The 54,936-nt window shown below is 73.0% G+C and carries 57 protein-coding genes and 3 pseudogenes (1 of these 60 only partly in view); 36 read left to right on the top strand and 24 right to left on the bottom strand.

The window, feature by feature from the left end:
* Positions 1 to 713, top strand: the 3' portion of a protein-coding gene (locus ACGF8A_RS32015) for a LysR family transcriptional regulator (protein ID WP_393113816.1). It extends 190 nt beyond the left edge of the window; 713 of the gene's 903 nt are visible here — the last part of the coding sequence; the start codon falls outside the window, past its left edge; its stop codon occupies positions 711 to 713.
* A 6-nt stretch (positions 714 to 719) separates the two neighbouring features.
* Here ACGF8A_RS32015 and ACGF8A_RS32010 read toward each other — a convergent pair whose 3' ends face one another.
* Positions 720 to 1,187 carry a pyridoxamine 5'-phosphate oxidase family protein gene (locus ACGF8A_RS32010; protein ID WP_393113814.1) on the bottom strand — a complete coding sequence of 156 codons (468 nt, stop codon included), beginning with the start codon at positions 1,185 to 1,187 and terminating at the stop codon, positions 720 to 722.
* A 133-nt stretch (positions 1,188 to 1,320) separates the two neighbouring features.
* Between ACGF8A_RS32010 and ACGF8A_RS32005 the strand changes: the two genes are divergently transcribed.
* Complete coding sequence (locus ACGF8A_RS32005; protein ID WP_393113812.1) at positions 1,321 to 1,962, top strand: cysteine hydrolase; 642 nt, start codon at positions 1,321 to 1,323, stop codon at positions 1,960 to 1,962.
* Positions 1,963 to 1,964: 2 nt separating this feature from the next.
* Here ACGF8A_RS32005 and ACGF8A_RS32000 read toward each other — a convergent pair whose 3' ends face one another.
* Positions 1,965 to 2,423, bottom strand: a complete 459-nt coding sequence (locus ACGF8A_RS32000; protein WP_393113810.1) for a Rieske (2Fe-2S) protein — start codon at positions 2,421 to 2,423, stop codon at positions 1,965 to 1,967.
* A gap of 181 nt (positions 2,424 to 2,604) precedes the next feature.
* On the opposite strand from ACGF8A_RS32000, the gene ACGF8A_RS31995 reads away from it, so the two are divergent.
* The 7 genes from ACGF8A_RS31995 to ACGF8A_RS31965 all read left to right on the top strand — a co-directional run bounded on the left by ACGF8A_RS31995 (position 2,605) and on the right by ACGF8A_RS31965 (position 8,662).
* The gene (locus tag ACGF8A_RS31995; RefSeq protein ID WP_393113808.1) at positions 2,605 to 3,360 is read left to right on the top strand and encodes a HipA family kinase; all 756 of its coding nucleotides are present in this window, start codon (positions 2,605 to 2,607) and stop codon (positions 3,358 to 3,360) included.
* Positions 3,357 to 3,773, top strand: a complete 417-nt coding sequence (locus ACGF8A_RS31990; RefSeq protein WP_393113806.1) for a DUF3037 domain-containing protein — start codon at positions 3,357 to 3,359, stop codon at positions 3,771 to 3,773. Before ACGF8A_RS31995 ends, ACGF8A_RS31990 begins: the two co-directional genes overlap by 4 nt.
* Before the next feature lie 135 nt (positions 3,774 to 3,908).
* Positions 3,909 to 4,670 carry a 3-oxoacyl-ACP reductase FabG gene (gene fabG / locus ACGF8A_RS31985; protein ID WP_393113804.1) on the top strand — a complete coding sequence of 254 codons (762 nt, stop codon included), beginning with the start codon at positions 3,909 to 3,911 and terminating at the stop codon, positions 4,668 to 4,670.
* 11 nt (positions 4,671 to 4,681) lie between these two features.
* The gene (locus ACGF8A_RS31980) at positions 4,682 to 5,443 is read left to right on the top strand and encodes an SDR family oxidoreductase (protein WP_393113802.1); all 762 of its coding nucleotides are present in this window, start codon (positions 4,682 to 4,684) and stop codon (positions 5,441 to 5,443) included.
* A gap of 173 nt (positions 5,444 to 5,616) precedes the next feature.
* A complete protein-coding gene (locus ACGF8A_RS31975) occupies positions 5,617 to 7,251 on the top strand; it encodes an ABC transporter substrate-binding protein (protein ID WP_393113800.1) in 1,635 nt (544 codons plus the stop codon).
* An 81-nt stretch (positions 7,252 to 7,332) separates the two neighbouring features.
* Positions 7,333 to 8,025 (top strand): uracil-DNA glycosylase, encoded by a 693-nt coding sequence (ung, locus tag ACGF8A_RS31970; protein ID WP_393113798.1) that lies wholly within the window; start codon positions 7,333 to 7,335, stop codon positions 8,023 to 8,025.
* Positions 8,026 to 8,140: 115 nt separating this feature from the next.
* The gene (locus ACGF8A_RS31965) at positions 8,141 to 8,662 is read left to right on the top strand and encodes a hypothetical protein (protein ID WP_393113796.1); all 522 of its coding nucleotides are present in this window, start codon (positions 8,141 to 8,143) and stop codon (positions 8,660 to 8,662) included.
* Between the two features lie 19 nt (positions 8,663 to 8,681).
* On the opposite strand, the gene ACGF8A_RS31960 is transcribed toward ACGF8A_RS31965, so the two are convergent.
* A complete protein-coding gene (locus ACGF8A_RS31960) occupies positions 8,682 to 9,161 on the bottom strand; it encodes a hypothetical protein (RefSeq protein ID WP_393113794.1) in 480 nt (159 codons plus the stop codon).
* 329 nt (positions 9,162 to 9,490) lie between these two features.
* Positions 9,491 to 10,003 (bottom strand): DinB family protein, encoded by a 513-nt coding sequence (locus ACGF8A_RS31955; RefSeq protein ID WP_393113792.1) that lies wholly within the window; start codon positions 10,001 to 10,003, stop codon positions 9,491 to 9,493.
* Between the two features lie 242 nt (positions 10,004 to 10,245).
* Between ACGF8A_RS31955 and ACGF8A_RS31950 the strand changes: the two genes are divergently transcribed.
* Positions 10,246 to 11,160, top strand: a complete 915-nt coding sequence (locus ACGF8A_RS31950; RefSeq protein ID WP_393113789.1) for a Gfo/Idh/MocA family protein — start codon at positions 10,246 to 10,248, stop codon at positions 11,158 to 11,160.
* Here the strand turns inward: ACGF8A_RS31950 and lnt are convergent.
* Together lnt and ACGF8A_RS31940 are read right to left on the bottom strand one after the other, a co-directional pair.
* On the bottom strand, positions 11,075 to 12,643 hold the full coding sequence (gene lnt / locus ACGF8A_RS31945) for an apolipoprotein N-acyltransferase (RefSeq protein ID WP_393113786.1): 1,569 nt from the start codon (positions 12,641 to 12,643) through the stop codon (positions 11,075 to 11,077). The two genes, ACGF8A_RS31950 and lnt, sit on opposite strands and share 86 nt — an antisense overlap.
* Before the next feature lie 69 nt (positions 12,644 to 12,712).
* Positions 12,713 to 13,192 (bottom strand): nuclear transport factor 2 family protein, encoded by a 480-nt coding sequence (locus tag ACGF8A_RS31940; RefSeq protein WP_393113784.1) that lies wholly within the window; start codon positions 13,190 to 13,192, stop codon positions 12,713 to 12,715.
* A gap of 93 nt (positions 13,193 to 13,285) precedes the next feature.
* Here ACGF8A_RS31940 and ACGF8A_RS31935 point away from each other — a divergent pair, with 93 nt between their 5' ends.
* Positions 13,286 to 13,924, top strand: coding sequence for a DUF4291 domain-containing protein (locus tag ACGF8A_RS31935; RefSeq protein WP_393113782.1), 639 nt, complete (start codon positions 13,286 to 13,288; stop codon positions 13,922 to 13,924).
* A gap of 48 nt (positions 13,925 to 13,972) precedes the next feature.
* Here the strand turns inward: ACGF8A_RS31935 and ACGF8A_RS31930 are convergent, their stop codons facing one another.
* Together ACGF8A_RS31930 and ACGF8A_RS31925 are read right to left on the bottom strand one after the other, a co-directional pair.
* Complete coding sequence (locus ACGF8A_RS31930) at positions 13,973 to 14,152, bottom strand: hypothetical protein (RefSeq protein WP_393113780.1); 180 nt, start codon at positions 14,150 to 14,152, stop codon at positions 13,973 to 13,975.
* Positions 14,153 to 14,366: 214 nt separating this feature from the next.
* Entirely contained in the window at positions 14,367 to 15,242 is an 876-nt protein-coding gene (locus ACGF8A_RS31925) for an undecaprenyl-diphosphate phosphatase (RefSeq protein WP_393113778.1), read from the bottom strand.
* A 256-nt stretch (positions 15,243 to 15,498) separates the two neighbouring features.
* On the opposite strand from ACGF8A_RS31925, the gene ACGF8A_RS31920 reads away from it, so the two are divergent.
* Genes ACGF8A_RS31920 through ACGF8A_RS31910 form a run of 3 tightly spaced genes read left to right on the top strand, consistent with a single transcriptional unit; the run spans position 15,499 to position 17,569 of the window.
* On the top strand, positions 15,499 to 16,530 hold the full coding sequence (locus ACGF8A_RS31920; RefSeq protein WP_393113776.1) for a Gfo/Idh/MocA family protein: 1,032 nt from the start codon (positions 15,499 to 15,501) through the stop codon (positions 16,528 to 16,530).
* Complete coding sequence (locus ACGF8A_RS31915; protein WP_393113773.1) at positions 16,434 to 16,829, top strand: DUF6807 family protein; 396 nt, start codon at positions 16,434 to 16,436, stop codon at positions 16,827 to 16,829. Before ACGF8A_RS31920 ends, ACGF8A_RS31915 begins: the two co-directional genes overlap by 97 nt.
* Positions 16,823 to 17,569: a cupin domain-containing protein gene (locus ACGF8A_RS31910; RefSeq protein ID WP_393113770.1), complete on the top strand. Its 747-nt coding sequence runs from the start codon at positions 16,823 to 16,825 to the stop codon at positions 17,567 to 17,569. Before ACGF8A_RS31915 ends, ACGF8A_RS31910 begins: the two co-directional genes overlap by 7 nt.
* A gap of 63 nt (positions 17,570 to 17,632) precedes the next feature.
* On the opposite strand, the gene ACGF8A_RS31905 is transcribed toward ACGF8A_RS31910, so the two are convergent.
* Positions 17,633 to 18,439: a TVP38/TMEM64 family protein gene (locus ACGF8A_RS31905; protein ID WP_393113768.1), complete on the bottom strand. Its 807-nt coding sequence runs from the start codon at positions 18,437 to 18,439 to the stop codon at positions 17,633 to 17,635.
* 49 nt (positions 18,440 to 18,488) lie between these two features.
* Here ACGF8A_RS31905 and ACGF8A_RS31900 point away from each other — a divergent pair, with 49 nt between their 5' ends.
* From ACGF8A_RS31900 to ACGF8A_RS31885, 4 genes are all read left to right on the top strand, one after another.
* On the top strand, positions 18,489 to 18,740 hold the full coding sequence (locus ACGF8A_RS31900) for a hypothetical protein (protein WP_393113766.1): 252 nt from the start codon (positions 18,489 to 18,491) through the stop codon (positions 18,738 to 18,740).
* A 279-nt stretch (positions 18,741 to 19,019) separates the two neighbouring features.
* The gene (gene tuf / locus ACGF8A_RS31895; protein WP_393113763.1) at positions 19,020 to 20,189 is read left to right on the top strand and encodes an elongation factor Tu; all 1,170 of its coding nucleotides are present in this window, start codon (positions 19,020 to 19,022) and stop codon (positions 20,187 to 20,189) included.
* Between the two features lie 211 nt (positions 20,190 to 20,400).
* Complete coding sequence (locus ACGF8A_RS31890; protein WP_393113760.1) at positions 20,401 to 20,568, top strand: hypothetical protein; 168 nt, start codon at positions 20,401 to 20,403, stop codon at positions 20,566 to 20,568.
* Positions 20,569 to 20,602: 34 nt separating this feature from the next.
* A complete protein-coding gene (locus tag ACGF8A_RS31885; RefSeq protein ID WP_393113758.1) occupies positions 20,603 to 21,448 on the top strand; it encodes a spermidine synthase in 846 nt (281 codons plus the stop codon).
* Here the strand turns inward: ACGF8A_RS31885 and ACGF8A_RS31880 are convergent.
* From ACGF8A_RS31880 to ACGF8A_RS31870, 3 genes are all read right to left on the bottom strand, one after another.
* Positions 21,410 to 22,711: an MFS transporter gene (locus tag ACGF8A_RS31880; protein WP_393113756.1), complete on the bottom strand. Its 1,302-nt coding sequence runs from the start codon at positions 22,709 to 22,711 to the stop codon at positions 21,410 to 21,412. The two genes, ACGF8A_RS31885 and ACGF8A_RS31880, sit on opposite strands and share 39 nt — an antisense overlap.
* A gap of 48 nt (positions 22,712 to 22,759) precedes the next feature.
* Positions 22,760 to 23,776 (bottom strand): hypothetical protein, encoded by a 1,017-nt coding sequence (locus ACGF8A_RS31875; protein WP_393113754.1) that lies wholly within the window; start codon positions 23,774 to 23,776, stop codon positions 22,760 to 22,762.
* Between the two features lie 146 nt (positions 23,777 to 23,922).
* Positions 23,923 to 24,090 carry a hypothetical protein gene (locus ACGF8A_RS31870; RefSeq protein WP_393113752.1) on the bottom strand — a complete coding sequence of 56 codons (168 nt, stop codon included), beginning with the start codon at positions 24,088 to 24,090 and terminating at the stop codon, positions 23,923 to 23,925.
* Between the two features lie 111 nt (positions 24,091 to 24,201).
* Between ACGF8A_RS31870 and ACGF8A_RS31865 the strand changes: the two genes are divergently transcribed.
* From ACGF8A_RS31865 to ACGF8A_RS31850, 4 genes are all read left to right on the top strand, one after another.
* On the top strand, positions 24,202 to 24,639 hold the full coding sequence (locus ACGF8A_RS31865; protein WP_393113847.1) for a DUF4442 domain-containing protein: 438 nt from the start codon (positions 24,202 to 24,204) through the stop codon (positions 24,637 to 24,639).
* Between the two features lie 313 nt (positions 24,640 to 24,952).
* Positions 24,953 to 25,237: a putative quinol monooxygenase gene (locus ACGF8A_RS31860; RefSeq protein ID WP_393113749.1), complete on the top strand. Its 285-nt coding sequence runs from the start codon at positions 24,953 to 24,955 to the stop codon at positions 25,235 to 25,237.
* Positions 25,238 to 25,621: 384 nt separating this feature from the next.
* Positions 25,622 to 27,703: a ricin-type beta-trefoil lectin domain protein gene (locus tag ACGF8A_RS31855; RefSeq protein WP_393113747.1), complete on the top strand. Its 2,082-nt coding sequence runs from the start codon at positions 25,622 to 25,624 to the stop codon at positions 27,701 to 27,703.
* Between the two features lie 73 nt (positions 27,704 to 27,776).
* Positions 27,777 to 28,427, top strand: a complete 651-nt coding sequence (locus ACGF8A_RS31850) for a DedA family protein (RefSeq protein ID WP_393113745.1) — start codon at positions 27,777 to 27,779, stop codon at positions 28,425 to 28,427.
* Between the two features lie 114 nt (positions 28,428 to 28,541).
* On the opposite strand, the gene ACGF8A_RS31845 is transcribed toward ACGF8A_RS31850, so the two are convergent.
* Positions 28,542 to 29,072 (bottom strand): gamma carbonic anhydrase family protein, encoded by a 531-nt coding sequence (locus tag ACGF8A_RS31845; RefSeq protein ID WP_393113742.1) that lies wholly within the window; start codon positions 29,070 to 29,072, stop codon positions 28,542 to 28,544.
* A 77-nt stretch (positions 29,073 to 29,149) separates the two neighbouring features.
* On the opposite strand from ACGF8A_RS31845, the gene ACGF8A_RS31840 reads away from it, so the two are divergent.
* Positions 29,150 to 29,947, top strand: a complete 798-nt coding sequence (locus tag ACGF8A_RS31840; RefSeq protein ID WP_393113740.1) for an acyltransferase — start codon at positions 29,150 to 29,152, stop codon at positions 29,945 to 29,947.
* Between the two features lies 1 nt (position 29,948).
* On the opposite strand, the gene ACGF8A_RS31835 is transcribed toward ACGF8A_RS31840, so the two are convergent.
* The gene (locus ACGF8A_RS31835) at positions 29,949 to 30,806 is read right to left on the bottom strand and encodes an EamA family transporter (RefSeq protein ID WP_393113738.1); all 858 of its coding nucleotides are present in this window, start codon (positions 30,804 to 30,806) and stop codon (positions 29,949 to 29,951) included.
* Between the two features lie 111 nt (positions 30,807 to 30,917).
* On the opposite strand from ACGF8A_RS31835, the gene ACGF8A_RS31830 reads away from it, so the two are divergent.
* Positions 30,918 to 31,490, top strand: a complete 573-nt coding sequence (locus ACGF8A_RS31830) for a helix-turn-helix domain-containing protein (RefSeq protein WP_393113737.1) — start codon at positions 30,918 to 30,920, stop codon at positions 31,488 to 31,490.
* 43 nt (positions 31,491 to 31,533) lie between these two features.
* Complete coding sequence (locus tag ACGF8A_RS31825) at positions 31,534 to 32,091, top strand: YbaK/EbsC family protein (protein ID WP_393113736.1); 558 nt, start codon at positions 31,534 to 31,536, stop codon at positions 32,089 to 32,091.
* Positions 32,092 to 32,101: 10 nt separating this feature from the next.
* On the opposite strand, the gene ACGF8A_RS31820 is transcribed toward ACGF8A_RS31825, so the two are convergent.
* Entirely contained in the window at positions 32,102 to 33,151 is a 1,050-nt protein-coding gene (locus ACGF8A_RS31820) for a cation diffusion facilitator family transporter (RefSeq protein WP_393113845.1), read from the bottom strand.
* A gap of 63 nt (positions 33,152 to 33,214) precedes the next feature.
* Here ACGF8A_RS31820 and ACGF8A_RS31815 point away from each other — a divergent pair, with 63 nt between their 5' ends.
* The gene (locus ACGF8A_RS31815) at positions 33,215 to 33,574 is read left to right on the top strand and encodes an ArsR/SmtB family transcription factor (protein ID WP_393113735.1); all 360 of its coding nucleotides are present in this window, start codon (positions 33,215 to 33,217) and stop codon (positions 33,572 to 33,574) included.
* Positions 33,575 to 33,599: 25 nt separating this feature from the next.
* Here the strand turns inward: ACGF8A_RS31815 and ACGF8A_RS31810 are convergent, their stop codons facing one another.
* Positions 33,600 to 34,832: a 4-hydroxybenzoate 3-monooxygenase gene (locus tag ACGF8A_RS31810; protein ID WP_393113734.1), complete on the bottom strand. Its 1,233-nt coding sequence runs from the start codon at positions 34,830 to 34,832 to the stop codon at positions 33,600 to 33,602.
* Positions 34,833 to 34,959: 127 nt separating this feature from the next.
* Entirely contained in the window at positions 34,960 to 35,367 is a 408-nt protein-coding gene (locus ACGF8A_RS31805; protein WP_393113732.1) for a CoA-binding protein, read from the bottom strand.
* Between the two features lie 178 nt (positions 35,368 to 35,545).
* On the opposite strand from ACGF8A_RS31805, the gene ACGF8A_RS31800 reads away from it, so the two are divergent.
* The 5 genes from ACGF8A_RS31800 to ACGF8A_RS31780 all read left to right on the top strand — a co-directional run bounded on the left by ACGF8A_RS31800 (position 35,546) and on the right by ACGF8A_RS31780 (position 41,804).
* Positions 35,546 to 36,268: a hypothetical protein gene (locus tag ACGF8A_RS31800; protein ID WP_393113731.1), complete on the top strand. Its 723-nt coding sequence runs from the start codon at positions 35,546 to 35,548 to the stop codon at positions 36,266 to 36,268.
* The gene (locus tag ACGF8A_RS31795) at positions 36,265 to 36,807 is read left to right on the top strand and encodes a SixA phosphatase family protein (protein ID WP_393113730.1); all 543 of its coding nucleotides are present in this window, start codon (positions 36,265 to 36,267) and stop codon (positions 36,805 to 36,807) included. The genes ACGF8A_RS31800 and ACGF8A_RS31795 overlap by 4 nt, the downstream gene beginning before the upstream one ends.
* Positions 36,808 to 36,903: 96 nt before the next feature.
* Entirely contained in the window at positions 36,904 to 37,530 is a 627-nt protein-coding gene (locus ACGF8A_RS31790; protein ID WP_393113728.1) for a YigZ family protein, read from the top strand.
* 126 nt (positions 37,531 to 37,656) lie between these two features.
* Positions 37,657 to 38,820 (top strand): exonuclease SbcCD subunit D, encoded by a 1,164-nt coding sequence (locus ACGF8A_RS31785; RefSeq protein ID WP_393113727.1) that lies wholly within the window; start codon positions 37,657 to 37,659, stop codon positions 38,818 to 38,820.
* The gene (locus ACGF8A_RS31780; RefSeq protein ID WP_393113726.1) at positions 38,817 to 41,804 is read left to right on the top strand and encodes an AAA family ATPase; all 2,988 of its coding nucleotides are present in this window, start codon (positions 38,817 to 38,819) and stop codon (positions 41,802 to 41,804) included. Before ACGF8A_RS31785 ends, ACGF8A_RS31780 begins: the two co-directional genes overlap by 4 nt.
* A gap of 7 nt (positions 41,805 to 41,811) precedes the next feature.
* On the opposite strand, the gene ACGF8A_RS31775 is transcribed toward ACGF8A_RS31780, so the two are convergent.
* Positions 41,812 to 42,258 (bottom strand): Lrp/AsnC family transcriptional regulator, encoded by a 447-nt coding sequence (locus tag ACGF8A_RS31775; protein ID WP_393113724.1) that lies wholly within the window; start codon positions 42,256 to 42,258, stop codon positions 41,812 to 41,814.
* A gap of 131 nt (positions 42,259 to 42,389) precedes the next feature.
* On the opposite strand from ACGF8A_RS31775, the gene ACGF8A_RS31770 reads away from it, so the two are divergent.
* Both ACGF8A_RS31770 and ACGF8A_RS31765 read left to right on the top strand, forming a co-directional pair.
* Positions 42,390 to 42,866, top strand: a complete 477-nt coding sequence (locus ACGF8A_RS31770) for a rhodanese-like domain-containing protein (RefSeq protein ID WP_393113723.1) — start codon at positions 42,390 to 42,392, stop codon at positions 42,864 to 42,866.
* 77 nt (positions 42,867 to 42,943) lie between these two features.
* Positions 42,944 to 43,252 (top strand): annotated as a pseudogene (locus tag ACGF8A_RS31765) (SDR family oxidoreductase); the annotation flags it as partial.
* A 20-nt stretch (positions 43,253 to 43,272) separates the two neighbouring features.
* Here ACGF8A_RS31765 and ACGF8A_RS31760 read toward each other — a convergent pair.
* Together ACGF8A_RS31760 and ACGF8A_RS31755 are read right to left on the bottom strand one after the other, a co-directional pair.
* Entirely contained in the window at positions 43,273 to 44,964 is a 1,692-nt protein-coding gene (locus ACGF8A_RS31760; RefSeq protein ID WP_393113722.1) for a DUF885 domain-containing protein, read from the bottom strand.
* A gap of 33 nt (positions 44,965 to 44,997) precedes the next feature.
* Positions 44,998 to 45,489, bottom strand: coding sequence for an Lrp/AsnC family transcriptional regulator (locus tag ACGF8A_RS31755; RefSeq protein ID WP_393113721.1), 492 nt, complete (start codon positions 45,487 to 45,489; stop codon positions 44,998 to 45,000).
* A 60-nt stretch (positions 45,490 to 45,549) separates the two neighbouring features.
* Here ACGF8A_RS31755 and ACGF8A_RS31750 point away from each other — a divergent pair, with 60 nt between their 5' ends.
* Positions 45,550 to 46,782, top strand: coding sequence for a trans-sulfuration enzyme family protein (locus tag ACGF8A_RS31750; protein ID WP_393113719.1), 1,233 nt, complete (start codon positions 45,550 to 45,552; stop codon positions 46,780 to 46,782).
* Positions 46,783 to 47,176: 394 nt separating this feature from the next.
* Here ACGF8A_RS31750 and ACGF8A_RS31745 read toward each other — a convergent pair whose 3' ends face one another.
* From ACGF8A_RS31745 to ACGF8A_RS31730, 4 genes and pseudogenes are all read right to left on the bottom strand, one after another.
* Positions 47,177 to 48,598, bottom strand: a complete 1,422-nt coding sequence (locus ACGF8A_RS31745) for a GNAT family N-acetyltransferase (protein WP_393113717.1) — start codon at positions 48,596 to 48,598, stop codon at positions 47,177 to 47,179.
* Between the two features lie 542 nt (positions 48,599 to 49,140).
* Positions 49,141 to 50,063: pseudogene (locus ACGF8A_RS31740) on the bottom strand (alkaline phosphatase D family protein); the annotation flags it as partial.
* Between the two features lie 174 nt (positions 50,064 to 50,237).
* Positions 50,238 to 51,695, bottom strand: a pseudogene (locus ACGF8A_RS31735) (PLP-dependent aminotransferase family protein).
* A 142-nt stretch (positions 51,696 to 51,837) separates the two neighbouring features.
* Positions 51,838 to 52,689: an alpha/beta fold hydrolase gene (locus ACGF8A_RS31730; protein WP_393113843.1), complete on the bottom strand. Its 852-nt coding sequence runs from the start codon at positions 52,687 to 52,689 to the stop codon at positions 51,838 to 51,840.
* Positions 52,690 to 52,900: 211 nt separating this feature from the next.
* Between ACGF8A_RS31730 and sigJ the strand changes: the two genes are divergently transcribed.
* Together sigJ and ACGF8A_RS31720 are read left to right on the top strand one after the other, a co-directional pair.
* Positions 52,901 to 53,785 carry an RNA polymerase sigma factor SigJ gene (sigJ, locus tag ACGF8A_RS31725; RefSeq protein WP_393113716.1) on the top strand — a complete coding sequence of 295 codons (885 nt, stop codon included), beginning with the start codon at positions 52,901 to 52,903 and terminating at the stop codon, positions 53,783 to 53,785.
* 199 nt (positions 53,786 to 53,984) lie between these two features.
* Complete coding sequence (locus tag ACGF8A_RS31720; RefSeq protein ID WP_393113714.1) at positions 53,985 to 54,746, top strand: GntR family transcriptional regulator; 762 nt, start codon at positions 53,985 to 53,987, stop codon at positions 54,744 to 54,746.
* Positions 54,747 to 54,936 lie beyond the last annotated feature (190 nt).

The following is a 54,936-nucleotide window of genomic DNA, read 5'->3' as shown; positions in this document are numbered from 1 at the left end:
TGCTCGCCCAGCACGCGTCACGCATCCTGTCGCAGGTCGCCCTCGCCCAGTCCGACCTGGAGGCGCAGCGCGGCCAGGTCGCGGGCGAGCTGCGCCTGTCGGCGTTCCCGACCGCCGCCCGCGGACTGTTCCCCACCGCTCTCGCCGCGCTGCGCACGGCCCACCCCGCGCTGCGGCTGCGCACCTGCGAGCTGGAGCCGGAGCGCGGCATCCACGGCGTGGTGCGCGGCGACCTCGACCTCGCGGTGGTCCTTGACTGGTACAACAAGCCGATGGCACTGCCCGACGGCCTGGTCAAGGCGTCGATCCTCGACGACCCCGCCGATGTGGCCATGCCCGAGGGGCATCCCCTCGCCGGCCGGGACGAGGTGGACCTGGGGGAGTTCGCCGAGGACGAGTGGATCACCTGGGGACAGGGCGAGTTCTGCCACGAGTGGCTGATGTTCACCCTGCGCTCGCGTGGTGTCGAGCCGATCCTCGGTCACCGGGCCGCCGAGACGCACACCCAGCTGGCGCTGGTGGCTGCCGGGCTCGGCGTCTGCATCTGTCCGCTGCTCGGCCGTCACCCGATGCCCGCCGGAGTCGTCACCGTGCCGCTGAAGCAGCGCGTGCGGCGGCATGTGTACGTCGTCTGGCGGGCGGACGCCGACCGCCGTCCGTCGATCCGGGCGGCGGTGGCCGCGCTGCGGGCGGCGGGGGAGTGCGTCGGCTGAGCCGCGCTACAGGGAACCGAGCTTGCGGAAGTCCCAGGACACCGTCTTCGACGGCGTGAGCCGCATCCACGCGTGCCGTCCGTCGTGCGGCATCTCCTCGAGGCCGAAGTTCTTGCGGGCGAACAAGGTCTCCGGCAGGTCGAGTTCGGCGCACAGCTCCCCGGTGCGCGGGGCCTCGCCCACGAAGTCGACGGTCCCCGACAACTCGACGCCGCGCAGCTCGTCGTACTCCTCACCGGTGTCGACCACGATCGCCACCCGCGGATCGCGCCGCAGATCGGCCCACCGCTTGCTGCGCACCACGGAGTACAGCCACATCGACGTACCGTCCCAGGCGAACCACAGCGTGCTCACGTGCGGCGCCCCGTCGGCCGAGACCGTGGCGACCCGGCAGGTGCGCTGGCCGGTCAGGAACTCGTCGAGCTCGCCGGCCGTCATCATGATCTTGCGGCCCCGGCGCTGAGTGGCTGTCATGTCTTTCCCCTCGACTTCCCCTCGGACGAACGACAACTGACGGCATGTCAGAAAAGGATGGCCCGTCGTCCGTCCCTGTGCAATGGTGGTTCATCTCACCGGCTTCCCACACCGCCGGCCACGAGGGGGCGCCGTGCCGTCGTTCGAACAGCTCAGCGAACTGCTCGACCCCGCGACCACGGTGCTCCTCACCGTCGAGTGCCAGCAGGGCGTCGTCGGACCGGACAGCGCCCTGCCGGAGCTGGCGAAGGAGTTCCGCTCCTCGGGCGCACTCGGCAATGTGGCCCGGCTGGTGGCCGCGGCTCACCGAAGCGGCGTCCAGGTGATCCACGCCGTCGCCGAACGCCGCCCCGACGGCCGCGGCGCGAACCGCAACGCCCGCCTCTTCCGCGCCGCCGACCGGCTGCCCGTCCAGCAGCTGGCCGGTACCACGGCGGTGCGCGTCGCGGCACCGATCGAGGTCACCGAGGAGGACTTCGTCGTACGGCGGCTGCACGGCCTGTCGCCGATCCAGGGCACCGACGTCGACCCGCTGCTGCGCAACCTGGGCTGCCGCACGCTGGTCGTCACCGGTGTCTCCGCCAACGTGGCCGTGCCCAACGCGGTGTTCGACGCGGTGAACCGCGGCTACACGACAGTGGTGCCCGTGGACGCCGTCGCGGGGGTGCCCCCCGAGTACACCCCCGCGATGATCCGCAACACCCTCGCATGGGTCGCCACGGTCGCGACCACGGACGAGGTGCTCGGCTGCTGGGAACGGCCGCGTCGCCGCTGACGTCAGGCGAGGCGGATCTCGTCGCCGGACACGGTGATCTCCGAGGCGGCCAGCGGCTGGGTCGCCGGACCCTGCTGCACGCTGCCGTCGGTGGCGGAGAACCGGCTGTCGTGACAGGGGCAGATGATGACACCGTCCTTGACGTCCTTCACCGCGCAGCCCTGGTGGGTGCACTTGGAGGAGAACGCCTTGTACTCGCCCGCCGCCGGCTGCGTGACCACCAGGTCGCCGATGACCTTGCCGCCGCCCTCGGGGATCTCGGACGTCTTGGCGAGGGCGGCGCCGCCCGCAGCGGCGCCGGACCCGGGGTCCGCCGGGGAGTCGGATCCGGCGCCGGATCCGGACGATTCCTCGCCCGACCCGCACGCGGTCAGCGCGACGGCGAGCCCGGCGGCCCCGGCCGCCGCCATGACGGTGCGGCGGGCCGGACCCGACTCGGTGTGAAGCGATTGGCTGGGCATGCTGGCATTCCCTTCCACAGGCGCTGGGTGATCCCTTGATCTGTTCAGCAGTACGGCCGGCGGGCGGCCGAAGTTCAGTGGCCGGGCCCAACTTCACTCGATCGAGATCTGGCGGGAACGGCCGTCACGCGGTAGCGGCAGGCCGGGCCCTACGGCGCCCACACGACAGTAACCTGGGGCGATGCTCAAGGAAGTCATCGCGACCCGCTACATCACGCCGTTGCGTGAGGGCGGCTCGCTGCCGGGACTCGTCGAGGCGGACGATTTCGGGACGTACGTGACGAAGTTCACCGGCGCCGGGCAGGGGCGCAAGACCCTGGTCGCGGAGGTCGTCTGCGGCGGACTCGCCCGTCGGCTCGGCCTGCGTGTGCCCCGGCTGGTGACCGTCGGCCTGGACCCGCTCCTCGGGCTAGGAGAGCCGGACCAGCAGGTCCAGGACCTGCTCCGGTCCAGCGGGGGCACCAACCTCGGCATGGACTTCCTGTCCGGCGCGCTCGGCTTCGACCCCCTCGCCTTCGCGGTGGGCCCCGAGGAGGCCGGGCGGATCGTCTGGTTCGACGCGCTGGTCAACAACGTCGACCGCTCCTGGCGCAACCCCAACCTGCTGGTGTGGCACGGCGACCTGTGGCTCATCGACCACGGCGCCACCATGATCTGGCAGCACAACTGGCCCGGCGCCGAGGCCTCCGCCGCCCGTCCGTACGAGGCCCGCGACCACGCCCTGCGAACCTTCGCGCCGGACGTCACCGCGGCCGCCGCCGCGCTCGCGCCGCTGGTCACCGAGGAACTGCTGGCCGAGGTCACCGCAGAGATCCCCGGCGCCTGGCTGGCCGGCGAGCCCGGCTTCGACACACCGGACGACCTGCGCCGGGCCTACGCGCGGCCCCTGCTCGCGCGCGCCGCCGTCATCCACGAACGCATCGAGGGGATCAAGTGAGCGAGCGCCACATCACCCGGGCCGGCCAGGGCGGCGGCCGGGACGTGTTCGAGTACGCGCTGCTGCGGGTCGTACCGCGCGTCGAACGCGGCGAGTGCATCAACGCGGGGGTGCTCGTGTACTGCCGCGCCAGGTCCTACGTCGGTGCGCGTACCCACCTCGACGAGGCACGGCTGCTGGCCCTCGACCCGGACGCGGACGTGGCCGGGGTGCGCGCGGCCCTGCGTGCGGTGGAGGGCGTCTGCGGGGGCGGGACGGACGCCGGGCAGGCGGCGGGCGACGACGCCGGGCGGCGGTTCCGCTGGCTGATCGCGCCCCGCTCCACGGTCGTGCAGCCCGGACCGGTGCACACCGGGCTGACCCTCGATCCGGCGGCCGAGACCGAACGGCTGCTCGACCTGCTGGTGAGGTGATGGATCACATGCACCCGATGGGCCGTTGACACCGCGTGCCAGGGCTTCTAGCGTCACGTCTGCTGAAGGTACTAAGCGGTCGCTCATCGATGAGCGTGCCGTTGAGCCGCATCCCAAGGGCGAGGAGAAGCAGCAATGTCCACCACTGAGCAGCGGGTCGCGATCGTCACCGGTGCCGCACGCGGCATCGGCGCCGCCACCGCCGTACGCCTGGCGGCCGAGGGCCGCGCGGTCGCCGTCCTCGACCTCGACGAGGCCGCCTGCAAGGAGACCGTGGAGAAGATCACCGCGGCCGGTGGCAAGGCCATCGCCGTCGGCTGCGACGTCTCCGACGAGGCGCAGGTCGAGGCGGCCGTCGCCCGCGTCGCCGAGGAGCTCGGCGCGCCCGTGATCCTCGTCAACAACGCGGGCGTGCTCCGCGACAACCTGCTGTTCAAGATGAGCGTCGCCGACTGGGACACCGTCATGAACGTGCACCTGCGCGGTGCCTTCCTGATGTCCAAGGCCTGCCAGAAGCACATGGTGGACGCCGGCTTCGGCCGCATCGTCAACCTGTCGTCCTCCTCCGCCCTCGGCAACCGCGGCCAGGTCAACTACTCCGCCGCCAAGGCCGGTCTTCAGGGCTTCACCAAGACGCTGGCCAAGGAGCTCGGCAAGTTCGGCGTCACCGCCAACGCCGTCGCCCCCGGCTTCATCGCCACCGACATGACCGCAGCCACCGCCGAGCGGGTCGGCATGGGCTTCGAGGACTTCAAGGCCGCTGCCGCCTCCATGATCCCGGTCCAGCGCGTCGGCGAACCGGACGACATCGCCAACGCCATCGCCTTCTTCGCGGGCGAGGCGGCCGGATTCGTCTCCGGCCAGGTGCTGTACGTCGCCGGCGGACCGCTCGACTAAGGAGCACGGACATGACTGAACTGCCTGAACTCTCCGGCAAGGCCGCCCTCGTCACCGGCGGCAGCCGCGGCATCGGCTACGGCGTCGCCGAGGCACTGGTGGCACGCGGTGACCGCGTCTGCATCACCGGCCGCAACGAGGAAGCCCTGAAGGAGGCCGTCGAGCGGCTCGGCGCCGACCGGGTCATCGGCGTCGCGGGCAAGGCCCACGACCTCGACCACCAGGCCGTCGCCGTCGAGCGCACGATGGAGGCCTTCGGCCGGATCGACCACCTGGTCAACAACGCCGGTACGAACCCGGTCTTCGGGCCGATCGCCGACCTCGACCTCGACGTGGCACGCAAGGTCTTCGAGACCAACGTCGTCTCCGCGCTCGGCTTCGCCCAGAAGACCTGGCACGCCTGGCAGAAGGACAACGGCGGCGCCATCGTCAACATCGCCTCCGTCGCCGGTCTCTCCCCCTCGCCCTTCATCGGCGCCTACGGGATCAGCAAGGCCGCGATGATCAACCTGACCCTCCAGCTGGCGCACGAGTACGCGCCCAAGGTGCGGGTCAACGCGATCGCCCCCGCGGTGGTGAAGACCAAGTTCGCGCAGGCCCTGTACGAGGGCCGGGAGGCCGAGGCCGCGTCCGCCTACCCGCTCGGCCGGCTCGGCGTGCCCTCCGACATCGGCGGTGCCGCCGCGTTCCTCACCTCTGCGCAGGCCGACTGGATCACCGGCCAGACGCTCGTCGTCGACGGCGGCATCTTCCTCAACGCCGGGGTGGGCTGAGCGGATCGGGTCTTTTCGGACAGGGGCGCCGCTGCGTCAATCGAGAGCGCGTGACGCGATTTTGTTGACGAAAACGGCGCCCCTGTCGGCAATTCGGCGCCGTTCCGGGTGATGACAACGTCGTCATTCAGACGGTGATCACCGGGCTCGCGCAAGAACGTTTCAGGCCGTCCATGCCTGCGATAGGGTCTGCCGACCCTTGGTATGGCAGATCGAGGAGCGTGCGCGTGTTCAACCGGAACCGAGGCCTGCGGCAAGTGGCGGCGATCGCTTCCATATCCCTGTTGGCCGGGTGCAGCATGTTTTCGGACGGCGACCCTGCCGAGGGGGGACCGATCGTCGTGGGGACCACCAGCGCCCCCAGCACGCTGGATCCGGCCGCCTCCTGGGACGGCTCCTGGGAGCTGTTCCGCAACGTCTACCAGACGCTGCTGAGTTACCCCACCGGCACCACCACGCCCCAGCCCGACGCCGCCGAGAACTGTGCGTTCACCGACGGCGCCAACCGGGTGTACCGCTGCGAGCTGCGCGAGGGGCTCACCTTCTCCGACGGCGGCACGCTCGACGCGCAGGCCGTCAAGCACTCCATCGACCGGATCCTGGCGATCAACGCACCGGGCGGCCCCGCCGGCCTGCTGGGCAGCCTGGACCGGGTGCAGGCGCTCGGCGACCGCGAGGTCGTCTTCCACCTCAAGACCGCCGACGCCACCTTCCCGTTCGTGCTCGCCACCCCGGCCATGTCCGTCGTCGACCCCGACGACTACCCGGCCGACAAGCTCCGCGAGGACGGCGGGGTCACCGGCTCGGGGCCGTACGTCCTCGACTCCTACGACGAGGGCGCGCGGGCCGAACTCGTGCGCAACGACAGCTACAAGGGTTTCGCCGACCGAAGAAACGATGCTGTCACGATCCGTTACTTCCAGGATTCCGGCGCCATGGTCAAGGCCCTGCGCGACCAGGACATCGACGTGACCTACCGCGGTCTCGCCGCCGACGACATCGTCGCGCTCCAGAGCAGGGACGCCGACGAGAGCCTCCAGCTCGTCGAGGGCGCCGGCGCCGACATCAGCTATCTGGTCTTCAACCCGAAGGACGAGTGGGCCGGAAGGCCCGCCGTGCGCCGGGCCGTCGCCCAGGTCGTCGACCGTCCGAGGATCGCGCACACGATCTACAAGGACACCGTCGACCCGCTGTACTCCATGGTCCCCAAGGGTCTCACCGGCCACACCACCGGCTTCTTCGACAACTTCGGCGACCCCGACCAGGACAAGGCCCGCTCGATCCTCAGCGAGGACGGTATCGACGGGCCGGTCCCGCTCACCCTCTGGTACACCACCGACCGCTACGGCTCCGAGACCGCCGTGCTGTTCCAGGAGCTCAAGCGGCAGCTGGAAGCCTCCGGCCTGTTCAAGATCACTCTGAAGAGCCGCCCCTGGAACACCTACGTCGAGGGGTACCAGAAGGGTGAGTACCCGGTGTTCGGGCGCGGCTGGTTCCCCGACTTCCCGGACGCCGACAACTACATCGCGCCCTTCGTCGGCGAACAGAACGCCCTCGGTACGCCGTACCCCGCTCCCAAGATCACCGGCGAGCTGCTGCCCCGCTCCCGCCGCGAGAGCGACCGCGCCCAGGTGGAGTCCGACTTCGAGGAGGCCCAGCAGATCCTCGTGAAGGACGCACGGCTGCTGCCGCTGTGGCAGGGCAAGCAGTATGTCGCCGCGAGTGTGGAGATCTCCGGCGCCGAGCGCGCCCTGGACCCGTCGACCATCATGATGGTGTGGGAGTTGTCCCGGAAGACCAGCTGGTGAGGCGGCCCGTGACGGCCGTTGTCAGTGGTCGCCGGTAGGTTCTGAGCTCTGGAACCGACCGCACACCGTAAGGAAGTTGACGTGACCGACATCGCCATGTTGCCCGAGTCCTGGCGCGGGGTCCTGGGCGACGAACTGCACAAGCCCTACTTCAAGGAGCTCACGGAGTTCGTGGAGGAGGAGCGGGCTGCCGGTCCCGTCTACCCGCCGCGTGAGGAGGTCTTCGCGGCACTCGACGCCACGCCGTACGAGCGGGTCAAGGTCCTGGTCCTCGGCCAGGACCCGTACCACGGCGAGGGCCAGGGCCACGGCCTGTGCTTCTCGGTCCGCCCCGGCGTGCGGACCCCGCCGTCACTGCGCAACATCTACAAGGAGATGCACCAGGAGCTGGGCCTGCCGATCCCGGACAACGGCTATCTGATGCCGTGGGCCCGGCAGGGTGTGCTGCTGCTCAACGCGGTGCTGACGGTCCGGGCCGGGGAGGCCAACTCGCACAAGGGCAAGGGCTGGGAGAAGTTCACCGACGCGGTGATCCGCGCGGTGGCCGAGCGCCCCGACCCGGCGGTCTTCGTGCTGTGGGGCAACTACGCGCAGAAGAAGCTGCCCCTGATCGACGAGACCCGGCACGTGGTGGTCAAGGGTGCTCATCCCTCGCCGCTGTCGGCGAAGAAGTTCTTCGGCTCCCGGCCGTTCACGCAGATCAACGAGGCGATCGCGCGGCAGGGGCACGACCCGGTGGACTGGCGCATCCCGAACCTCGCCGACCCGGCCTGATCCGGTTGGGCCAGGGCCGGCCGGCGTCCCGGGTCGGCCCCGCCTCGCCGGGATTGCCGGTGGCGGCCGTTAGCGTCGGCACGGACGGAAGACCGTTGAGCGCGCGGAGGGTGCGGTGTCGGAGCAACAGGAGCAGGCGGCGCCGGATGCCGTGATGACGCGGATCGGGCAGGTCGTCATGCTGCACCACGCGGGCGACCGCGAGGAGGCCCGGCAGCGCTACCTCGACTTGTGGGCGGAGATCGGCGAGGACGGCGACCCCCTGCACCGCTGCACCCTCGCCCACTACATGGCCGACGCCCAGGACGACCCCAGCGACGAACTCGCCTGGGACCTGCGGGCGTTGGGAGCCGCCGAGGAGCTGACCGACGACCGGCTCGCGGCCCACGAGGGAGCCCCGGCGGTGCGCGCGCTTTACCCCTCCCTGCACCTGAACCTCGCCGCGGACTACGTCAAACTCGGCCGCTCGGGCGCCGCCCGCACCCATCTGCGCCGGGCCCGGGGAGCGGCGGACGCGCTGGCCGACGATCCGTACGGCCAGGGGGTGCGGGCGGCCATCGGGCGGCTGGAGCTGCGGCTCGGGGACGGGGGTTCGCCGGGCGGGGGCCTTTGGGGGCCACCTCGGCAGCGGCCGTAGCGGCGCCGGCGAGGCCGCCTCACCGGCCGTACGTCTGCCGGCAGATCGCCGCCTCCGGGCTGTCCGGGCGCCAGCCGCCGTACTCCCTGCCCAGGGCGCACACGTCGCCGGTTCCGCCGATGGTGGGGGAGACGTCCGGGACCGCGGCCGGTGGCTGCTGCCGCGGGCGTCGCGGCTCCGGGCGGGGCGCCTCGGAGCGCGGTGCGGACTCCGCGCGCCGCGACGGGACGCGCTGCACCGGTGACGGGGCCCGCGTGGCCGGGTGGCGTGGCCCCGGCGCCGCGGTGCCGGGGCGGGGGGACGGGCCGGTCAACTCCAGGGCCTCGCGGGCCGGTGCCTGCGCGATCTGCGGTCCGGTGCGGCCGTCGGTCCGCGATGCCGACGGCTGGGCGGGCGCCGGCACCGCGGTGGCGGGGCCCCGCTGGACGGTCACACAGCCGGAGACGGCGGAGAGGGCCACGGTGACGAGCAGCGTCGCGGTGGTCGTCGTTCGATGCACCCGCGCCACTCTGGTGGCTCCCGCTCCGCTGAGCCCGACGGACGGGCGCAGTTTGCTCCGGACGGGTGAACTACGCCCCCGCGGGGAGGGGCGGGCGCCGCTGGGCTGACATTCGTCGGGCCCGCAGCCCGGGGCCGCGGACACGCGGTCCGGGCCTGCGCCCGGCGGCCCAGGCCGCGCCGGCGACTGCGACGCCCGACCGCTGCTCAGGCTCGGGCCAGTGCCCGCCAGCCGTCCGCCGCACAGGCCCGAACGGCCGGGCCCTGCAGTGTCACGGCGCGCACGCGGGCTCCGGCGCGGGCAGATGCCGCCTCGTCGTTCGCCGAGGCCTAGTCGCCCGTCGCCCCGTCCACGCGCTCGCGGATCAGATCCGCGTGGCCGTTGTGGCGGGCGTACTCCTCGATCATGTGGGTGTAGATCCAGCGCAGGCTGAAGGGCTCTTCCGTGTGGCGGCTGCGGCCCTTGGAGAGGTCGTCCAGGCCGAAACCGGCGGCGTTGCGCCGGGCGACCGCGATCTCCGCCTGCCAGGTCGCGTACGCCTCCGCCCAGGTGTCGGCCTCGGTGAGATGGAACTCGCCGTCGCGGTCCTCCTCGGTGTAGTAGATCGGCCCCACGTCGTCACCGGCCAGCACCTTGCGGAACCAGCCCCGCTCCACCTCCGCCATGTGCCGCACCAGCCCCATCAGGGACAGCTCGGACGGTTCCACGGCCGCGATCCGCAGCTGCGCGTCGCTCAGCCCCTCGCACTTCCACGCCAGGGTCTGCCGGTGGTACTCCAACCAGCCCTCCAGCATGGCCCGTTCGCCGGCGTCCTGGGCCGGCTCGCTGCGCTCCTGTGTCATGAGCGCATCCTCGCTCACGCCGGATGATTCACCAAGGCGTTCCACCAGCACGCGACGCCACCCCTTCGCACACGATCAGCCGCCAGGCCGGAACGGCCGTGCACGACGCCGTGACCGCCGCACCGCCGACGGCCGGACCAGGCCTTCCCCGCGCGGCGTCGGCGGTATCGCCGACCGGCGTCAGCCGGGACCGCCGTATGCTTCCGGGCAGACCCCCGCAGGCAAGCAGTGAAGGAGCCCCCGTGAAGGTCGGCTGCATCGGACTCGGTGACATCGCGCAGAAGGCGTATCTGCCGGTGCTCGGGGTCCAGCCCGGGGTCGAGCTGCATCTGCACACCCGGACGCCCGCCACGCTGAACCGCGTGGCCGACAGCCTCCACCTGCCGCCCGCGCAGCGCCACGGCACCCTGGACGACCTCCTCGCCCAGGACCTCGACGCCGCCTTCGTGCACGCGCCCACCCTCGTGCACCCAGAGATCGTCACCCGGCTGCTGCAGGCGGGCGTCCCGGTCTACGTCGACAAGCCGCTGGCCTACGAACTCGCCGACTCCGAGCGGCTGGTGCAGCTCGCCGAGGAACGGGGCGTGAGCCTCGCCGTCGGCTTCAACCGCCGGCACGCACCCGCGTACGTGCAGTGCGCCGAGCATCCGCGCGAGTTGATCCTGCTGCAGAAGAACCGGGTCGGGCTGCCCGAAGAGCCGCGCACCATGATCCTGGACGACTTCATCCACGTCGTGGACACGCTGCGCTTCCTGGTGCCGGGCCAGATCGACGACGTGACCGTGCGCGCCCGGATCGTGGACGGGCTGCTGCACCACGTCGTGCTCCAGCTCGCCGGGGACGGCTTCACCGCGCTCGGCGTGATGAACCGGCTCAGCGGATCCGCCGAGGAGATCCTGGAGGTCTCCGGTCAGGACACCAAGCGGCAGGTGATCAACCTCGCCGAGGTGATCGACCACAAGGGCCAGCCGACGTTGCGGCGGCGCGGGGACTGGGTCCCGGTGGCCAGGCAACGGGGCATCGAGCAGGCGGTGCTGGGCTTCCTCGACGCGGTGCGCGCGGGCAAGCCGCTCAGCGCCCGGGACGCGCTGGCGACTCACGAACTGTGCGAGCGGGTGGTGATGGCGGTTCTGGAGCGTTCCGGCGGCGCCGCCTGACCGCCCGACCGCCCTCGGCGAGAGCCAGGGCGAGCAGCACCAGCACGGCGACGTACACCGGCCAGGCGCCCAGGCGGACGTACGGCGTGAACCCGTCGGCCAGCGGCACCTCGTAGACCTGCGCGGCGCTCGCCGCCGTGCCGAGCGCCGGGCCGATCCGCCGGCCCTCCGGGTCGTGGACGGCGGAGACACCGGTCAGGGTCGCGTGGACCATGGAGCGGCCGGTCTCGGCGGCGCGCAGCGCGGCCAGCGAGGCATGCTGCGCGGGCGCCCAGCTCTCCTGGAACGTCGAGGTCGCAGACTGTGCGACCAGCAGGTCGGCGCCGCCGCGGGTCACGCTGCGGCTGATGTCGGGGAACGCCGACTCGAAGCAGACCATGGGGCCGACCCGCAGCCCGCCGCCCGCGTTCATCACGACCTGCTCGGTGCCGCGCCTGCGGTCCTCCTCCGCGGCCTCGCCCACGGAGGTGACCCAGCCGAGCAGCGAGCGGAACGGGACGTACTCGCCGAAGGGGACCAGCCGCATCTTGTCGTACCGGTCGCCGGTCGGGCCGTCGGGGCCGATCAGGACCGAGCTCTTGTAGATGCCGGGCCGGTCCGAGCGGCGGGCGTCGACGTTCACCAGGATCGGGGCGCCGGTCTCGCGGGACAGCGCCGCGATGCGCCGCGCCAGGTCGGGCCGGTCCGCCAGGTCGTAGCCGACGCTGCTCTCGCCCCAGACGATCAGGTCGAGGTCCTGGCCGGCGAGCTGCCGGGTGAGCGCTTCCTCGCGGTCGAAGCGGGGGCCGGGGCCGCTGATGACACCGGGCTGTACGACGCCCACCCGGGCCTCGCCGCCGAGGTGCGGACGCGGCGCCCATGCCCAGGCGGCCGACGTGCCCACGGCGGTGGCGAGCAGGGCGGCCAGAGCGGGTATCCGGGCGGCCCGCACCGAGACGAGTACGGCGACCGCGACGTTGACCGCCACCAGCAGCAGGCTCAGCAGCCACACCCCGCCCACCGAGGCCAGCCGCAGTGCCGGCTCGACCTGCCACTGACTGGCGCCGAGCATGCCCCAGGGCCCGCCCAGCCCCTGCCAGGACCGCACCAGCTCCACCGCCAGCCAGCCCGACGGCAGCACCAGCAGCGCGACCGCGATCCGGCCCGGCGACGGCACTCCGCCGAGGAACCGGCGGACCAGCCAGCCCCACGGCGCCCACAGTGCGCCGAGCAGGGCGGCGATGACGAAGGTGAACACATGCAGGTTGGGCAGCAGCCAGTGGTGCACGGCCAGCATGAAGCCGAGGCCGCCGCACCAGCCGTCGTACAGCGCCCGCCGCCCGGTCGGGGCGGTGCGGGCGAGCAGGATCCACGGCACCAGGGCGACGTGGGCGAACCACCACAGGGACGGGGCCGGGAAGGCGAGCATGGGAAGGGCGCCCGCCAGCGCGGCGGCCGCGGAACGCCACCACGGGGAGTCGAGCCGGCGGCCGAGCGACTTCATACGGCGCCTCCCTCCCCCCGTGCTTCCAGTGTGCGCGCAGCCGGCGGTCCCGCCAGGGAGTAGGCCCGCTCAGTCGATCACAGGTACCCCGGACCCCTGCGGCATACGCCGCCACTTCTCGCGTACGACGACCTCGTGCAGCCGCCAGCCGTCGTCGGTGCGCCGCAGCCCGAAGGCGTAGCGGCCGCCGCACACGAAGTCGGGCGCCGCCGAGCCGTCGCCTGCGAGACGCATCGGGTTGACGTAGTCGGCCTGGACCTGCGCCGTGTCCCCGGTGTCCCGCTCCAGGACCCCGAAGCGGACCCGGCGGTTGACGATGAGGTGCTGGCGCATGGCGAACGCCCGCATGCTCTCCGCCAGCCAGGTGGCGACCCTGGCGGCGTCCCCCTCGATGCCGCCGGCCGAGCGGTAGTCCGCCCGTCCGTCCGGTGTGAACAGCTTCCGGTACGCCTCCCAGTCGCCGTCGTCCACCGCCACGGCGTAGTCGGTGACCAGACCGTCGACGGCCAGCCGGTCCATCACGGTCGCGAGCTCCACGCGCTGCGTCATCGGCTCAGTGTTGGGCACGGGACGGGCCGCGCCAAGAGGGCGTGCCGCGATATTCGGTGGTCATGCCCCGCGGCCCGCGCGAGGCTGTCCGTCGTGAACGGACAGACCGCCCGTCCCGAGCCGGAATTCCGCGTACGAGCCAGGCACACGGACTCCACGCTCACCGTCTACCAGGCGTACCACCCCGGCATCGGCCGCCCGGCGGCGCGCTCGGGCCGGTTTCCGGGTACGTGGAAGCGTGAGCGCATGACCTGGGTCAAGCCCTCCTTCCTGTGGATGATGTACCGCTGCGGCTGGGGCACCAAGGAGAACCAGGAGACCGTCCTCGCCGTCGAGATCACCCGCGAGGGCTTCCTCTGGGCGCTGCGGCACGCCTGCCTCTCGCACTACGCCGCCGGGCTGCACGTCGGCCGGGAGGCGTGGCGGGAGCAACTGAGGGCGGCGCCCGTTCGCGTGCAGTGGGACCCGGAGCGTGATCTGCATCTCACCCCGCTGCTGCACCGCTCGCTGCAAATGGGACTCGCCGGAGAGGCGGCCGCTCGGTACGCCGATGAGTGGATCGTCGGAATCGAGGACGTGACACCGCTGGCCAGGGAGATCCACGGCCTGGTGCGATCCGGTGAACTCACGCGCGCGACGCGGCTGTTGCCCGAGGAGCGGCCGTATCCGGCGGCCGAGGAGGAGCTGGCGCACCTGGTTCCGGACGCTCGGCAGGGCCCGCCCCGGCGGTGAGCGCCGGTCAGGCGGCCCCGTACGCCGGCGCGGCCCCGGATTCCGCGCTCAGGCCGCCTCGGCGACCGCGCCGCGGATCGCCGCGGCCCACTCGACCACCAGCAGCTCGTACTCCGCCCGCTCCTGCGCCGACAGCGAGCCGCCCGAGCGCGTCCACAGCGCACGGATCTGCTCGTTGACCTCGGCGGCGGACCGCATGGAACCAGGGGTCGGGGAATGGGGGGACATGCGAGCAAGCGTAGGGGCAGTCGCTGACACCGCGCTACCGGACGGCTACTCATTCCGTATGGGCTCGGTCACGGCCCATACGGCGCCGCACGCGCATCCCGCGGATGCGAGGAGCCCGGGGGTGGTGGATCGGTGAACTGCGGGTCGGCGGTCGCAGATCGTGGACCCCGAAGGACAACGGCCCCCGGGGATCCCCGGGGGCCGTGCGCTTCGCTCAGCCGGCCGATTCGGCCGCGTGCGGGCTCAGGACGCCGAACGTGACCAGCGCGATGATCACGATGCCGAGAGCCACGCGGTACCAGACGAACGGCATGAAGCTCCTGGTCGAGATGAACTTCATGAACCAGGCGATCACCGCGTAGCCGGTCACGAAGGCGACCACCGTCGCGAAGATCGTCGGCCCCCAGGTCACATGGTCGCCTTCCAGGGCGTCCTTGAGTTCGTATCCGCCCGAGGCGATCACCGCCGGGATCGCGAGCAGGAACGAGTAGCGGGCCGCCGCCTCGCGGGTGAAGCCCATGAACAGGCCGCCGGTGATGGTCGCGCCGGAGCGGGAGACGCCCGGGACGAGCGCCATCGCCTGACAGAGGCCGAAGATCAGGCCGTCCCGCACGCCCAGTTCCTTGAGCGTCTTGCGCTCCTTGGCCGCCCGGTGCCGTCCGCCGGTCTCGTCGCGGGCGGCCATCCGGTCGGCGACACCCATGATCAGGCCGACCACGATCAGCATCGTGGCGGTGATGCGCAGATCACGGAAGGGGCCGACGATCTGGTCCTTCAGCGTCACGCCGAGCACACCGATCGGGATCGAGCCGACGATCACCAGCCAGCCCATCCGGGCGTCCTGGTCCTTGCGCCAGGCCTTGTCGTACAGCGAGCGGGTCCACGCCGACAGGATGCGGCCGATGTCCTTTCGGAAGTAGATCAGCACGGCGGCCTCGGTGCCGATCTGGGTGATCGCCGTGAAGGCGGCCCCGGGGTCCTCCCAGCCGGAGAAGGCCGCGGTAAGGCGCAGGTGTGCGCTGGAGGACACGGGAAGGAACTCGGTCAGCCCCTGGACGAGTCCGAGGATGAGTGATTCGAACCAAGACATGAAGTACGGAGTCCAAGTGCCGATCGTGGAACGGACGGAGGACACGCCCCGCCCGCGCGCGCGGTGATCGGGTGTGTTGAGGGGCAGCGTAGCGTCCCGCGCCGACACGCCCGACAGCAGGGGTTTGCCAGCCGATCGAGGTGCTCGGCTCCGGGTGTTGACCCGCCGCCGCGGCGGGCCTACTTTGCACACTGGGGAAAGCGCTTGCTATCGGCTTGCCGCGTGCCGAGACCCCGGAGGAGTGCTGATCAGGTTCATGCCCACACCCTCGACGGCCACGGCAGCCGGCCGCCTTCCCGACCCCGACAGCCTCCGAGCCCCCTCCGCCCCCGTCCCCGCCCGTCCCGTCAGAACCGCAGTCATCGGCACCGGCGGCATCGCCCGTAACTGCCACCTCCCCGCGCTGACGCTGCTCGCCGCAGAGGGCGGGGAGGAGGTCGTCGCGGCGGTAGACATCGAACCCGCCGCCGTCGAGGCGTTCTGTGCGGAAGGCCGGTTTCCGTACGCGTACACCGACATGGGGCGGATGCTGCGTGAGCAGGGGCCCGACCTGGTGACGATCTGCACACCGCCCACACTGCACCGCGAGCAGACGGTCACCGCGCTGCGCGCCGGCGCCTGGGTGTGGTGCGAGAAGCCGCCCGTGCCCACGCTCGCCGACTTCGACGCCGTCGAGGCCGCGGAGGGCACGGCCGGTGGGCCGTACGCCTCGATCGTCTTCCAGCACCGGTTCGGCTCGGGCGCCGCCCATGTGCGCCGGCTGCTCGCCGAACGGGCCCTGGGCCGCCCCCTGGTCGCGCACTGCCAGACCACCTGGTACCGCGACGCCGCCTACTACGCCGTGCCTTGGCGCGGCCGCTGGCACACCGAGGGCGGCGGGCCCGCCATGGGGCACGGCATCCACCAGATGGACCTGCTGCTCGATCTGCTCGGGCCGTGGAGCGAGGTGCGCGCGATGGCCGGCCGGCTGGTGCACGACGTGGAGACCGAGGGCGTCTCGACCGCCCTCGTCCGCTTCGACAACGGCGCGATGGCGACGGTCGTGAGCTCCGTCCTCAGCCCCGACGAGGTGAGCCGTGTCCGGGTCGACTGCGAGCGCGCCACCGTCGAACTCACCCACCTGTACGGACACGCCAACGCCGACTGGCGGATCACGCCGGCACCGGACGTGCCGGCCGAACAGGCCGGGGAATGGCGCGACTTCGGCGTGGGCGAACGTTCTGGCGGGGACCGCGCGCCTTCCGCGAAGGGCGCGTCCTCGGACCGGACGGCGAGGGTCCCGGCCTGATGGGCCGGCAGGCGCCCTGGCTGGCCTACACGGGCGAGCACGACGGCGTCGACGGCCACGCCACCCTCGTGTTCGCGCACGCCCCGGAGAACGACCACACCGGTGCCGGCGGCGGCCCCCCCGCCCACTGGTTCGTCCGCAGCGAGCCGTTCGCCGCCGTCGCCCCCTCCTGGGCCTTCCACGAGGAACTGGAACTCGCCCCGGGCGACACCCTCGCCCGCCGCTACCGGGTCGTCGTCGCCGACGGTGCCTGGGAGCGCGACGGGATCGCCAGGTATTTGGAGGAGCACCCGTGGTGAACACCGAGCGGATACCGGGCCCCTTCACCGGACTGCCGGGCGGCGTCGCCGTGTCCCACCTGTCCGTCTACGACTGGCAGGCCGCGGACGGGGTGTGCGGCGGAACTCCCCACCTGCATCTGGCCTGTTCGGAGGCGTACGTCGTCACCGGCGGCCGCGGCGCGGTGCAGACGCTCACGGCGTCCGGGTACGAGGTCACACCGCTGGCCGCCGGGACCGTCGCCTGGTTCACGCCGGGCACGATCCACCGGCTGGTCGACGACGACCGCCTGCGCATCACCGTGCTGATGCAGAACAGCGGGCTGCCGGAGGCGGGCGACGCGGTGCTCACCCTGCCGCCGCAGTACCTGGCCGACCCGCAGACGTACGCCGCCGTCACCACGATCCCGGCGGACGCGTCCGCCGCCGAGCAGGAGCGCGTCGCCCGCGCCCGGCGCGACGTCGCCCTGGACGGCTACCGCGTGCTGCGCGCGTCCGGCCCCGAGGCGCTGGCCGAGTTCCACCGGGCCGCGGGGGCGCTGGTGCGGCCCCGGCTCGCCGAGTGGCGGGAGCGCTGGCTGCGGGGTGCCGAGGCGGCGGCGACGGCGACGGGGGAGCAGCTCGACCGGCTGGAGAGGGGTGACGTGTCCCACTTGGCGGACGCCCTCGTGAAGGCGGAGCAGCCGGCCGCGCTAGGGAGGTTCGGGATGTGCGGGCGGCTCGACGTCTACGACGTCCACCCCGGCCACCCGGCGTCCTGATGCTTCAGGCGCTGGTGGGCCCTTTGCGCGTGGGTCAGCCGCGGTGGGTCTCCTGAGCGTGCGTCAGCCGCGCAGGTGGTGGCGCTTGCGCCAGGCCACCACCGCGCCCGCCAGCCCCGGAATCGCGATGGCGGCCATCGCGATCAGGAACACCGGCGACGTCGGCGTCGAGGCCCGGGCGCCGGCGACGACGTACGCGGCGGTGTTCGGCAGCGAGCCGAGCGCCGTCGCGAGGAGGAACGGGAACCAGCCCATGCGGGAGACGGCGGCGCAGTAGTTCGCGGCCCAGAACGGCACGCCCGGGAAGAGCCGCACCGCCAGCATCGAGCGGAAGCCGTGCCGGCTGAACTGCCGGTCGACGGTCTTCAGGAACTTGCCGCGCAGCAGCGGACGCAGCGCTTCCTGACCCAGGAACCGGCCCAGTCCGAAGGCGATCCCCGCGCCGACCACCGAGCCGCCGATCGCCGCGGCGATGCCCAGCTCGGAGCCGAACAGCGCCCCCGCCGCCAGATTGAGCAGCGGCCGCGGCACGAACGCCACGGTGATCAGACCGTAGGCGACCGCGAAGACCAGCGCCGCCACGACGCCGCCGAGCTGGGGCGGCCAGCCGTGCGCGAGCAACCGCTGCGGCTCGAAGAGCAGCACCGTCGCCGCGGCCCCGACCAACAGCGTGACCAGCACGGAGAAGCGGGCCCAGGGCGACAGCAGGAGTCTCGCGCACCGGGCGGCGAAGCCGCGACTGACGGCCGCGGCGCCCCCGGGGACAGGGACGGCGGCGGCGAGTTCGGTGGCGGTGACCGCGAGTTCGGTGGCAGTGGCCCGGGGAGAGGCCGGTGCGGTGCCCCCAGAGCGGGTGTGGGCATCGAGCATTCGGCGACACTAACCGACGGATATGTGTGATCGCCGTATGGTTCGTCTCATGAGCGTCACAGGTGCGCGAATGGCGGGTGTCCCGCGCGGCCCCCTCGCCGACACGCCGATGCGACGGCTCACGGCTCACGGCCACGTACACCGCCGCGGCGGACCCGGCGCGCGCGACGCCCACACAGGCGCGCACTACTGCGCCGTCGACTGTCCGCGCCGTGAGGTGAGCCGCTGCTCGTCCGGTTTCCTGCCGGTCGCCCGGCAACTCGTCACCGCCGTCCCGTGGTGGGAGAACCTCGGGCCCTGACCCGTGGCGCCCGCCACCTGCCCAGACACGTGGGCCGCCCGATAAATCGGTCGACGCGCGCGACGGTGTCGGCGAGTATCGACCTCATGTTCCGGCACGCCTTCCACTTCGCGGCATCCGCGGTCGCGGATGCCCTGAAGGCTGCCGTTTTGAACCTCCCGGCCGCTGTCGACGGCGCCCGAAGCTGACCCTCCCCGGATCGTCCGGCGGACCCCGCAGGGGGAGGGTCGGCCGGTCACCGGGGTCCCAGCCACCATCGAGACGCTTCGAGGTATCGCCATGCCCAAGACGGCTTACGTGCGCACCAAACCGCACCTGAACATCGGCACCATGGGCCACGTCGACCACGGCAAGACCACCCTGACGGCCGCCATCACCAAGGTTCTCGCCGAGCGCGGCACCGGCACGTTCGTTCCCTTCGACCACATCGACCGGGCCCCCGAGGAGGCGGCGCGCGGCATCACCATCAACATCGCGCACGTCGAGTACGAGACGGACACCCGGCACTACGCGCACGTCGACATGCCCGGCCACGCCGACTACGTGAAGAACATGGTCACCGGCGCGGCGCAGCTCGACGGGGCGATCCTCGTCGTCTCCGCGCTCGACGGGATCATGCCGCAGACGGCCGAGCACGTACTGCTCGCCCGCCAGGTGGGCGTCGACCACGTCGTCGTCGCCCTCAACAAGGCGGACGCCGGCGACGAGGAGCTCATCGACCTCGTCGAACTGGAGGTGCGGGACCTGCTCACCCAGCACGGCTACGGCGGTGACTCCGTCCCGGTCGTACGGGTCTCCGGGCTGCGGGCGCTGGAGGGCGACCCGCGGTGGACGGCGTCCGTCGAGGCGCTGCTGGACGCGGTGGACACCTACGTGCCGATGCCCGAGCGGTACCTGGACGCGCCGTTTCTGATGCCGGTGGAGAACGTGCTCACCATCACCGGGCGCGGCACGGTCGTCACAGGGGCCGTGGAGCGTGGCACGGTGCGCGCCGGAGACCGGGTCGAGGTCCTCGGGGCCGACGTCGCGTCCGTCGTCACCGGCCTGGAGACCTTCGGCAAGCCGATGGACGAGGCGCAGGCCGGGGACAACGTGGCGTTGCTGCTGCGCGGGGTGCCCCGGGACGCCGTGCGCAGGGGGCATGTGGTCGCCGCGCCGGACAGTGTGGTGCCGCGACGGCGGTTCTCCGCGCGGGTGTACCTGCTGTCGGCGCGTGAGGGCGGGCGTACGACGCCGCTGTCCACCGGGTACCGGCCGCAGTTCTACATCCGTACCGCGGACGTGGTCGGTGACATGGACCTCGGTGAGGTGGGAGTCGCGAGGCCCGGCGACACCGTCACCGTGACCGTGGAGCTGGGACGCGCGGTGCCCCTGGAGCCCGGCCTCGGCTTCGCGATCCGCGAGGGCGGGCGGACGGTCGGCGCGGGCACCGTGACGACGGTGGGCTGAGACCCGCCCGCAAGGGGCGGGGCCGCCTTCGAGGAGGCGGCCCCGTCGCGTCACAGGCTCGCGTCGCGGTGGGTCGGGCTCGGCCCCGCCATGGCCGTCCACGCCACCGGCATCGTCCTGCGCCGCACCCGCTACGACGGGCCCGCACCGATGGACGAGACCCGCGCCGGGACCTTCCGTACACCGGCGGCTTCAGCGCGGGGCGGATGCGGTGGCGCTCGCGGGTGACGTCACCGCGTCCGCCCTCAGTGTCAGCACCCTCTGCGCCGGACCGGTCGCCCGCGCGCTCGCCGGCGTGGACCTCGTCCTGCGCGCCGGTCTCGTCGTCGCCTCCGCCCGCTACGCGACGCTCGCCGACGCCGCCCGCCGGCGCGCCTGATCGCGTCGCCGTACGCCCCGGCACAATGGAGCCCGTGAGTGAGTCGACACCCGTCAGCCGACCCGTCGATCACGGCATCGCCAAGCTGATGCCGGACGTCGACCGGGAGCGGGCCTGGCTCCTCACGGTCGACGGATCACCGCAGTCCTACGTCGACCTCGACGAGCCGACGCATCTGGAGTTCGAGTACATGCGGCGGCTCGGCCATGTGCTGGACGGTGTCGCGCGGGCGGGCCGGCCGCTCGACGTGCTGCACCTCGGAGGCGGCGCGCTCACCCTGCCTCGCTACGTGGCGGCGACCCGGCCCGGCTCGCGACAGGACGTCGTGGAGGCCGACCGGGGGCTGGCGGCGCTGGTCGGTGAGTATCTGCCGGTCGATGAGGGGTCCGGTGTCGCGGTGCACGTCGACGACGCCCGTCACTGGCTGGCCGGTGCCCCGGGGGACTCGGCGGACGTGGTCGTCGGCGACGTCTTCGGCGGTTCACGGGTGCCGGCCGGGTTCACGTCCGTCGGCTACGCCCGGGAGGTCGAGCGGGTGCTGCGTGCCGACGGGATCTACCTGGCCAACCTGGCCGACGCCGCGCCCTTCGCCTTCCTCCGCTCCCAACTGGCCACGTTCGCCACCTTGTTCCGGGAACTCGCGCTGATCGCGGAGCCGGCCGTGCTGCGCGGGCGGCGGTTCGGCAACGCGGTGCTGGTCGCGGCCCACCGTCCGCTCGACACCGCCGCCCTGGCCCGGCGCACCGCCGCCGACGCCTTCCCGGCCCGCGTGGAACACGGGTCCGCCCTGCGGGCGTTCATCGGGCAGGCCCGGCCGGTCAGGGACGAGGACGCCGTACCCTCACCCCAGCCCCCCGACGGTGCGTTCGGCATCGGCTGAGCCGGCCGGCGCGCCCTTGGCCGCCACCTGGTGGGAACGGCGACGCAAGTTCCGTACGTCCGGGACGCACAGCACCGCCGCCGTGACCACCACCACGAGCGTCGCGCAGCCCCACAGCGCCGTCGTCCGTCCGAACGCCACCTCGGCGGGACCCGCCATGGCCGTCGCCAGCGGCACCATGGCCACCGAGCCGAACCAGTCGTACGCCGCGACGCGCGAGAGCTTGTCCTCCGCGATCTCCTGATGCAGTGCGGTCATCCAGGAGACGCCGAAGATCTCCAGGGTCACACCGGTCAGGAACATCACCGCGCACAGTCCCCAGACCGGCACCGGCACCGCGAGCGCGGCGGAGGGCAGCGCCAGTGGGAAGACGCCGAGGGTGCCCGCGAGGAGCAGCCGGCGTGGCTTCCAGCGAGTCATCAGCAACGCTCCGACGACCGTGCCCGCGGCGAAGAAGCCCAGTGCAAGGCCCCAGGGCGCGGCCCCGCCCAGATGGTCCCGGGCGACCAGCGGGCCGTAGACGGCTTCGGCGGCCGCGACCACCGCGTTGGCGATCGAGAACTGCACGACGACGCCCCACAGCCAGGGGCGCCCGGCGACCTCCCGCCAGCCCTCCCGCAGATCGGCGACCAGCCCGCCGCCCCGCTCGCGCGGCGGGATGTGGCTGACGTCGAGGAACGCGCGCAGCGCCCCGGCGACGGCGAACGCGGCCGCGTCCGCGGCCAGCACCCAGCCAGGGCCGACCGCCGCGACCATCGCACCGCCGAGCGCGGCACCGCCCAGGGCCGCGCCCTGCATCGCCATCCGGAACACCGCGAACGCGCGGCTCACCTGGTCGCCCTGCACGGAGGACATCAGCATGCCTTCGGCGGCCGGGCTGAAAAACGCCTGTCCGGTACCGCCGAGCGCGCTCAGCAGCATCATCTGCCACAGCTGGGCCTCGCCGGCCAGGACCAGTACGGCGAACAGCGCCTGCGAGACACAGTTGAGGGCATTGGCCGCGACCATCACGTGGTGGCGGGGCAGCCGGTCCGCGACGGCGCCGCCGATCAGCAGGAAGAGCACCAGCGGCAGGGTGCGGGCGGCGGCCACGAGACCCACGTCACCGCCGTCACCGCCCGCCTCCAGCACCGCGAAGGCGGCGGCGACCAGCGCGCCGTTGCTCCCGAGGTGGGTGACGACCGCGGCGGCGGTCAGCAGGCTGTAGTTGCGCCCCGCCCAGGCGGGTCTGCGGGGGCGGGAGGCTCCGGCTGCGGTGTTCACCGGCCGACTATCACCGCCCGGCCCCCGACTTGCCAAACCGATTGTCCGTCAGCCTCCGGTGGGCTCCCCGTGCAGCCGTACGGTGCTCAGGATCTGCATGATGGTCGCCTTGGGCACCTCGCCCGTGACGCCCTTGGCTCCGTAGAAGTTCCACGAGACGAAGTCGCCGGCGGAGTTCTTGAAGCCGAACGTGACCGCCTTGCCGTCGCTGGCGCACTTGCCCTTCTGGGGCGTGTTCGTCGACTCGGCCCAGGCGATGCTGCCCTCGATGCCCGACTCGGTGGTGTAGGGCTCGGCCTTCTCCTCGAACTTCATGCTCTTCTTGTCGGGCTGGGTGTAGCCGCCGTAGACCCACCAGGGCACCGTGTTGATGGCGACCTCGTCGGTGTCCTTGGCCCCGTCGGCACCCTTGGTGCCCACGGCGGCCAGGTGGGTGTCCTCGGTCCGGCCGTCCTTGTTCTCGTCGGTCGTGCACCACTTCGACTTGTAGTACGCCGGTGCCGACATCACGATGAGCGGTTCGCCGCTGTCGGACTTCTCGTCCTCGAAGCCGATGGTCACCCCCGGCGACTCGACCTCCCAGTCCGCCGGCACGTCGAAGGCGACGCCGCGCTTGGGGTTGATGACGACCTTCCAGCCGTCGACCGTCGGCTTCTCGGTCTCGTTGCCGCGCGGGTTGTCGTCCGACCCCGACGCAGAGTCGCTCGGCTCCGCGGAGTTCGACGGCGACTGGCTCGCCTTCGTCTTGTCGCCGCCGTCGGCCTTGTCGTCCTTGTCGCCGCCGAGGACCAGGAAGCCGGTGACACCGGCGGTCACCACCACGGCGGTGGCCGCGATGATCGCTACCAGCTTCGTCCGGTTGCCGCCGCCGCTCCCGCCGGGCTGAGGCTGCGGCGGTCCCATCGGCGCGGGCGTGCCCCACTGCGGCTGCTGCGCATACGGGTTGGGCTGCGGGTATCCCGACTGCTGATACGGATTCGGCTGCTGGTACCCCGGCTGCTGGTACGGGTTGTTCTGTCCCTGCGGGTTCTGCTCGCCCCCGGGCGGCTGCTGTCCTGGCCACATGAGCGGTAACCCTAGTGGGGCCGGGGACACGATTCGGTCACCGGGTTTTGTCAGGGACGTAGCAATTCAGGATTCGGGGGGCGTGGCGTACGGCCGTTGCCGCGCCGAGGACCTGCCGGGCAGTCGCCGCCTGCGGCACCTCGACGTCAGGTCGCGACGCTGCTGGTGGTGCCGGACACGGTGGCGGAGGAAGCCGACTCTCCCGTGGTGACCTTCTCGCGGTAGGGCTGCGTGGAGATGTCGTAGATCAAGGAGGTGACCAGCCCTGCCTGGGCGCGCCTCGCCGTCGCCGTCGCCCCAGGAGTACGGGCCACCTACGGCGAGTGCCTCCGGGCGGCGCGGGCCGCGACGATACGACGATCATCGAATGACTCTGGTCAGCCTGCTCTACTCGTGGGTAACATGCGGCCATGAGCGCAGATCAGATGTCGATCGGCGAGTTGCTCGCCGCCACGGTGCCGATGGTTCGCACGCTGAACCTGGAGTACCTGGAGACCACTCCGGAGAAGGCCGTCCTGGCCCTGCCGGATCAGAGCGAGTACCGCAATCACGTCGGCGGGCCGCACGCGGGTGCCATGTTCACCCTGGGTGAGTCGGCCAGCGGCGCGATCGTGCTGGCCGCGTTCGGCGACCAGCTCTCACGGGCCGTGCCGCTGCCGGTGCATGCCGAGATCGCGTTCAGGAAGATCGCCCTGGGCCCTGTCACGGCCACCGCGACCCTCGGGCGTCCGGCCGCCGAGGTGGTCGCGGAACTGGACGAGGGCAAGCGTCCCGAGTTTCCGGTGGCCGTCGCCATCCGGCGGGAGGACGGGGCGGTCACGACGGAGATGACCGTGGTGTGGACGTTGCGCCCCAACGGCTGACGGGACTTCTGGGGCAAAGCGGGGCTCCCTGACGCCCGGTGACTTGAAATGGGTGTCAGGGGGCGCTGCGAGAGGCTCTTGCCGATGGACCGTACGGATGGTACGGAGCTGCAAGGGGCGTGACGGCGGCAACTGCCTTTCGCCGGCGAGGGGATCTTGCGGACGTCTCCAGGCACGGCCTGTCGCTCGTCTCGACGGCTCGCGGCACCGATGAATCCTGCGGCCCGTTGCGGTCCATGTGTCCGGTGGCCGTCCGATGGGCGGTCACGCCGCACATCACCGTCAGGCGAGTAGCCGCAACGCGGGGAGTACCGTGATCATCATTGCCGGGAAGCTGTGGGTGGACGCCGCCGAGCGCGACGCCTGTCTGGCCGGATGCTCCGAGGCCGTCGAGCAGGCCCGCGCCGCCGCAGGCTGCCTTGATTTCGCTCTGTCCGCCGACCTGGTCGAGCCGGACCGGATCAACGTGTACGAGCGCTGGGAGACCGACGAGGCTCTCGCCCGCTTCCGCGGCGCGGGTCCCGAGCCCGAGCACGCGGCTCAGATCCGCGACGCGGAAGTGAGCAAGTTCCGGATCTCCGCTGTCGAGGCCCCGTAGCCCCTGCGTCCGTCCAGCACGATCGGGCCGGCACCCGGCCACCTCATGCTTCACCCGTGGGGCGGACGGGTGCACGCCCGGTCAGCGCTGACGGGAAGTTGGAGATCGTGTGTGACAACGAGGTTGCTGCCCACACAAGTTGCGGCTCGCACTGACATCATCTTCGAATGCAGGTGCGGATACCTTGGGTAACACCCGGCAATTTCCGGTCCATTGAACCCCGGGCTTTCTGACTCCTTGTTTCCGGTGCGGCGCGTGTGCAAAGGTGTGCCACCCGCGGGCAGCAAAGGCACAGGTCAGGCCATGAGTACGCACCGATAGGCACCTGCTTTCCGAAGGAAGCGCATTCCATGCGCCGTCCTCGGCTCGGAAGGAAATGGTTCAGTGCTGCCCCCATACCCCCCACGCCCGCCGTACCCGCCGCGCCCCGGACCACCCCCGGGGGAGTCCGACCGCGATCTCCTCGCCCGCTTCGCCGACCCGGAACCCGACGCCAGGGCCGTCGCACTGCTGCTGGCCCGGCACTGGCGCGCGGTCCACGAGTACGCCGTCATCTGTCTGGCGGCGTCCACCGTTTCGGCGTCGATGGCCGCGAGCGCGGCGTTCCAGCAGGTGCTCGGCCGCAGGACGGCGGCCGGTGCGTTGCGCCCGCAACTGTTGGCGACCGTCAGGAACACCGTCAGGGAATGGGCCGCCGAGGATGATGTGACGGCCCTGATGCCGGAACTCGGCAAACCCACCGGAGGTCGCGGGCTGCGCGCGGTGAGGTCCGTGACGCCCGAAAAGCGACGCCTCGCCGAGCGCGCTTTCCATGCCCTTCCGTCGGCCTCCCAATGCCTCCTGTGGCACACCGAGGTCGAGACGGAACCGATATCCGTACCGGCCGGTCTGCTGGGCATTGACGCGCTTACCGCGTCCTCCGCCCTGGAGCGGGCGCACGAGGAATTCCGGGCCGGGTGCGTGCGCGCCCACCGTGAACTCGCGCCCACCAGGGAGTGCCGTTTCTACAACCGTCTCCTGGACGTCCCCATGCGACGCGGCGGCGCCCTGCTGCCCGATGTGCAGCAGCATCTGATGCGCTGCCGGTACTGCCGACAGGCCGCTGAACAACTCAGCCACTTCGACGGAGGTCTGGACGCGCTGCTCGCCGAGACCGTGCTCGGCTGGGGCGCGCAGCGCTATCTCGACTCCCGCCCCGGCCGCACCCCGGCCGCACCGCCCCCGCCGCGCCGGCTGTCCGCCGTCCGGCCACCCGGCGACGCCCGCCCAGGCGCCGGCGGGCGCCACCGGCCCGCACGGACCGGTTTCCTCACCACGCCCCGACGCCGTACCAGGGCAGTGGCCGTCGGCGTCGGCCTCGCCTCCCTCGCACTCCTCGCGACGGTGCTGGCGGCCAGGGGCTGGAGCGATGACAACGGTGTCCCCGGACCCGACGCCACCTGGGGAGCACCCAGCGGCAGCACCGTCCGCCCCGGCCCGCCGTCCGAGGAGCCGACCACTGGAACGCCCTCAGCGGTCCTGGTGGAACGGCCCGCCGAGGTCGCCCGGGGACGTCTGCGCAACCTCGCGGTCGGCCGCTGCCTCGACGGGCGCGGCACCGTCGCCGTCCTGGCGGTCTGCACGACCGCCGGCTCGCAGCAGTGGTCGTACCAGGACGACGGGCAACTGCGCAGCGTCGCCGCCCCTTCGCTCTGCCTCGACTCCGGCACCCGCGCCGCGGCGATCGGGCTGGCCGACTGTGGGTCGCGCTCCGGGCGGGTGCACTACGACCTGACCGTGCGCGGCGAGCTGCTCCTGCGCTGGGCCAGGGGCAAGCTCGTCGCCCCCGGCGAGGACGGGGAGTTGGCCGTTGCCGCGCGGGACGGGTCCGCCGAACAGCGGTGGCGTCTGGAGGCGGTGGGCGAGGAGACGCGAGGGTCCGGCGAGGCGGGGGACGCGGGGGTGCCGGGGGACACCTCGCTCCGGAGCGCCGACGACCGGGAGCGCGACTCACGCGCTGAGCGGCCGCACGAGCGGCGCGGCGACTCCGTTCCGCGCGGAGCCACTCCCCGGCGCGGAGATTCCGACGGGCAAGGTGGCCCTGAGCGGCGGGGGGACTCCCGTGGCGAGCGGCGGAACGACCGGCACCGCGACTCCGACGGGCAGCGGGGCTCCGACCTGCACGGTGGCCCTGAGCGGCGGGGGGACTCCCGTGGCGAGCGGCGGAACGACGACGGTCACCGTGGCAGCAGCCCTCACGCCGACGACCAGCACTGCGCCGACGACCAGCACTGCGGCGACGACCAGCACCGCGACGACGGCTCACGGCGCCGGGCGCCCGAGAGCCCGCCGGACGTCCACGAAACCCGGCTCGCCCAGACCCGCCGCGTCGGCGACGCGCAGCCTCACCCCGCCGGTCCATCCACCCCGCCGCGGTGGGAAGCCGTGCGATCTGTGCGACCGGGGACGGGCATCGTGACCCGGTAGGCTTCGCGGCGTGCGCCTGGCCTGCGGCGCACGCCGTCCGCACGCAGGGACGCGAACCGGAGAGGAACCGGCCGTGCACGTCCAGGAGTGGCTCGAGACCGTACCCGCGGTCGCCATCTACGCGCTGGTGGGAGTGGTCATCGGCCTGGAGAGTTTGGGCATCCCGCTGCCTGGCGAGATCATCCTGGTCTCCTCGGCGCTGCTCGCCTCGCAGCACGGCGACATCGACCCGTTCGTCCTGGGCGCCTGCGCCGGCGCCGGCGCGATCATCGGCGACTCCATCGGCTACGCGATCGGCCGCAAGGGCGGGCGGCCGCTGCTCGCCCGGCTCGGCAAGAGGTACCCGCGGCACTTCAGCGAGGCGCACATCGCCACGGCCGAGCGCTCCTTCGAGAAGTGGGGCATGTGGGCCGTCTTCTTCGGCCGTTTCGTCGCCCTGCTCCGCATCTTCGCGGGCCCGCTCGCGGGCGTGCTGCGGATGCCGTACTGGAAGTTCCTGATCGCCAACGTCTTCGGCGGCATCCTGTGGGCGGGCGGTACCACGGCGGTCATCTACTACGTGGGGGTCGTCGCCGAGGCCTGGCTGAAGCGCTTCTCGTGGGTGGGGCTGGTGCTGGCGGTCCTGGTCGGCGTCACCTCGATGCTCATCATGAAGCGCAAGGCCAAGAAGGTCTCGGAGTCGAGGACGGTAGCCGCGCCGGAGCCCGTCGGCGCCATGGAGTAGGGGGACGGCCGCAGGCGCGGGGGCTTCGCCGCCGTGTTGCTCCCGCGCGTCGCGGCGATCTCCCTCCGTGTGCCTGCCCGTGCCCGTGCGTGGCTCGCGGAGAGCCCGCCGCCGTCACCCCTCGTGCGTCTCGCGGTGGGCCTTGCCCAACTCGGCGTACATGGTCCCGTTCAGCGTGACCCCCTCCCGCTCCTCCGTGCTGAGTTCCCGCCGCACCTTCGCCGGCACCCCCGCGACCAGTGACCCCGGCGGCACCACCATCCCCTGCGGCACCAGCGCCTGAGCCGCGACGAGTGATCCTGCCCCGATCACCGCGCCGTTGAGCACGGTCGCCCCCATCCCGATCAGGCAGTCGTCCTCGACGGTCGCCCCGTGCACCACGGCGTTGTGCCCGATGGACACCCGCTCACCGACGCTCACCGGGAACCCGGGATCGGCGTGCAGCGTGCAGTTGTCCTGCACGTTGCTGCTCGCACCCACGGAGATCCGCTCGACGTCCCCCCGCAGCACGGCCCCGTACCAGACACTCGCCCCGGCCCCCAGCGTCACGTCCCCGATCACCGCGGCCGTCGGGGCGACGAACGCCTCCTGATCGACCCTCGGCTCCTTGCCGCCGATGCCGGTGATCAGTGCCTGGTGCGTCATGCTCAGCTCCCTCGTCGTCGAGTACGAGGGAACGGTACGCCACGGCCGTGGGGCGAAGATCACAGGCCGGTGCCCTCATGGCAGCACCGCGCGCTGAGTACCGTGAGCGGGTGCCGAAGCGCAAGAACACGTTCTCGTCCTGGCGCCGCCGCCAAGTGCAGCGGGCCGTCCACGCGGGCTGGGCCTGGGTGCAGCGCACGGCGTCCGTCACCGCGCAGCACCCCGGACGGTTCCGCTTCGGTGCGATCGGAACCGGTACCAGGCTCGCGTTCCCGCTCGGCACGGTCTTCGGTGAACCCTGGATCCACCTCGGGGCCCACTGCATCGTCGGCGAGCAGGTCACCCTGACGGCCGGTCTGATGCCCGACCTCGACCTCGGCCCGGAACCGATCCTGCGCATCGGCGACGGCGTGGTCCTCGGCCGGGGCAGCCACGTCATCGCCGACACGACGGTCACCATCGGCAGCGACTGCTACTTCGGGCCGTATGTCTACGTCACGTCAACGAATCACTCGTACGACGATCCGCACCAGCCCATCGGCAAGCAGTGGCCGCGGATGGAACCGGTGGAAATCGGGCCGGGCTGCTGGATCGGCACCGGCGCGGTGATCCTGCCGGGCGCGCGGATCGGGCGGAACGTGGTGGTGGCAGCGGGCGCGGTGGTGCGGGGGCTGGTGCCCGACCACGCCGTGGTGGCGGGGGCGCCCGCCCGGGTCGTACGGCGCTGGACGGCCGTCGACGGCTGGCAGCCGCCGTTGCGGACGCCGGCGCCGGTGCCGATACCGGACGGTGTCACCCCGGAGCAGTTGCGGGCGCTCGCGGATCTCGACGAGGAGACGGCGGAGCGGCTGGCCGAGCTGGAGCCGGAGGCCTGACTCAGCCGGTCGCCAGCAGCATGGTGCCGGCCAGGGCCAGTCCGGCGCCCGCCGCCTGGACCGCGCGCAGCCGTTCGCTGAGGAGGCCGCGTGCGGCCAGTGCCGTCACCACCGGGTACAGCGAGGCGAGGACGGCGGCGACGGTGACCGGGCCATGCTGGGCGGCGATGGAGTACGTGCCGTTGGCGGCGACGTCCGCCAGGCCGACGAAGGCCAGCGCCGGGAGCGAGCCCCAGGGGAATCCTTCGGCCGGGAGGGCGGGGGAGCCGCGCCGCACCGAGACGTACAGGGCGGTGCCGCCCGCGAGGACGTTGGTGACGCGCTGGACGAACAGGGCGAGGAAGAGTCCGGTGAGCGTCGTGGACGCCTCCGCGATCAGGGCCATCACCGCGCCGAAGCCGAACGCCGCGAGCAGGGTGAGCAGGACGGCCTGCCGCTGTACCGGCGCCCCTGTGAACTGCGGCCCGCCCGCGAGCACCACCCCGGCCACGGCGACCACGATGCCGGCGACCTGCAGCAGGCCGGGACGCTCGCCGAGAACCAGGCCCACGCCCACCGGAACCGCCACGCCGAGCGACCCGAGCGGTGAGACGACACCCATCGGGCCGAGGGCGAGCGCCTTGTAGAAGGAGAGCATCGCCACCGGCCCGACGAGGCCGGCGGCCACCGCGAACCAGAGCTGCGGACCGGCCTCGCTCCAGGCCCCGGTCGCGACCACGATGGCGCCGAGCACCACCACCGCGATCGACTGCGAGACGACGACCACCGTCAGCGCGGGCGTGCGCCGGGTCAGCAGTCCGCCGCCGAAGTCGGCCAGGCCCCACAGGAGGCTGGTGGCCAGGGCGAAGAGTGCCGTCATCGAGTCGCCTCGCAGTACAGTTCAGTGAACGATTCGGTGCAGCACACCATAGTTCATTCTGATGAACCCTGTCATGCAGAATATTTGACCGCCTCACCTGATGGACGGAATGTGTCGGACCTCGACCTGCTGACCCAGTCCCTGGCCCGGAACGTCAAGCGCTGGCGCGCCGAGCGCGGGTTCACCCTGGACACCCTCGCCGCCCGCGCCGGGGTCAGCCGCGGCATGCTGATCCAGATCGAGCAGGCCCGCACCAACCCCAGCCTCGGTACCGTCGTCAAGATCGGCGACGCGCTGGGGATCAGCATCACCACCCTGCTCGACTACGAGCAGGGCCCCAAGGTCCGTGTCGTCCCCGCCGATCAGGCCGTCAGGATGTGGCACACCGAGGCGGGCAGCTACAACCGGCTGCTCGCCGGCACCGAGGCCCCCGGCCCGCTGGAGCTGTGGGACTGGCGGCTGATGCCGGGCGAGAGCAGCTCCTCCGACCCGCACCCGGCCGGCACGGTCGAACTCGTGCACGTCACCGCCGGCGAGCTGACGCTCACCGTGGACGGCGTCGGCCACGCCGTACCGGCCGGCGCCAGCGCCTCCTTCGACGCCTGGCTGCCGCACGCGTACGGCAATCAGGGCGCCGTACCGATGGAGATGGTGCTGGCCGTGTCGGTGCCGCCCGTGCACTGAGACGCGCCGTCACCCCTCGGGCGGGGGCTGTTAGCGTGCCGCCATGCGCGCACCCATCGGACACTTCGACCGGGCGACGCCCGCGCCCGACTGCCTCGACGAGCTGACCGCCCCGGTCGCCGAGGCCGTGCGGAACTGGCGCGGCAGCGTACCCGCCGGGCAGATCGTCTACGTCGAGACCGACCCGCGGTGGGCCGACACCGACGTCTTCGTGGAGCACTACGGCCGCGAGCTGCTGGAGCAGTCCGCCAACTGCGTGGTCGTCGCGGGGAAGCGGGGCGGCGAGACCACGCCGGCCGCCTGTGTCGTGCTCTCCACCACCCGCGTCGACGTCAACGGCGTGGTCCGTCGGCAGCTGGGCGCCCGCAAGGCCTCGTTCGCGCCGATGGACATGGCGACCGGTGAGAGCGGCATGGAGTACGGAGGCATCACCCCGATCGGGCTGCCCGCCGGCTGGCCGGTGCTCGTCGACTCCGCCGTGGCCGACCTGCCGTACGTCCTGGTCGGCAGCGGCAGGCGGCGCGGCAAGCTGCTGGTGCCGGGCAAGGCCTTCGCGGAACTGCCGGGCGCGGTGGTCCTGGAAGGACTGGGCACGGCCTGACCCGGGGGCCTCACGCCGAGGCGTGGTGGGCCAGCGGCAGATGCGGGTCCGCCGCACCGGGCGTGTGCGCCGGATCGGCGTGCACGAGGGCCGCGGTGAGATTCGGCACGGCGTGCAGCAGGGCGTGTTCGGCCGCGACGGCGATCGCGTGGGCCTGACGTACCGTCACCTCACTGTCGACCACCAGCGCCACCTCGGCCCGCAGCCGGTGGCCGATCCAGCGCATCCGCAGTTCGCCCACGTCCTGCACGCCCGGCACGGTGCGCAGCGCCCGCTCGGCCCGGTCCACCAGCGCCGGGTCGACGGCGTCCAGCACTCGCCGGAACACCTCCCGGGCCGCGTCCCGCAGCACCAGCGTGATCGCCGCCGTGATCGCCAACCCCACGACCGGGTCTGCCAGTTGCCAGCCCAGGGCCGCACCCCCGGCGCTCAGCAGCACGGCCAGCGACGTGAATCCGTCCGTCCGCGCGTGCAGTCCGTCGGCGACCAGCGCGGCCGAGCCGATCGAGCGGCCGACGCGGATGCGGTAGCGGGCCACCCACTCGTTGCCCGCGAAACCGGCCAGAGCCGCCACGGCGACCGCCGGGATGTGCTGCACCGGACGCGGGTCGAGCAGCCGGTCGACGGCCGTCCATCCCGCGAACACGGCGGACGCGGCGATCGTCAGCACGATCACGATGCCCGCCAGGTCCTCCGCGCGCCCGTAGCCGTAGGTGAACCGCCGGGTCGCCGCGCGACGGCCCAGCACGAAGGCGATCCCGAGCGGTACGGCCGTCAGCGCGTCCGCGGTGTTGTGCACCGTGTCGCCGAGCAGCGCGACCGATCCGGACACCACGACGACGACCGCCTGGGCGAGCGCGGTCGCGCCGAGCACCGCGAGCGAGACCCAGAGCGCCCGCATGCCGCGTGCCGAGGACTCCAGGGCGGAGTCGACCTTGCCGGCGGGGTCGTGGGAGTGCGGTGTGAGGAGGTGGCCCAGGCGATGCCTGAGGCCGGTGGGGGAGTGGTGATCGTGCTCGTGATGGTGCCGGTCACTCACGGCGATCCCCTTCCGGTGCATGGCGGCGACGGGCGCGCGGCCCTGGTGGTGGACGTACCCGGACCGGACCGCCATTATGTGCGTATGAGCGCACGCATGCACCTGTCATCTGCGCACGATGCGCACCCGCGCACCCCGGGCGAGGAACAGTTCACGCTCGCCGCCGAACTCCTCGCCCTGCTCGGCGACCGCACCCGCCTCACCCTGCTGCACGCGCTGAGCACGGGCGAGGCCGACGTCTCGACGCTCACCGCGACCTGCGGCGCGGCGCGGCCCGCGGTCAGCCAGCACTTGGCGCGGCTACGGCTGGCCGGGCTGGTGACCACGCGGAAGGAGGGCCGCCGGGTGATCTACTCCCTGCGCGACGGCCATGTGCGCAGGGTCGTGGACGAGGCGCTGAACCACGCCGACCACCGGCTCACCGGACGGCCGGAGCACGACTGACGCCCGGCCGGCGTGCCGGACGGGTTCAGAGCCCCGGGTCCATGCCGAGGTACTGCTGCGCGAAGGCGGAGGCGGCGGCGGGTGAGGTGAACAGGCGGCGCAGCCGGGCGAGAGTGGTGCCCGCGTGATACGGGTCGCCCGAGGCGGTGCCGTGGTACACGTCGGACAGCCAGCGGGAGAACTCCTGGTAGTCCCAGACCCGCCCCAGGCAGTCGGCCGAGTAGCCGTGCAGCCCGCTCGCGTCGCCCTCGGTGAGCTGGGCGACGAGCGCGTCGCCCAGCAGGAACGCGTCGTGCAGGGCGAGGTTCATGCCCTTGGCGGCGATCGGCGCGGTGAGGTGGGCCGCGTCACCGGCCAGGAAGAGGCGCCCGGACGCCATCGGCTCGACCACGTAGTTGTGCATGTCGAGCACCCGCTTCTCGATCAGCCGGCCCTCGGTGAGCGGCGGGGTGTCCCGTGCCCCCAGCCGCTGCTGGAGCTCGGCCCAGACCCGCTCGTGGGACCAGTTCCCCGGGTCGTCGCCGGGTGGGCACTGGAGGTAGTACCGGGTGACCTCGGGGCTGCGCGCCATGTGCCCGGCGAAGCCGCGGGGGTGGATGCCGAACACCACGCAGTCGGACGACGGCGGAGCCTCGGCGAGCAGCGCCAGCCAGCCGATGCCGTAGTCGTGGCGCGCGACGCGGACCCGCTCCGGCGGCAGCGTACCGCGCGTCACACCGCGCGCCCCGTCGCAGCCGGCGACGAAGTCACAGGGGATCACCCGGCGTTCGCCGGTCTCCGGGCACACGTACGACACCGCCGCGCGGTCCGTGTCCAGGTCGTGCAGCCGGACGTCCCGCACGCCGAACCGGATGTCGCCGCCGCGCACGTCGGCGTACTCACGCACAAGATCCGTCACCAGCAACGGCTGCGGATAGATCCAGTGGTGCTGCCCCGTCAGCTCGGCGTACGACAGCCGGTGACACCCTCCGGCGAAGCGGAACTCGCACTCGGTGTGCCGCTGGGCCCGCTCCAGCAGGTTCCCCGCCAGACCGCGCCGTTCCAGGCCGCGCACGGCCCACTCCTCCAGCACTCCGGCCCGTGGCCGCTGCTCGATGAACGCCCTGCTCTCCACCTCCAGCACGACACAGTCGACGGACGCGGCCCGCAGGACGTTGCCGAGCGTCAGTCCGGCGGGCCCGGCGCCCACGACGACGACCGGACGCCGTTGCGATGCCGGGGAGTTGAGGTGGGGGGAAGGTATGGCCACGCCGAGCATTATGACGGTGACCTGTCAGGCGGACGAGGTGCGGGAGAAGGGGTGCGCCGGGCGGGCTGCCGCTTGCGGCCGAGCACGGGCGCCGCTCGGGCGGAGTGCGGCGTGGGCGGGCTCGCTCTGGCGCCCGCTACCCGAGGCGCGGTATCTCGATGGCGGGGCAGCGGTCCATCACCATGTCGAGACCGGCGGCGCGGGTGCGCTCGTAGGCGGCCTCGTCGACGACGCCGAGCTGGAACCAGACGGCCTTGGCGCCCTTGGCGACCGCCTCGTCGGCGACGGCGCCCGCGAGGTCGGCGTTGACGAAGACGTCGACCACGTCCACGTCGAAGGGGATGTCGGCGAGGGAGGCGTAGCCCTGCTCGCCGTGCACCGTCTCCGCCTTGGGGTGCACCGGCACGACGCGCTTGCCGAACCGCTGGAGCGCCTGGGCGACGCCGTACGCCGCCCGCGCCTGGTTGGGCGACAGGCCCACAACGGCCCAGGTGTCGCCGAGCTCGGTGAGAATCCTGCGGACCGTAGCGTCGTCGCCGTACACCAGGGGCCTCCTCGGGCCGAGTCGTCTTCTCGTCACCCCTCGGCAACGGACGAGCGCACGCCATGATTCCCGCGGCCTGTGCGGGAGCCCGGGGCCTCCCTCCCGGAGAGACGAGATCCCCCGCGCTGTCCGGAACGCGTGCCGTGCGAACGGCCGCAGCTCCGCCTAGGCTCACTGCGTGCTGCGCATCATCGACGCCCGGACCGGAGAACCCGTCGACGCCTCCACGACCCGGCGGGGACTGACGTGTGTGGAGGCCCACGCACCCGCCCACGAGCCCACCGCCCTGCGCGTCCTGCTCGTCGCGGACGTGCTGGTCCGCGCCCTGGAACTGGGCGGTACCCCGGTGTGGGGGCTGCTGCCCGGGGAGCGCGGCCGGGCGGAACTGCGGTCGGCCGCCGCCGCACTGGGGATCCGGCCCTTCGAGGACCGTCACGACGCCGGGGCGGGACCGGGGGAGCGACAGGTCATCCATGTGGTGGGGGAGGGCGGGGTGAGCCCCGACGGGGTGTGCGTCGCGGTGGCGCCCGTGTCCGGCGGTTCCGGGATGCCGCCGGGTGACGACCCCGCGGTGCTGCGCCTGACGCTGCTCCTGCGGCGCCGCGGCGTCCCCGCGCGCGTGGACGATCCGGCACTCGCCGAGGCCCGTGGCATGCTCGGCCGCTGGCGCCGGGCCGTCGCCGACTGGGCGCGGCGTCCCTCCCGGCCGGTTCCGGACGAGGTGCGCGGACAGCTCCGCGCCGCCTGGGAGGACGACCTGGACGTGCCGGCCGTGCTGGGCGTCCTGCACCGGGTGGAGACCGATCCGGGACTGCCGGACGGTGCCCGCTTCGAGACCTACGCGTACGCTGACCGGCTGCTCGGGCTCGAACTGACCCGTGACCTGGGAGCTCCGGCGTGAAGCCGCGCGCGGGAGGCGGCCCGCTGCGCCGGCTGGTCGTGCTGCGGCACGCCAAGTCCGCCTGGCCGCCGGACGTCGACGACCACGAGCGACCGCTCGGGCCCCGGGGGCGCAGAGACGCGCCGGCCGCCGGTCGCGCGCTGGCCGAGAGCGACTGTCTGCCCGACCTCGCCCTGTGCTCCACAGCCGTACGCGCCCGCCAGACCTGGCGGCTGGCGTCGGCCCAGTGGGCGACCCCGGGACCGGTCCGGTACGACCACGGGCTCTACGGGGCGCAGGTCCCCGACCTGCTGGCGGCCGTGCACGCGGTGGCACCCGAGCTGCGGACACTGCTTCTCGTCGGGCACAACCCCGGCCTTCAGGAACTGGTCCTGGCGCTGGCCGGGGCCGGCGTCGGTGACACGCTGGACCGGGTGCGGGTGAAGTTCCCCACGTCGGCGATCGCCGTACTGGCCTTCCACGCGAGCGCATGGGACGCGATGCGGCCCGGGGCGGCGGTGCTGACGGAGATGCTGGTACCCCGGGGGAAGAAGAAGTAGGACGGGCCCTTGGGTGCGGTTCCGGGAGACCGGCGTGGTTCCGCCCCGCCCTCCCGGGCGAAAGAGGCACGCGCGCGTAGCGCTTAGGCTGGCCGGATGCAGGACGAGTACCGCACGGTCGCCCGCGCGGGCGTGCACGAAACCGAGATCAACCGCTCGCGCTTCCTGTGCGCCCTCGCCCCGGCCGCCACCGAGCGGGAGGCGCAGGACTTCGTCGCCGCCGTGCGCAAGGAGCACGCCGACGCCACGCACAACTGCTGGGCCTACGTCATCGGCGCCGACGCCGCGACCCAGAAGGCGAGCGACGACGGCGAACCGGGCGGCACCGCCGGCGTCCCCATGCTCCAGATGCTGCTGCGCCGCGACATGCGGTACGTCGTCGCCGTCGTCACCCGCTACTACGGCGGGGTCAAGCTCGGCGCGGGCGGACTCATCCGCGCGTACGGCGGCGCGGTCGGCGAGGCCCTCGACGCCCTAGGCACCCGCACCAGGCGCCGCTTCCGGCTGGCCACGGTGACCGTCGACCACCAGCGCGCGGGCAGGGTCCAGAACGACCTGCGCGCCACCGGGCGAGACGTGCGCGACGTGCGGTACGAGGAGGCGGTCACGATCGAGATCGGTCTTCCGGACGCCGACGTGGAGGCCTTCCGGGCCTGGCTCGCGGACGTGACCGCGGGGACGGCGGGGTTCGAGTTGGGCGGGGAGGCGTACGGGGACGCCTAGTTCCAGACGTTTTCCGTGTAAAAGAGGGTCAAATGCCCGTAATGGACACGGTCGTAGGCCGTCATGGCGGGGCGATACGGGAGTAACCGCCCGTGGTGTCAGACCCGGCCGTTAGTCTCGGGGATCATGAGACTGCTGCACACTTCCGACTGGCATCTCGGCCGGGCGTTCCACCGGGTGAGCATGCTCGGCGCCCAGGCCGAGTTCATCGGGCATCTCGTCACGACCGTGCGCGAGCGCGACGTCGACGCGGTGGTCGTGTCGGGAGACGTGTACGACCGGGCGGTCCCGCCGCTGGCCGCGGTGGAGCTGTTCGACGACACCCTGCACCGGCTCGCCGACCTCGGTGTGCCGACGGTGATGATCTCCGGCAACCACGACTCCGCCCGCCGCCTGGGCGTCGGCGCCGGGCTGATCGGGCGCGCGGGCATCCATCTGCGCACCGAGCCCGCGGCCGTCGGCACGCCGGTGGTGCTCCGGGACGCCCACGGCGACGTGGCGTTCTACGGGCTGCCGTATCTCGAACCCGCCCTGGTGAGGGACGAGTTCGGGGTGGAGAAGGCGGGGCACGAGGCGGTGCTCGGCGCCGCCATGGAGCGGGTCCGCGCCGATCTCGCCGCACGCGCGCGTGGCACGCGGTCCGTCGTCCTCGCGCACGCCTTCGTCGCCGGCGGTGAGGCCAGCGACAGCGAGCGGGACATCACCGCCGGCGGGGTGGCGGCCGTGCCCTCGGGTGTCTTCGACGGTGTGGACTACGTGGCGCTGGGGCACCTGCACGGCTGCCAGACCATCACCGAGCGCGTGCGGTACTCCGGTTCCCCGCTCGCGTACTCCTTCTCGGAAGCCGGGCACCGCAAGAGCATGTGGCTGGTCGACCTCGACGCCCAAGGAGCCGTCACCGCCGAGCGCGTCGACTGCCCGGTGCCGCGGCCGCTCGCCCGGATCAGCGGCCGGCTGGAGGAACTGCTCGCCGACCCGGCGCTTGCCCCGCACGCGCGGGCATGGGTGGAGGCGACCCTCACCGACCCGGTGCGGCCGGCCGACCCCATGGCCCGCATCACCGAGCGCTTCCCGCACACCCTCAGCCTGGTGTTCGCCCCCGAGCGCGGCCCGGACGAGCCCGGAGTGTCCTACGCCGGCCGCCTCGCGGACCGCACCGACCAGCAGATCGCCGAGGACTTCGTGGCGCACGTGCGCGGCGCGGGGCCCGACGGGCGTGAACGGGTCGTGCTGCGGGACGCGTTCGACGCCGTCCGTGCCGACCGGACCCTGCGGGAGGTGGCCCGGTGAGGCTGCACCGCCTCGACATCACCGCCTTCGGTCCCTTCGGCGGCGCCCAGAGCGTCGACTTCGACGCACTGTCGGCGGCGGGCCTCTTCCTGCTGCACGGGCCGACCGGCGCGGGCAAGACGTCCGTCCTGGACGCCGTCTGCTACGCCCTCTACGGCTCCGTGCCGGGCGCCCGGCAGACCGGCCAGGGCACCGCCCTGCGCAGCGACCACGCCGCGCCCGGAACGCGCACGTCCGTGACGCTCGAACTGACCGTCGCCGAGCGCAGGTTGGAGATCACCAGGCAGCCGCCCTGGGAGCGCCCCAAGAAGCGCGGCACGGGCACCACGCTGGACAAGGCCCAGACCTGGCTGCGGGAGTACGACGCCGGCTCCTGGAAGGACCTCAGCCGATCCCACCAGGAGATCGGCGAGGAGATCACGCAGCTGCTCGGGATGAGCCGGGAGCAGTTCTGCCAGGTGGTCCTGCTGCCGCAGGGCGACTTCGCACGGTTCCTGCGCGCCGACGCCGAGGCACGCGGCCGGCTGCTCGGCCGCCTGTTCGACACCCAGCGCTTCGCCGACGTCGAGAAGCGGCTCGCCGAGCGGCGGCGCGCCACCGAGGAGGACGCGCGTGAGGGAGACGCCGAACTGCTCGCCGACGCCCACCGCATGCAGCAGGCGGCGGACGGCGCCATGGAGCTGCCCGAGCTGACGCCCGGCGATCCGGGCCTGGCCCAGGCCGTGCTGACGGCCGCCGCGGTCGCCCGGAGCACCGCGCGGGAGCAGCTGACGGTGGCCCGATGCCGGCTCGCCGCCGCCGAGTCCGCCCAGGCACTGGCCGACCGCGCGCTGGCCGACGTACGCGAAGTCGCCCGCCTCCAGCGGAGGTTCGCCGACGCCCGGGAGCGGGCCCGGGTGCTGGCGGAGCGGGGCGAGGCGCACCGGGCGGACCAGCAGCGTATGGAGCGGAGCCGGAAGGCGGAGGCGGTCGCGCCCGCACTGGAGCTGCGGGAGTCGGCCGACGCCGGCCGCCGCGCGGCGGCCGCGGCGGAGGCACGCGCGCGTGCCGCGCTGCCCGAGAGCTTCGCCGACGCGGACGCCACCGGGCTCGCGGCCGCCGCGCGGCGGACGGCCGAGGAACTGGGCGGGCTCGACGCCGCCCGCCGGGCCGAGCGCAGGCTGGCCGACGTCCGCGCGGAGCGCGCCGACCTGGACCGGCAGGAGCGCGCCGACGAGGACGTGCTGCACGAGGCCGTGACGTGGCTCGCCGGGTGGGACGCGACCCGGGCCGGGCATCAGGACCGTGTAGCGGCCGCCCAGGAGGCGGCCTCGCGAGCCGAGCAGCTCGCCGTGCGCCGGGAGCCGGCCCGAAGGCGGCTCGCCGCCGCCCGGCTGCGCGACCAGCTGGCCGGGGACACCGAGCAGGCCCAGAAGCAGGCCCACGCCTCCGGGGAACGCGCCCTCACCGCACGCGCCCACTGGCTCGACCGCAAGGAACAGCGCCTCGACGGTATCGCCGCCGAGCTGGCCGCGGGCCTGGAGGACGGCGAACCCTGCGCCGTGTGCGGGGCCACCGAACACCCCGCCCCGGCACGGAAGGTCGCCGGGCACGTCGACCGGGAGGCCGAGGAGCGGGCGCTCGCCGCCTACCAGCACGCGGAGGAGGCACACGCCGAGAACGAGCGTCGCCTGGGCGTCGTCCGCGAGGCCCTCGCCGCCGCGACCGCCGAGGCGGGCGACACACCGACCCGCCAACTCGCCGAAGAAGCCGAGGAACTGGAGCGGCTGCACGCCCAGGCGCGGCGGGAGGCGTCCGGGCTGCACGCCGCGCGCGAGGAGCTGCGCCGGGCGGAGCAGGAGCACGAGCGCAGGACCGCCGCACGCCGGGAAGCCGAGCTGAGGACGGCGTCGCGGCTGGCCCGCCGTGACGCCCTGGAGCGGGAAAGGACCGCACTGGAAGGCGAGCTGGCGCAGGCTCGGGGAGCGTCGGGGAGCGTCGCCGCCCGCGCGGCCGAGCTGGAGGACCGGGTCGCGCTGCTCACCGAGGCCGCCGAGGCCGTACGGGCCGCCGAGGACCGCGCCCAGCGCCTCAAGGACGCCGACGCCCGCCTCGCCGACGCCGCCTTCCGCGCCGGTTTCGACACCCCGCAGGCCGCGGCCGCGGCCCTGCTGGACGCCGCGACCCATCGCGAGCTGCAACGACGGTTGGACGCCCGGCAGGCCGAGGAGGCCGCCGTCCGCGCGGTGCTCGCGGAGAACGACACCGCGACCGCCGCCCGGCGACCGCCCGCCGACCTCACCGCGGCCGAGGAGGCCGCCGCGCTGGCGGACCAGCGGGTGCGTGACGCCGCGTCCGCCTGCGACGCCGCCGGCCGCCGTTGCGCCGAGCTCGACCGGCTCTCCGCACGCGCCGCCGCCGGGGTGCGACGGCTCGGGCCGCTGCGTGAGGAGTACGACCGGGTGGCACGGCTGGCCGGGCTCGCGGCCGGCACCTCCGCGGAGAACGCACGCCGGATGCGGCTGGAGTCGTACGTCCTCGCGGCTCGTCTGGAGCAGGTGGCGTCCGCCGCGACCGCACGGTTGCGGCGGATGTCGTCCGGGCGTTACACCCTCGTCCACTCCGACGACCGGTCCGGACGCGGGCGCAGCGGCCTGGGGCTGCATGTCGTGGACGCCTGGACCGGGCGGGAGCGGGACACGGCCACGCTGTCGGGCGGCGAGACGTTCTTCGCCTCGCTCGCGCTGGCCCTCGGCCTCGCGGACGTCGTCACGGACGAGGCCGGCGGGGTGCGGCTGGACACCCTCTTCATCGACGAGGGCTTCGGCAGCCTCGACGACCAGACGCTGGACGAGGTGCTGGACGTGCTCGACTCGCTGCGTGAGCGGGACCGGAGCGTCGGCATCGTGAGTCATGTGGCCGATCTGCGGCGCCGGATCCACGCGCAGCTGGAGGTGGTGAAGGGGCGGTCGGGGTCGGTGCTGCGGCAGCGGGGCACGGGCTGATGCGGAGTCACCGGCCCAGGGAACGCCGGGGAAGGGGCGACGAGTAGACGATGCTCGTGGTCACCGAGCCCAGCGCGCCGATCTTGCCGGACACCTCCTCGAGGTGCCGCATGGAGCGGGCGGCGACCTTGATGACGAAGCAGTCGTCGCCCGTCACATGGTGTGCCTCGAGTATCTCGGGCGTCGCGGCGACAAGGTCGTGGAACGGCTTGTAGTTGCCGGTCGGATAGCGCAGACGCACGAACGCCAGGATCGGCAGTCCCAGCCGCTCGGGGTCCACGACGGCGGCGTACCCCTGGATGACGCCTGCCTCCTCCAGCCGCCGCACCCGTTCGGTGACCGCGCTGGCGGACATGGAGACGGCACGTGCCAGTTCGGCGAAACTGGCGCGGCCCTCACGCTGGAGGACGTCGAGGATGCGCCAGTCGGTGGCGTCCGGGGAATACGCGCTCATCCCGGATGGATAGCAGGCGAAACCCCGGCCGATCAAGGGATACGCCGGGGATCGCCCCTTCAGGGAGCTGGCCGACGGGACGTACATTTCAGGCGGATCCCGCCCTGCCCCGTCTCGGAAAGGCCAAGCCGATGAGCAGCGTCCCGACCGCCGGCAACCCCGTCCTGCGCGTCGCCCCCGCCACACCCGCCGCGGCGGCCGCCCACTTCCGGGCGAGTCTCGCCTTCCACGCGGACGTCTCGGACGTGGCCGCCGCCGTCGCGGCCGACCGCGATCCCGGCTTCGTGGTCGTGGACTCCCGTTCGACGGAGTCGTGGGACCAGGGCCACATCCCCGGCGCCGTCCACCTTCCCACAGCGCTGATTCCCGGGCAGGCCGGGCGGCTCCTCGACAAGTCGGTGCCGGTGGTGACGTACTGCTGGGGACCCGGCTGCAACGGGGCGACGCGCGCCGCGCTCGCCCTCGCCGAACTCGGCTACCACGTCAAGGAGATGCTCGGCGGCTTCGAGTACTGGGTCCGGGAGGGCTTCGCGTTCGAGACCTGGCAGGGCCGTGACCGCCGGGACGCCGACGCGCTGACGGCACCGGTGGGGGACTGCGGCTGCTGACTGGTTCGCACGTGCCGGGCGCGGGGGAGTTGATCGGCCCAGGGGCGGTCCCAAGGGCCGGCGGTGCGGAAAACCGCGAGGACATCGCGGGCGGGATGCCCGGCGAGATCGCGTACGCCCTCCAGAAGGGCGCGCTCGCCTCGGTCACCCGCTCGCTGGCGACGACGCTCGCCGAGCAGGCGGTCACGGTCAACACCGTCAATCCGGGACCGGTGGACACGGGCTACCTGACCGGCGACGCCCATGCGGCCGTCGCCACGCGCTTCCCGGCCGGGAGGTGGGGCATGCCCGACGACCCGGCCCGCCTCATCGCCTGGCTCGCGACGGACGAGGCTGACTGGGTCACCGGTCAGGTGATCAACTCGGAAGGCGGCTTCCGCCGTTGACGTGACCGCCGGCGGCGGCCTCAGAGGCGGGACAGCTCGTCCACGAGGTCGTCCAGGCCCAGGGAGCCCTGGGACAGCGCGGCCATGTGCCAGGCCTTGAGGTCGAACGCGTCACCGCGCCGCTCGCGGGCGTTCTCACGGCCCAGCAGCCAGGCGCGTTCGCCCAGCTTGTAGCCGATGGCCTGACCGGGGATCGTCAGGTAGCGGGTCAGCTCGCTCTCCACGAAGTCCGCCGGGCGGCTGCTGTGCGCGCCGAAGAACTCCTGCGCCAGCTCGGGCGTCCAGCGCTCACCCGGGTGGAAGGGGGAGTCCGCCGGGATCTCCAGCTCCAGGTGCATGCCGATGTCGACGATCACACGGGCGGCCCGCATCATCTGCGCGTCGAGGTAGCCGAGCCGCTGCTCGGGGTCGGTGAGGAAGCCCAGCTCGTCCATCAGCCGCTCCGCGTAGAGCGCCCAGCCCTCGGCGTTGGCGCTGACGCCACCGATGGTGGCCTGGTAGCGGGAGAGGTCACCGGCGACGTGCGCCCACTGCGCGAGCTGAAGGTGGTGGCCGGGTACCCCCTCGTGGTACCAGGTCGACACCAGGTCGTAGACGGGGAAGCGAGTCTGGCCCATGGTCGGCAGCCAGGTGCGGCCGGGGCGCGAGAAGTCCTCCGACGGGGGCGTGTAGTAGGGGGCGGCGGCGCTGCCGGGCGGAGCGATGCGGGACTCCACCTTCCGCACCCGCTCCGCGAGTTCGAAGTGTGTGCCGTCCAGCTCCCGGATCGCCTGGTCCATCAGGTCCTGGAGCCACTGCCGGACCTCGTCGACGCCCTCGATGTGCCTGCCGTGCTCGTCGAGGTGGGCGAGCGCCGCCCACGGAGTCTCCGCGCCCGGCAGGATCTTCTCGGCCTCCTGCTTCATCTCGCCGAGGATGCGGTGGAATTCCGACCAGCCGTACGCATACGCCTCGTCCAGGTCGAGGTCGGTGCCGTTGAAGTAGCGCGACCAGCGGGCGTACCGCTCCCGGCCCACCGTGTTCGGTGCGCCTTCGACCGTTGGCGCGTACACGTCACGCATCCAGTCCCGCAGCTCCGCCACGGCCGCGGTCGCTGCGCGGGCCGCCTCGTCCAGCTCGGCGCGCAGCGCCTCGGGGCCGGCGGAGGCGAAGTCCTCGAACCAGCCGCGGCCGCTGCCGTCGGTGTCCGTCCACTCGCCGAGCTGCTCGATGAGCGTCGCCGTCGGGCGCGGGCCCGCGTACAGCTTGCGCTCCAGCCCCAGCGCGAGGGACTCGCGGTAGCCCGCCAACGCGGCCGGTACGGCGCGCAGCCGCTCCGCGATGGCCGCCCAGTCCTCCTCCGTCTGCGCCGGCGTCACGGTGAACACCTCGCGCACCGGGTGCACGATCGTCCCCAGGTTGCCGACCGAGCGCAGACCCTCGTCCGCGTCGTGCACGGCGAGCTCGGCGGTGAGGCGCTCACGCAGCAGGCGTGCGCACCGGCGCTCGATGTCACTGTCCGCGCCGGGCGCACGCTCGGCCTCGTCGAGCTTCGCGAGCGTGGCCCGCGCCAGCTCGGCGAGCGCCCGCTGGCCCGCGGGCGAAAGGTCGGGCAGGCGGCTCGAACTCTCCTTCACGCCGAGATACGTACCGGTGACAGGGTCGAGGGCGACGAGCTCGTCGACATAGGCGTCGGCGACCTCTCGGGGCAGCGGGCTCTTGGTGTCTGACATGTGGGCCATCCTCGTACGAGGGGCCACTGTGCGTCACCCCGATTGCGCCGAGGGCGAATGCGGCAGCAGGGGCCCGCAGTCCCACCGCTGGAAGATCAACCGGGTCTCGACGCGGGCCACTTCGCGGTGGGCCGTGAACTCGTCCAGCACCAGCCGTTGCAGATCCGCCATGTCCGCGACCGCGACATGCACGAGGTAGTCGTCGGGACCGGTGAGGTGGAAGACGGTCAGCGACTCCGGCAAGGCCCGGATCCGCTCCACGAACGGCCGCACCAGCTCCCGGCGATGCGGCCGGACCTGCACGGACAGCAGGGCCTGCAGCCCGCGTCCCAGCTTGGCCGGGTCCAGCCGCAACTGGTGCCCGAGGATCACGCCGGCCCGGCGGAGCCGGGTCACCCGGTCCAGGCACGTCGACGGTGCGACACCCACCTGGGCGGCGAGATCGCGGTAGGTCGTCCGGGCGTCGTTCTGCAACAGCCGCAGCAGATCGAGGTCCACCGGATCCAGTACGACAGATTCAGCCACTGGCCGAACGTAGCACGGTTCTGGCCCCCTGTGACCCGGTCGGTGTTCACCCTGCGGGGCATGGAGATGAGAGCGCTGGATGGCGGGGACACCGTCACAGGAGACACGGCACGCGTCGCGGCGGCAGGCGACCGGGCCAGGAGGTTCGCCACCGAGGCCGTGCACGCCGGGCGTGACGATCTTGCCAGGCAGGGTCTGCACGCCCCGCCCATCGACCTGTCCACCACGTACCCCTCTTACGACAGCCGGGCCGAGGCCGCCCGCATCGACGCCTTCGCCACCACCGGCGCCGAACCGGACGGTCCGCCCGTCTACGCCCGGCTGGGAAACCCGACCGTCGCCCGGTTCGAAACCGCGCTGGCCCGCCTCGAAGGCACCGAGTCCGCCGTCGCCTTCGCCAGCGGCATGGCCGCGCTGAGCGCCGTCCTCCTCGTCCGGGCCTCCCTGGGCCTGCGCCACGTCGTCGCCGTGCGGCCCCTGTACGGCTGCAGCGACCACCTCCTCACGGCCGGCCTGCTCGGCTCGGAGGTCACCTGGACCGACCCGGCAGGCATCGCGGACGCGCTGCGACCCGACACCGGGCTCGTCCTGGTGGAGTCCCCGGCGAACCCGACGCTCGCGGAAGTCGACCTACGGGCCGCGGCGCAGGCGTGCGGCTCCGTGCCGTTGCTCGTCGACAACACCTTCGCCACACCGGTTCTGCAGCGCCCCGTCGAGCAGGGCGCGCGACTGGTGCTGCACAGCGCCACCAAGTACCTCGGCGGGCACGGTGACGTCCTCGCCGGAGTCGTCGCCTGCGACGAGGAGTTCGCGGGACGGTTGCGGCAGGTGCGCTTCGCCACGGGCGGGGTGCTGCATCCGCTGGCCGGCTACCTGCTGCTGCGTGGCCTGTCGACCCTGCCCGTGCGGGTGCGCGCGGCGTCGGGGAACGCCGCCGAACTCGTCCGCCGCCTCGCCGCCGACCCGCGCGTGGCCCGCGTCCACTACCCGAGCATCGGTGGCGCGATGATCGCCTTCGAGGTGCACGGTGACCCGCACCAGGTCATCGCCGGAGTCCGTCTGATCACACCCGCCGTCAGCCTCGGCAGCGTCGACACCCTCATCCAGCACCCGGCGTCCATCAGCCACCGCATCGTGGACGCGGACGACCGCCGGGGCGCAGGGGTCAGCGACCGGCTGCTCAGGATGTCGGTGGGGCTGGAGGACGTGGAGGACCTGTGGGCCGACCTGGACGGCGCCCTGGGGGAGGGGCCGGTGCCTGCCCCGGCGGTGGCGGGGGTCCGGCACGCCTGAACCGCCGCGACAAGACCTCGGGCACCGGTCCGGGCCGGTCTTGTGCCGTCACGGGGTGGGGCTGGAGGGGCGCCGTGTTGGACGGCCAGGGGTGCGGCGTCCCTTGGGGTCGCCTGGACGAGGCCTCGGGCACCGGTCCGGGCCGGTCTTGTGCCGTCACGGGGTGGGGCTGGAGGGGCGCCGTGTTGGACGGCCAGGGGTGCGGCGTCCCCGGGGCCGGCTGGACGAGGCCCCGGGGGACCGGACCCGGCGTGTGCCCCGTACCGCCCCGGGGTGCGGCTCGGCGAGGCCTCGGGACCGGCCGGAGGCGTACCCCTCGACTGCCCCGAGGTGCGGCTGGAGCGACGAGTTGCAGGCGGTTCGGGTGCGGCGCCGCCCCGTGGTGTCCGTCAGCTCACTCCCGGCCGCTCCGTCCGCCGAGCCGCTCCCCGTCGTACGGCAGTCCCGAAGCGACCGGTGTCGCGTCCAGCCGTGCCGTGATCACCAGCGTGCCCTCCTCGATCTGGTAGTCGAGGGGCAGGCCCAGCCCGCGCATCGCGGCGACCATGCCGGTGTTGGAGGACTGCGTCACGGCGTACACGCTCTCGCAGCCCGCCTCGACCGCCATCGACACCAGGCGGCCGAGCAGTTCGGTGCCGATGCCCCGGCGCTGCCAGTCGTCCTCGACGAGGAGCGCGACCTCCGTCTCGTCCCCGTCCCACAGCAGGTGGCCGAGTCCGACGATCCGGCCCGACGCGGTCTGCACGGCGAGCGTCCGGCCGAAGCGCGGGCTGAGAAGGTGGTTGAGGTAGCGGTCGGCATCCCCGACCGGCCCGTGGTAGCGCATCGACAGGGTGCGCGCCGAGCACCGGTCGTGCATCGCCTTCGCGGCCTCGAGGTCACCGGTGTCGGCCCGGCGCACGGTGATGGCGTTGCCCTGCGGCAGCGTCAGTACGTCCTGGCTGCGCGGGATGCGCGGCCCCAGCCGGGCGTCCAGCTCCACCAGCGCCCGCGCCCGCGCGAACTCGGTCGGCGTGAACGGCAGATACGGCCGCTCGACCGTGATCACTCCACCTTCCGGTGCGCGCAGCCGCATCACGGTGTCCTCCAGAACGCCCTCCACCGGCACACCGTCCACCGTGCGACCGCCGCCCACCGGGGCCGCGGGCAGTGACCGGATCGTGCACCGGCCCAGCAACTGCCGAAGCGCGAGCGGCAGTTCGGCGGCGTCCAGCGCCGTGCGCGTGGCGAGGCCCAGGACCCGGGTCGGTGCGTCCACCAGATCGTGGGCGTCGGCCCGTTCGACCCACGTGCCCGTACCCCCTGCCCGGGATGCCGCCCGCGTCAGCTCGGCCGCCGCGAGCCCGGCGGGGGCCCGCAGCAGGAACTCGTCCACCGTGCCCTCACCGAGCGGATGCGTCTGCAGGCTCAGGATGTCGACCCGGTGCCCCGCCAGCTCCGTGCAGAGGGCGGCCAGTGAACCAGGCTCGTCCTTCACCGTCGTCCGCATGCGCCACAGCGCACCGTCCCCGGGCTCGGGGTCCGGGTTCGCCGAGGCCTGCCCGGCCTGCCGCTCCGAAGAGGGCGGCCGGGCGCCGGTATCACTGGTCGGCGGTGCGTGCCCGTGGCGGCGTGACCACCAGGTGTGGAACGCCGCCGTGGCGAGCAGGGCGATCGCGGAGATCACCAGCAGTGCCGGGCCGTCGGGGCCGTGGCCGATCAGATTCGCCACGGCGTCGGCGACCGCGACGGCGGTGAACAGGGCGGCCAGCTCCACGACGTCCCGTCGCCAGTGGTGCACGGGGCGGCCGTGTTTCGCTCGCGTCACATCAGACATGTCTCGACTCATGCACTCACTGTGAAGGAATCGTGTTGCGTGATCACGAACGCTTTGTGACTGATCGGTAAAGCATGGATCTGCCCCATTTGTTGTTCTTTTTACAACAGCGGAGTTCAGAGTCGACGACCTGCGGGGCCTGGTTATGCGGCTGCACCCCTGTACCGACCGGCCTACGTCATGCGGCCACCCCCTCGCTCAGCACACTGCGCAGCCGGCGTGCCCGCGCCGCCGGACGCGACGAGCCACACCGGGCCGCCACCTGGGCCAGATACGGCAGGTCGCCGCGCGCCCCGGACCGTCCGGCGCACCCGGCCGCCACCGACCGGCAGCTCCCCGAGGCCCGGGGCCTCTCCGTTCTCCGGCTCGGCGAGCAGCACGGGCAGTGGGTCACCCCGACCACTGACAGTCGGCCCGAATCGAGAAGACGCCTGTCGCGCGGAAGAGTTGAGGCGGAGACGGACGTGCCGCGCACCGGGGGATGACGCCGGTGCGCGGCACGTGTCACGAGGGTACGGGAGCCTCCGTCGGGGAGGGAACTGCTGACCGACCCGCCCGGGACGCAGCACCTTCGTGAACAGCACGGTGCCGTCCTGCTCGCGCAGCCGGACCGTCAGCTCGGCGCTGTCGCCGTCGATGTCGACCTCGCCGAAGAACTGGTAGCCCTCCGCGGGGGAGACGTTGGCCGCCGTCGGCGCCTTCACGAACACCCGCTCGGGACCGAAGGTGTCGTCGAGCGCGTTCGCCGGGAAGGCACCGGCGTTCAGCGGGCCGGACACGAACTCCCATGACGGCTCGAAGTCCGGGAACGCCGCACGCGACGGGTGGTAGTGCTGCGCCGAGGTGTGGTGCACGTCGGCGGTCAGCCACACCGTGCCCGTGATCCGCCGGTGCTTGACGAACCGCAGCAGTTCCGCGATCTGCAGCTCACGGCCGAGCGGGGCACCCGGGTCGCCCTGGGCGACCGCCTCGACGTTCGGCCTGCCGTCCCCGGTGTCCGGCACGACGAGGCCGAGCGGCATGTCGGAGGCGATCACCTTCCACACCGCACGCGACCGGGTCAGCTCGCGCTTGAGCCACCGCAACTGCTCGCGGCCGAGGATGCCCTGCGCGTCCGTGATCTGGTCGTCCGTCGAATTGGCGTTGCGGTAGGTGCGCATGTCCAGGACGAAGACGTCCAGCAGCGGGCCGTAGCGCTGCACCCGGTGGACCGGGCCGTCAGGGCGGCGCAGCGTCGAGATGGGGAAGTACTCCGAGAACGCCCGCCGGGACGGTCCGAGCGCACCCACACCAGCCCGGAGCGCGTGCTCACGTCGCCGGTCTGCACGCCCCAGCCGGCCTTCGGACGGCCCGACAGGGCGAGGGCCGGCGCCGCGCCGGGACCGGCGGGCAGAGTCAGGGCCGCCGACGCGGCGAGAGAGCCGCGCAGCACACTGCGTCGGCCGGGCAAGGGCAGATGTGACATGGGTGCGCCTCCAGGACGGGACGGGTCCGGCCAGTTGCGATGCCACAACTACTGGGGCGCGCCGCAGCGCGCACGCGAACCGCGAGTGAACAACGGGCCCCGTGGGAGACAGGAAGCGCAACGCCGGGGCTGTCGCGGCGAGGTACGGCGGACGTCGCGGCGATGTCCGGCAACTCACCGCGGCGGTACGTCGCTTGCCGCCTCCGCCATCAGCCGCACGCCTTCCCGGATCCGCTCCGGCGGCACATGCGCGTACCCGAGGACGAGCCGCACCGTGGCCTCCTCGCCCCCGGGGACGCCCGCACGCGCGTACGTGCACTCCGACAGCGTCCGTACGGCGACCCCCGCCGCCTCCACGCGCGTGAGGAACCGCTCCTGCGGCCCGTACCGTTGCGGCAGCGTCACGATGACGTGGAGTCCCGCCGCGAGCCCGGACACCTCGGCGCCGGGGAAGTGCTCGTCGAGCGCGGCCGCCAGGGCGTCCCGCCGTTCGCGATGGGCGCGCCGGCAGCGCCGCAGCTGGCTGTCGTAGTCCCCGTGCTCCAGGAACCGGGCGAACAGCGCCTGGTCGAGAGCGGGATGGCCGAGGTCGAGAGTTCGCTTGCGGGCGACGACGTCGTCGGCCAGCCACTGCGGAACCAGCAGCCAGCCGAGCCGCAGTCCCGGTGCGAGGGGCTTGCTGACCGACCCCAGGTAGGCGAGGCGTTCGGGGTCGAGCCCCTGCAGCGCGCCCACAGGTGCCCGGTCGTAGCGGAAGTCGCCGTCGTAGTCGTCCTCCAGCACGAGGCCGCCCACCGACCGCGCCCAGTCCAGCAGTTCGGTGCGGCGGCGCGCGGAGTAGGCGATCCCGGTCGGGTACTGGTGCGCCGGGGTCGTCACCACGGCACGCACCCCGGACGACCGCAGTGGCCCCATGGCGAGCCCCTCACCGTCCAGCGGCAGCGGCACGGAGGTGACGCCGGCCGAGGCGTACATGCCGTCGTGCTGCGGGCTGCCGGGGTCCTCGACGCCGATCGCGCGTGTCCCGCGCGCGTGCAGCACCATGGCGACCAATGCCGTCGCCTGGGTCACGCCGGAGACGACCACGATCCGCTCCGGGTCGGCGACCACGCCCCGGCGGCGGCCGAGCAGTTCGGCCAGCGCGGTGCGCAGCCGGGGGAGCCCACGCGGGTCGGGATAGCCGAGGCCGTGGTGGGGCAGCTCCGTCAGCACATGGCGCTGGGCCGCCGCCCAGGCGGCGCGCGGGAACAGCGACAGGTCGGGTGTCCCCGGCACGAAGTCGGCGCGCGCACCGGACGCCCGCGGCGCGACGTCACGCGCGCGGGGGTGGGCGGCTCGTACCGCGTCGCCACCCAGGTCCCGGCGCCCCGGCCGCTGCGCAGATAGCCTTCCGCCGTCAGCTGCTCGTACGCCTCGGTGACCAGACCCCGCGACACGCCGAGGTCGGCCGCCGGGCACCCGGCTGGAGGGCAGCCGGGTGCCCGGCGCGAGCCGCCCGGAGCGGACCGCCGTGCGCAGCGCGGCCTGCAAGGAGCGGCCACGCCCGCGTGCCGGGGCCGAGGCGGCGGGCAGCAGCAACTCCCGGGCGGCGGGGCCCACGTGTTCCGCCCGGTCGGGTTGCGAGGACTTCATGGCGGAGGACACTAGCCGGGACCTGGCGGCTCACCCGGGCCCGTGGAGGTGCCGTCGACCGGTCGTCCGAGCGGTCGTCCGGCCGGTCGTCGCCCGTGCGGAGCGAGGCGCCCCGACGCCGGACGACCACCCTGACGAGGTCTCAGGGAGTCTGCCTCACGACCGTCCGGCTGCCGTCGAGCAGGACGCGGGCGACGAGCGCCGGGTCGTCGTTCATCGGGACGTGACCGCAGCCGGGCAGGCGGACCAGCCGCGCCTTGGGCAGGATGTACTTGGCGCGGACGCCCTGCCGGGGCACCAGCAGCCGGTCCCTGCTGCCCCAGGCCACGGTGACCGGGATGCCGGTGATGTCGTCGGTGAACCGCACCTCACGGCCGCTGCGGAGGGTCTCCGAGAATCCCTGGGCCCGGGCCAGCGCGAGCGTCTCGGCGACCACCGCTTCCGGCGAACGGCGGCCGGGGCGGGCGTAGATGGTGCTCGTCAGCAACGTACGGCCCAGCGCCGGGCGGGCGAGCGCCTGGACGAGGGGCGGGGGCATCAGCCGGGCGATCTGGCGCATCGCCGTGAGCACGGTGAAGGCGTACCGCCGTTCTGCCCGGGACCAGAACCCGGCAGGGGACAGAGCCGTCACGGAGCGCACGAGGTTGTCCCGGCCGAGCCGGAGGGCGAGCAGGCCGCCCAGCGAGTTGCCCGCCACATGCGGCCGTTCGAGCCCGAGCGCCTCGCACAGCGCGGCGAGCACCGCGGTCATCGTCGGCAGGTCGTGCGCCAGGCCGTCGGGGAGCGCCGGGGACTCGCCGCACCCCGGCAGGTCCACGGAGATCACCTCACGCTCGACGGCAAGGACCGGGACGACCGGGTCCCACACCTGCCGGTGGTGACCGATGCCGTGCAGCAGGACCAGCGGTTCGCCGGTGCCCACGCGCGCGTACGCCAGGCTCATGCCGCGCGGGCCGTGCGGGGTGGGGACCGTGAAGGAGACGGTGGAGGACATACAGCTCCTCGTCGAGGACTCGGTGCCGGACATGGTGTAGACACCTTGTCAGCAACGGCTACCGGCGGGTAGCCCCCCGTCGCCGTCAACCGCGTGGCCGAACGCACGGCCCCACGCGCGACATCGCCGGCGGCGGAACGAACGCCCCACACGCGCGTGTGTGCGCCGAAACCGCCTGGACACGACCGAACGCGTCGGATGGGATGAGGCGGTGACCGCCGACACCGCCACCGAGGTCTTCGAAGAGCACCGCCCGGTCCTCCTGGGCGTCGCCTACCGCATGCTCGGCCGCGTAGCCGACGCCGAGGACGTGGTCCAGGACGCCTGGCTGCGCTGGTCCGGTGCCGGCCGCGCGGACGTCCGGGACCCGCGCGCGTACCTGGTACGCGTCACCACCCGCCTCGCCCTCGACCGGCTGCGCCGGATCAAGGCCCGCAACGAGGCCTATGGCGGCCCCTGGCTGCCCGAGCCGTATCTCACCGAGTTCGGCGACACGGCCCCCGACACCGCCGAACGCGCCGTGCTCGCCGACTCCGTGTCCCTCGCCGTACTCGTCGTACGGGAGTCGCTGTCACCGCTGGAGCGGGTGGCCTTCGTCCTCCGGGAGGCGTTCGGCTATCCCCACGCCGACATCGCCGCCATGCTCGACCGCGCCGAGCCCGCCGTGCGGCAACTGGCCGGCCGGGCCCGACGGCACGTGGAGGAGCGGCGGACGCGCTTCGACGTCGACCCCGCACAGCGCCGCGCCCTCACCGAACGGTTCCTCGCCGCGGCCGGTGGCGGCGACCTGGACGGCCTCATGGCGCTGCTCGCGCCCGACGTCCGCCTCGTCGGCGACAGCGGCGGCAAGTCCAGGGCGCCGCTGCGGGGGCTGGAGAAGGCCGACCACGTGGCCCGGTTCATGATCGGTGCCGCCGGAAAGGGTGTCCCGGACATGTCCTACCGGTTCCTGGAGCTCAACGGTGGTCCCGCGGTCCTCGTCGTGTCCGGCGGCAAACCCGACGCCGTACTCCAGCTGGACTTGCTCGACGGACGGGTCCAGACCGTCTACGTCGTCCGCAACCCCGACAAGCTGCGGTCGCTGGCCACCGCCTAGACGCCGTTGTGTCACATATGTGGCGAGGTGCGAACGGCCCATGAACGCTCGGCCCCACCCCACCGTGCGGCGCCCGAGTGATCAATGATTGGTCTTGACCAAGGGTGAGGGCCGTCCTATGGTCGCAGATAAGTACAACAACCTTTAATAAACAAGGGCGCTAAAACGCCGCCGATCCACGGCGATTGCGGAGGACAGGGTGGGGACCACGCAGCTGGAATCGGTGCCGGAACCTAAGTACTGGCATCTCAAGACCGTGCTCACGCAGGCACTGGACTCCGAGTTCTCGGTGGGCGAGATCCTGCCCAACGAGCGAGACCTCGCCGCCCGCTTCGGCGTCGCCCGCGCCACGCTCCGCCAGGCCCTGGAGCAGCTCGAGCTGGAAGGCAGGCTGCAGCGCCGCCGCGGTGTCGGAACGACCGTCGCCCCGCCGCGCGTGGGAGTGGCCGTCGGCAGCGAACAGCACGACTGGCCCGGCGGTAGCGGCGACGCCTGGCAGGCCGTCGACTGCGAGGTCGCGGCCGCGCCGGCCGCGGTCGCCGACGCCCTGGAGACGAGCCGCGACGAGTCCGTGCACATCGTGCGCCGCACCCGTACGACCCACGGCCAGCCCGTCGCCGCCGAGCTGCTCTACATCCCCGCCTCGTCGGTGCCCGACCTGTCCGCCATCGACGCCCCGGCCGGACCGGCACGCGCGCGTGCGGTGCTGCGAGAGCTTCAGCGCATGGAGCTTCAGGGCCAGGACCGCGCCGTCGAACTGGGCTCGGCCCGTGCCGACGACGCCAAGGAACTCGACCGCCTGCCGGGCGCGCCGGTCCTGGTCGTCACCACCCGGTTCCACGCCGCCGGCCGTACCGCGGCGGTCTCCGTCGCGACGTACCGCGCGGACACGTGCCGGCTGACCTTCGGCGACTCGGGCGGTGTGGAGATCCACGAGGGCCCGGAGCGCCGGGCCTCCTGACGCAGCAGGCTCTTGTTCGTTCGTACCCCGGGGAGGCCCTCCGGGGCACCGGACGCCTTCAGCCGGTGGGCGCCGGGGGGGGGGGGCGGGGGGGGGGCCCCCCCCCCCCGCCCCCCCCCGGGCCCCCCCCCGCCCCCCCCCGCCCGCCCCCGCGCCCCCCCCCCCCCCCCCCCCCCCCGCGCCCCCCCCC

The organism is Streptomyces sp. NPDC047706 (genome assembly GCF_043204795.1).
In the GTDB taxonomy this organism is placed as follows: domain Bacteria; phylum Actinomycetota; class Actinomycetes; order Streptomycetales; family Streptomycetaceae; genus Streptomyces.
Note: the sequence above shows the minus strand (reverse complement) of the source record. Positions and strands in the feature narration are given on the sequence as shown.

Coding starts and splice junctions, on each gene's coding strand:
- ACGF8A_RS31770 (WP_393113723.1), top strand. CDS start 42,390: ATGAGCAGCGTCCCGACCGCCGGCAACCCCGTCCTGCGCGTCGCCCCC.
- ACGF8A_RS31845 (WP_393113742.1), bottom strand. CDS start 29,072: ATGACGCACCAGGCACTGATCACCGGCATCGGCGGCAAGGAGCCGAGG.
- ACGF8A_RS31930 (WP_393113780.1), bottom strand. CDS start 14,152: ATGTCCCCCCATTCCCCGACCCCTGGTTCCATGCGGTCCGCCGCCGAG.
- ACGF8A_RS31750 (WP_393113719.1), top strand. CDS start 45,550: ATGGAGATGAGAGCGCTGGATGGCGGGGACACCGTCACAGGAGACACG.
- ACGF8A_RS31745 (WP_393113717.1), bottom strand. CDS start 48,598: ATGTCTGATGTGACGCGAGCGAAACACGGCCGCCCCGTGCACCACTGG.
- ACGF8A_RS31785 (WP_393113727.1), top strand. CDS start 37,657: ATGAGACTGCTGCACACTTCCGACTGGCATCTCGGCCGGGCGTTCCAC.
- ACGF8A_RS31810 (WP_393113734.1), bottom strand. CDS start 34,832: ATGCTCGGCGTGGCCATACCTTCCCCCCACCTCAACTCCCCGGCATCG.
- ACGF8A_RS31875 (WP_393113754.1), bottom strand. CDS start 23,776: ATGTGGCCAGGACAGCAGCCGCCCGGGGGCGAGCAGAACCCGCAGGGA.
- ACGF8A_RS31825 (WP_393113736.1), top strand. CDS start 31,534: ATGCGCGCACCCATCGGACACTTCGACCGGGCGACGCCCGCGCCCGAC.
- ACGF8A_RS31840 (WP_393113740.1), top strand. CDS start 29,150: ATGGCAGCACCGCGCGCTGAGTACCGTGAGCGGGTGCCGAAGCGCAAG.
- ACGF8A_RS31940 (WP_393113784.1), bottom strand. CDS start 13,192: ATGACGCAGCGCGTGGAGCTCGCGACCGTGATGGACCGGCTGGCCGTC.
- ACGF8A_RS31995 (WP_393113808.1), top strand. CDS start 2,605: ATGCTCAAGGAAGTCATCGCGACCCGCTACATCACGCCGTTGCGTGAG.
- ACGF8A_RS31865 (WP_393113847.1), top strand. CDS start 24,202: ATGTCGATCGGCGAGTTGCTCGCCGCCACGGTGCCGATGGTTCGCACG.
- fabG (WP_393113804.1), top strand. CDS start 3,909: ATGTCCACCACTGAGCAGCGGGTCGCGATCGTCACCGGTGCCGCACGC.
- ACGF8A_RS32010 (WP_393113814.1), bottom strand. CDS start 1,187: ATGACAGCCACTCAGCGCCGGGGCCGCAAGATCATGATGACGGCCGGC.
- ACGF8A_RS32000 (WP_393113810.1), bottom strand. CDS start 2,423: ATGCCCAGCCAATCGCTTCACACCGAGTCGGGTCCGGCCCGCCGCACC.
- lnt (WP_393113786.1), bottom strand. CDS start 12,643: ATGAAGTCGCTCGGCCGCCGGCTCGACTCCCCGTGGTGGCGTTCCGCG.
- ACGF8A_RS31980 (WP_393113802.1), top strand. CDS start 4,682: ATGACTGAACTGCCTGAACTCTCCGGCAAGGCCGCCCTCGTCACCGGC.
- ACGF8A_RS31790 (WP_393113728.1), top strand. CDS start 36,904: ATGCAGGACGAGTACCGCACGGTCGCCCGCGCGGGCGTGCACGAAACC.
- ACGF8A_RS31820 (WP_393113845.1), bottom strand. CDS start 33,151: ATGCACCGGAAGGGGATCGCCGTGAGTGACCGGCACCATCACGAGCAC.
- ACGF8A_RS31760 (WP_393113722.1), bottom strand. CDS start 44,964: ATGTCAGACACCAAGAGCCCGCTGCCCCGAGAGGTCGCCGACGCCTAT.
- tuf (WP_393113763.1), top strand. CDS start 19,020: ATGCCCAAGACGGCTTACGTGCGCACCAAACCGCACCTGAACATCGGC.
- ACGF8A_RS31775 (WP_393113724.1), bottom strand. CDS start 42,258: ATGAGCGCGTATTCCCCGGACGCCACCGACTGGCGCATCCTCGACGTC.
- ACGF8A_RS31955 (WP_393113792.1), bottom strand. CDS start 10,003: ATGACACAGGAGCGCAGCGAGCCGGCCCAGGACGCCGGCGAACGGGCC.
- ACGF8A_RS31975 (WP_393113800.1), top strand. CDS start 5,617: ATGCCTGCGATAGGGTCTGCCGACCCTTGGTATGGCAGATCGAGGAGC.
- ACGF8A_RS31905 (WP_393113768.1), bottom strand. CDS start 18,439: ATGCTCGATGCCCACACCCGCTCTGGGGGCACCGCACCGGCCTCTCCC.
- ACGF8A_RS31900 (WP_393113766.1), top strand. CDS start 18,489: ATGAGCGTCACAGGTGCGCGAATGGCGGGTGTCCCGCGCGGCCCCCTC.
- ACGF8A_RS31915 (WP_393113773.1), top strand. CDS start 16,434: ATGGCGCGACTTCGGCGTGGGCGAACGTTCTGGCGGGGACCGCGCGCC.
- ACGF8A_RS31815 (WP_393113735.1), top strand. CDS start 33,215: ATGAGCGCACGCATGCACCTGTCATCTGCGCACGATGCGCACCCGCGC.
- ACGF8A_RS31920 (WP_393113776.1), top strand. CDS start 15,499: ATGCCCACACCCTCGACGGCCACGGCAGCCGGCCGCCTTCCCGACCCC.
- ACGF8A_RS31925 (WP_393113778.1), bottom strand. CDS start 15,242: ATGTCTTGGTTCGAATCACTCATCCTCGGACTCGTCCAGGGGCTGACC.
- ACGF8A_RS31730 (WP_393113843.1), bottom strand. CDS start 52,689: ATGTCCTCCACCGTCTCCTTCACGGTCCCCACCCCGCACGGCCCGCGC.
- ACGF8A_RS31835 (WP_393113738.1), bottom strand. CDS start 30,806: ATGACGGCACTCTTCGCCCTGGCCACCAGCCTCCTGTGGGGCCTGGCC.